Raw genomic sequence first — 52,836 nt, forward strand, 5'->3', positions numbered from 1 at the left:
TTCAGCAGTGGAAGGATTTGACGAAGTGGTGTCGGACACATGGGCAGTGCTTGAAAAAGGGGAAGGTGAGGTGGTGCCGGTTTGTGAGACAGCCTGAAGGGGTGTTTAAGCAACGGCCCATGGTTGTTGGGTTTACAGGCTTCAGGCAGCCTTTTTCTCGGGCAGTCCAGCAAAGTAAACCTGGTCCGGGGTCCGCTTCTTGAGGGATTGGTGAGGGCGGACACCGTTATACCACGAGAACCAGGATGAAAGCTCCCGGGAAAGTTCAATCCCGGAGTCAAAGCTTTTGAGATAAAGCCTCTCGTACTTGAGAGTGCGCCACAGTCGCTCGACGAAGACGTTGTCGAGGCAGCGTCCTTTGCCGTCCATGCTGATCCGGATGCCGTTGGCGGTGAGCACGGAGGTAAAGGCTTCACTGGTGAACTGGCACCCCTGATCGGTGTTGAAGATCTCCGGGGTGCCGAAGTTGCTGAGAGCTTCATTCAGAGCCTCGACGCAGAACCTGCTGTCGAGGGTGTTAGACAGCCGCCAGGAAAGGACTTTCCGGGTTGTCCAGTCCATGATGGCCACCAGATACATGAACCCCTTGGCCATGGGGATATAGGTGATGTCGGCGGCCCAGACCTGGTTGGGCCGGTCGATGACGAGGCCCCGCAACAGATACGGATAGACCGGGTGCTGGGGGTGGCGCTTGCTGGTTCCCGGTTTCGGCGCGACCGATTCGATCCCCATCAGCCGCATCAGGCGACTGATCCGCTTTCGGCCGACAACCTCATCCGGAGTGGAAAGCAAGGTAGCCATCGTTCTGCTGCCCGCCCAGGGGTGTTCCAAATAGAGCTCGTCGATGCGACGCATCAGCACAAGGTCGCCCTCGCGCAGGCATGTTGCCGGTGGTCGGTAATAGGTGGGCCGGGGCAGCCCCAATAGCTCACAGCGCCGCTCGATGGATACCTCGGGGTGGCCGGCGGCAATCACTTGCCGCTTCTGCGCCCGGGTAAGTTCAGTCCGGGCAGCCTGGACAAAAAATCGTTTTCCACCTTCAGTTGCCCGATCTGGCGGTAGAGCTCGGCAACCGTAGCGTCGTGGCTGGCCTCTTTCTTCTTGGCCCTGCCGAAGAGCTCGGCCGCATTCTCAACCAGATCCTGCTTCCAGCGGGTAATCTGAGAGGGATGAACCTTGTACTCGCTGGCAAGCTCTGCCAGGGTCTTCTCCCCGGACAGAGCTGCCAGGGCAACCTGAGCCTTGAACTCGGCTGAGTGGTGTTTCCGTTTTCCGTGCATCGAACCGTCTCCTTTCATGTGCCGGTCCGTTGCTTATACACCTGTCTCATTTTCCGGGGCCACTTCAAGGAGAGGGAGAAGAAGTGACTAAGTTTGTGGCGTTTGCTTTCACTCCCGAAGAGATTGAAATGAAAACGGCCTTGTTCGTTGAAGGGATCAAAAGATTCAAAGCCGTTTTAATGGATTTTCTTGTGAAGCGGGAAAGTAATCAGGTATGGGCGACGCCGGCGACTGAGATTCAGGTTTGATGCTTGGGTCGAAAAATAAGTTACTCCTCTCTTTTGTGGAAAACATTTCCAGGTAAAGATTTGAGGCCAGGGTTCGTAATAAGGTCGGCATTGCTTTTTAGCTCACTTGACTCTGCCTCACGGAACCAACGGGGAGGTCGTGAAATACCCACTTGGGAAGTTGCAGACCTGCCTAACTTATAAAGACGCAAAATGAAGAGTAACAGAGCGACTGGGATGGCCGCAAAAACTACATAAGGAAGCAAGTTGTAAAGATAGTTGGAAGTTACCATAGTTCTTACCTCAGTCCTATTGGGACCCAAAATACATTTTCAGGAATTTTTTGAGAAATGCAAGACCGAAAAAGACAAACTGCAGTGTTTGCCCTGATGATGGGCCTTATCTTGGCCTTCTCTCTCCCCTCATTTGCTACTCAGCCTGTCCCCTTCGGACGGTTAACATCGATGCCTGGGTGGAGAAAGGACCCCTTCGGCTCCGGTCGTCTGATGTACCACCGCGGATACGACATCGCTGTTCCGATCGGGACACCGGTCAACCCCACCCAGGACGGAATTGTCAGCTATGCCGGCCCTTACAAGGGGTATGGCAACCTCGTTGCGGTGGATCACGGGAACGGATACGTCACCTTGTACGGTCACCTCTCGCGGATCCTCGTGTCAGTCGGAACTCCGGTGACGACAAACACTTTGATCGCCCTCTCTGGAAACACCGGAAGAAGCACCGGAGCTCATTTGCACTACGAGATCCGCGCATACCCGGGCGCCCAGATGCCGAAGGACGTGGAACGTGGTGAAGAGAGCCGGGATCATGAGGAAGATTGGGTTGAGGCCCAGTTGGCGACCGGTCATAGTAAGCAGCTGGCAGAGTCGGATGGTTGGTACCACGGGATTGAGTAGGAGGGCGTGATGCAGGTCAGAGCTATTTCGAGACATGAGTTGGCGATGATTCTTTCTAAAGGTGGAGCCGCTCACCTTGAGAATGGGACACTTTCTGTGATAACGATCAAGGGTTCTGACGAACAGTGGGAAGCTGAACCTCATCCCAATGTCCTGGCGCTGACCTTTGACGACGTGGAGCCGAGAAATGGGATTAATCCGCGGATGATTGAGCTGACCAAGAAAGAGGCCTTTTCAGAAGAGCACGCGAACAAGGTGCGTGAATTTCTCTTGCGGTTAAAGGATCGTGGACAGTGCAGATGCTTGGCGGTCAGTTGTGAAAAAGGAATCAGCCGGAGCGGGGCGATAGCGTTGTTTGCCGTCATATTCCTCAAAGTGCCGATCAAGGAGTTCTGCATAGATAACCCTCACATCAGTCCGAACCTTTGGGTACTGAACGTTCTGGCTGTGAAACCTATGCTCTATTATTCCGCCATGGCAAAGAGCAGTTTAGCCGCTAGCGGTGGAGGTTTCACTTCAAATTGCATTGGTCTGATCTAGAATGCGCTGGCGTAACCATCAGATAATCACCGGCCTCGCAATTTACTCGATTACCGGGGGCTTCATCTCTGCCGGCTTAGCCGCAGTTGGCGCCGTGCTGCCGGATGTCCTGGAGGTCGGTGGAGTGATCAAGCACCGGACGGTCACCCATTGGCCGTATCCATACTTACTGCTGGCCTCAGCCCTTTACCTATGGCAGTGGCATAATCCCTCAGTACTGCCGTACCTCCTGTTCTTTTTTGTTCTGGGGGTGGTCATGCACTTGCTGTTGGACTCCTTGAGTAACCATGGGATCCCCGTCGGTCAGTCACCGTCCGCCGGCAAACGGTTGTCTCTCAATCTCTACAAGACCTTCACGCCGAGCGAGGAGGTAACGTCTGCCGGACTCGTAGTTGTATTTCTCGCAACAGCCTATTTCAGGGGGCTCTTGAGCGGTGAGCATATACGCCTTGAAGTCAACCTGGTGGTGCAGTTGATGGGGATGCTAATAGGGAGATAGCCATGGCCGTGGAGCCCGCACTCTTTCAGGATTATGACATCAGGGAGCTTGTCTGCATCATTCATGAGTTGAACCGGAAGCGGTTCTATCGCATCGAGGTAGCCCCAGGCCTCTTCGGGCCGATGATCATCCGGGCGTGGGGCAGGATCGGTTGCAGGGTCAGGGTGAAGACAGAGAACTTCGCTTGCTTAGCAGACGCCCTCACCGCTGCGAATCGGCTGTACCGGACCAAGAGGAAGAAAGGATATTGCGAGGTGAAGTCGATCGTCGACGAGAAGATTGCGGTTCACCCTGAAAAAGTGGCGCAGGTGAGGACAAGAAGGGTAGGGGAGGGTGAACCAACCCTGCCAGGGTTTCTATGAACAGGGATAAAGGATGTCGAGGCCAGGAATGGAAGAGCTCCAACAAGGGGAGAAATTCTGCCAACAGCGGTGGGTTTCCCTCGATTTTCTCACATGGCTGTGCATAGTGGTGGCTTTTTTCGGCTCAATCCTCTCGGCCTTCAATATTTGCACGGGCGGTTGTACCGCGGCCCACGAGTACCGACTGTTCGGGCTTTCGTTCGCCACGGTGGGTATCCTGTTCTCTGCGGTACTTGCCGTTCTCAACCATCTTCGGAGTAATTCGCAAATCATCCATGGCGTCTTTGCCATGCTCGTTTCTTCCGCATCCGGAGCAGAGCTTTTTTTCCTCCATGTGCAGAAGGTGGAGATCGGGCAGTGGTGTGCGGTGTGCATCACCATCGCCACCGCGGTGTTCGTACTCACGGCAAGCATTTTTTCAATCACCCTGAAGGAGATTTGCATGAAGTGGCGTTTCAGGAAATTGGTCCCATTGGTGATAATGACAGCATCGTTCGTGGTCGGACTTTTCGTCGCTCTGGCGGGAGTCCAGCAACCAGCATTTGCCGAAGAGGCAGGAAATATCTGGTTCGGGAAGAAGAACTCGAAGGTCGAGGTGTATTTCATATCCGACTGGTTCTGTTCGTACTGCCGGAAAACAGAACCGACCATCGAAAGGATAGCTCCAAGTGTTGGCAAGGTGGCGAAATACACTTTTCTGGACATGCCGATTCACCGGGAAACCTATGAGTTCATACCCTTTCATCTCAGTCTTCTTGTGGGAGAGAAGCGCAAGTACCTCCAGGGACGCAGAGCTCTGATGGAGGTTGCTTCAAAAACGAGAAAGCCTGATGAGACCGTGATCAAGAATGCAATGGCGAAACACGGCGTCGAATTCCGAATGGCAGACTTCTCTACGATCATGAAGCTGTCGAACGAAGTTACGTCAATCCTGCTGAGTAACGGGGTAAAAGTGACGCCTACGGTTTTGATTGTAAATCCCGAGACCAAGGAGAAAAGGATTTTGTCTGGAACCAACCAGATCCAGGAGCCATATATCCTTGCCGCAATCCGTAATCTTGAGAACTAGACTGAATTTTGAACTGATGCTCATCGAGCAACGGGGGTTTTATGAAGAAAATGGTAACGTTGCTGGCTCTTGTGACCTTTGCCTCCACAGCCTGGGGAGAACCAGGGCAAACGTCGGGCAACATGCTCAAACTCAGGAAACGGCCAACCACCGACTCGGTTGCGATCGAGGCTTATCCGAAAGGAGAGAAGGTCGACGTCATCGGACGGAGCGAAGAGGGGAAGTGGGTTAAGGTCAAGGTTGCCTCCGATGGCAAGGTTGGCTACATGGCTGCGGCGTTTGTTTCGCTGGGAGAACAAAGCGCATTGCCTGCCCCAGGAGAACAGGGGAATAGCCCCATGAAGGGGTTCCACCTGAAGACTGCCGATACCCCTGTTGAGGCAAAGCCGTCGGCGGAGCCGAGTGTCGGCAATAGAGATCGGCAAGAGAAAATCGTCTCTTTGGTCGCCCGGGGGGGGGGAGGGGGAGACGGGAGTGGAGACTAAATATGAGGCAACACTCCGCGAACTCTCTGCGGCCCAAAAAGAGATCAGCTCTTTGAAGCAGGAGGTCAAGAGACTGAAGACCGAGCTCGCAACGACGGAAAAAACAATTGACGAGTACCGGAGGCGGCTCGCAACGATGGAACAGGTTGCCGACTTTCGATTGATGTCGTTGGTTGAGATGAAGGGTGAAGAGGTCCTCTTCAACGGTCTTGGTACGGCCCTGATGGCAGAAAACGATGGACGGGTCATTTTCAAGGTGCCGGCGGAGTTGGCAGATAAGGCCCGGCGTTTGTTCAGCAAGGTCAATAGAAACTTCCTGGATGGGGCCCAGGTCGTCTACATAACGATCGACAGGAGCCAGCTCTCACTGGAAACGAGGAAAGGGTGAAGGGTTATGTGCGAAGAAAATAAGGTCGTATCTTTCCGCGAATCATTCCGCGGAGTTGATTATTGTGTCCGAGCCACCAGCGTCGAGGAAGGCGTCGAGATAACGCTGCCGCGCAACGGGACGTTTGAAGATCTGGTACAAGAGGTCGGCCTGGGAATGACCCGGGAAGAGATTGGAAAGGCAGCGGTCGATGAATACAAGAAATGCCTGCTTAAGGCCGTTCGGCGATTGAGGGGGAGATGCGAATGATCAAGCTTGCGACCCAAATTGTGGCCGTGCTTGTCAGTGCAAGCATAGCATTTGCCGCTCAAACTGCCTGTCCAGAGCATTTCCTTGATGGCCAAGCACCCGATATCCTCAATCAGAAGATGCAGGCGAGAACCTGGGAGCTCTGCTACGAAGGGTACGGCGCCATGCACTCCGGCATCACCAAAGGGCCTCTCTATTCGGCAGAACACCTGACCCGTGACCGCCTCAAGAAGGCAAAAGGTCTGGTGCGGAAAAACGAATTTCATGCTGAGCCGAGCCTCCCTGCTAAGGAGCGGAGTGAGCTGCGGTACTATGCCCGCTCCGGCTATGACCGCGGTCACATCGCCCCATCTGCCGATATGCCTACAGAGCAGGCACAATATGAGTCTTTTTCGCTTGCGAACATTGTTCCCCAGGAGCCGGAGAATAACCGTGGCGCCTGGAGTGACGTTGAAGGGGCAGTGCGACATCTCGTGAATCAAAAGGGTGATCTCTACGTCGTAACCGGGCCTTTGTTCACAGGGGGCACTCTACAGCAGATCAAGGGTGGAGTTCTGGTCCCGACGCATTTGTACAAGGTGGTGTGGGATGCACGGAGAGGGGAGGGCGGGGCATACTTGGTCGAGAATACCGTTGATGCCCGGGCGCAGATGGTACCTATCGCCCAAGTCGAGCAGCTGGCCGGGTTCAATATCTTCCCGGCGATCAGAGGCGAGAAGAAGGAAAGGCTGATGGCGCTTCCTGAGCCGAAACCGTACAAGGAAAGGAGGCGCAGGCAGTGAGTATGACGAATGAAGATATGAAGGAGATCGCAGAGTTTCTGTTAGATGTCGCCCGACACTTTGAGCGATGTGAGCTTGGTGGTGAACACGCGGTTAAAGCCAGGATACTTGCCGAAAGGCTCAGTGTTTTTCCGACAGAGAAGGAAATGGAACTCATTCAGCTATTGAGAAAACGGGGATTAGACCCGATTGAAGAGGTGAAGAGGTATGCCGCTGAACACAATATCTCCTTTTCGTAATGAATCCGAAGTCATCCAGATAAACGGGCTGACCGTCGAGAATCGCCTCGATCGGGTTTCGATTTACGGCAGTATCGACCTTACCCTGGACAAAATAGGGCTCAAAAAAGCTCGCAAACTGCTTGAGGTTGTGATGGCTACAGTCGATGTGCTCGAGGCCGAGGACCTGCCCGAGAAAGTAATCACCGATATGCCGGAAACGGTAAAAAATCCATTCGATTGACATCATAGGGGGGATCTTCCACATGAGGGTATTTTTTGCTGCTATTGTCATGTTCATTGTCGCACAGTCGCAATGTTTTGCCGGTGAACTGTCAAAACATGAATGGTGGGTGTACGTACCAGTCGAGGACTTTACCTGGAAGGAGCACGGGGAGACCGGCGAGAAGTTGCTCGAGGAGAGCGGGATTCGCTTCGGCTTGGGTCTCGATTACCGCTACCGTGCCTTGAAGGGCAAATTGCCCTTGCGCTTCCGTGGTGATTTCACGTACGGCGAAGTTGACTACGACGGGCATTCTCAGAGCGGCATTCCCGCAAAGACAACCAGTACCTATCTTTCGTGGAAGGTGGAGGGGGACGCGGCGTGGCGGTTCTGGTTCGACAGGGTAGTTGTGGATCCGATGCTTGGTTTCGGGTACAAGGCATGGTCTCGTGATATCAAAGATGCTGGCGCAATTAATCCGGCAACGGGAAATGGAGTAGCTATCACAGGATACACCGAGGATTGGGAGGTGATCTACGGTTACGCTGGTCTGCGGCTCGAGACGAATCGGTGGAGAAACGACAAGTGGGGTATCTTCGGGGAAGCGTCTGCCAAGTTTCCTATATCAGCAAAGAACAAGGTCGAAGAGTTTGGCATCACAGTAAAGCCCGGGAAGGAAGTGACTCCGTATGTCGAGCTCGGTGGCTGGTATGACATGGTGCGGATAGCTGGCTACTATGAGCGGATGACCTTTGGCCAATCTCCATTATCTCCGGAGGGGGCTTTCCAGCCCGAATCTACCGCAGACATCTTCGGGGTGAAGGTAGGCTTGAGATTTTGAGGCAGGGAAGCGGTCTTGAGCTGATTATTTACTGCATTATTGACTACAAGATACTGGAAGGAGGTAGAAATGATCTTTGTTCGCACCGCAGATAACAAGAATCTTGTCAATCTTGCCGACGTCGTTGAATTTTCAACCTTCGCTGCGCCGGCGCCCCGGGGGAGTAAACCCGGGACGAAAAGCCAAATATCGCTTTCTCCTGAGTTTGCAAGAAGAGCAGAACTTATGGGATTCTGGGGGATCAAGTTCTACTTGCGAAATCAGCAAAAAGATGAGGCCTACACCTTGTTGGATGCCATGACTTTGGCCATGATGATGACTGAGCAGGAGGCCGCAACAATCGGTCATGATCAAATGAGTCGCAATGGATTTCGGCAAGCCTTGATGGAGGGTCTTGATGAAATTTTGCGTGTCTCTCGTGCTTCGGGTGAATCGGTCACTGGGGCGATGGTTGCCGAACGGGCCATTTCGATTTGGCGGCAGAATCAAATGGCTGCTGTTCAGGGTGCGAAGGCGAAGTAAAGGCGATTTAGGGGTGAGGGGGGGTGTTAGTGTGTGCTGTCAATGACTCTGGTGGCTAACAGCAACTACCTCACCACCTATGGTTACGACTCAACAGGGACTAAAGAGCTGAGGAAGCACGCATGGTCAATTTCCGCGATATTATTCTTGCCATTGTTCCGCAGAGAATAGCCGCCGAAATGGAGGCGGAGTCCCGTTTGTGGATGAGAATCTGCGCCGTATGTGGGACTTGCGTTTCAATCTGGGATTCCGGTGGAATCCGCTGGCTAGCCAAGGGAAAGCCGGTTCGTTTATATTACTGCGGTTTGTGCGGAAGGAAGACGAAGCATGAGGTGTCCAAGGTAACTCTCCCTATTTTGTCCACATGGACGGATTAGGGGGGATTCTGAAAGATGAAACTGGCAAGCGCGTTATCGGGATTTCCGTTGACATACTATCTCCTTGGAATTATGCTATAAGCATAACGCTAGGAGGATATTTTGCATGGAAAATCCTTTTGTTTACGGCCGGGTAGTTACCGGCGAAGAGTTTTTCGGCCGGTCGAAGCTGATCGAGCGCATCCAAGGTTACATTCGCACCGGTCAAAACATCGTGGTTTTCGGCGAAAGGCGGGTCGGGAAGACTTCGTTGATTGTCGAGGCAATTCGCCGACTGGGTTTGCCATGCCTCAAGGTGGACTTTTACGAGGTCCGAACGCAGAGAGAAATGATAACCAGAGCGATCCGGGGCATTGAGAGGCTCGAGAAGGAAGCGCCCTTTTTCAGTCGCTGGCTGGCACGCGGCAAGCGTGTCAGGGGAAAGATCACGCAGGAGTATGAACAGCCGGGCATGGTCCCGAAAGTTTCCTTGGAGGGCTATTTCAAGGAGCCGGTCAGCTCCATCACCGATCTTCTCGACTATATTCACGATTTCCAGTCGGAGAAGGCACTGGTGGCTTTTTTTGACGAGTTCCAGGGGCTTCTTGGATTGGAGAACGCCATGGACATATTGGCCACCATGCGTTCCGAGATCCAGACGCATGGACAGATCCCCTACATATTCGCGGGGAGCATCCGGCGAAAAATGCATGAGATCTTCATGGAACCGAAGCATCCCTTCTATAAATCTGCCCTCCCCATAGAAATAGGTCCCATCGAGTTTGAGGAGATTGGACCGATCGTTCTTCGTCTTTTCGAGTCCGGCGGCCGAAAGGTTACGTTGGAATATCTTCAAAGCCTGTATCACATGCTTTACGGTAACACGGGGGACTTCCAGCAACTTTGCAGCACCCTTTGGGAGGTTTCCAAACCGGGGCAAACGCTGAGCAGGGATACGCTGCGTGAAGCGCTCGATACGGTATGGGAGACAGAGATGCCAGTCTATGCCGCCATTAGGAAGGCGCTTACGAGCCAGCAAAACCGAGTGCTTCAGACCTTGGCCTTGACCGACGGGAAGGAGCCTTTCGGGGGGCATTTCCGCAAGGTCGCCGGAGACATTAGCCCTGGCACCGTTCAGAAGGCATTGGCAAGGTTGGAAGAGATGGACTTGGTTTTCCAACCTTATGACTCGAAGGATTACCGATTCTACGCTCCTTTCTTTAAGCTGTGGCTTATCGGCCAAGTCACATACCCTTTAGAACTACCCGGTCAATAATGGGTGTGCAGGAGAGTAATGTTTGCGACGAGCAGGACAACGTTGCGGCGATCAGTGCCATAGCCGTGATGGTTCAGGACAAGGCTCCCTATTTTGTCCACATGGACGGATTAGGGAGCGTCGTTAGATGGATGCCATTGTCCGGTAACATATACACGGAATCATTACGATACTATCGTTATTATACTATGTAAATAAGTGTTGCCAGGGTGTGAAATTGATGGTAGGCTGAGCACTGAAAATCAGATCCTTGCCGGATGCTGAGTGCTGCCGGTGCAGTGGAGTAGCTATGCACAATCCGTTCTACCTCAAGGCGCTTGATCTCAAGGCTCCATTCTGTAATCGAGTTGGGGAACTTGAAAAGCTCACACGTATGGCTGAGTCCAGAAACGACGTTGTGATCTATGCTCCCAGGCGGTTTGGGAAAACATCGCTTGTCCGGAGAGTGCAAAAAGGATTGGCGGACAATGGCGCAGTCACCATTTTTGTTGATTTCAATGTGGTGGCAGCCGTGAACGATGTGGCCGTCCAACTGGCGGAGGCCGTATACAAGGTTACGCATGGCAATGAGCCTCTTTGGAAAAAAGCGATACGGGCACTCGTTTCATTCCGACCGGTTATGCGCCCGTCAATCGATGGTACTGGTGTCGAGATAACAGCGGAAGTTGGCGCCGGCAAGACCGGGATGGAGTTGCTTGAATCCATAATGAAGGAACTCCATCAATTTGTCTCCGAGTCTGACAAACTGGTCCATATTGTTTTCGATGAGTTCCAGGAGATCGTTACGCTTCCGGAAGCTGCCAAGATCGAGGCAGTCATGAGGACCTGGATTCAGAAGTACCGAGCCTCTCATTTTTTCGTGGGTTCACGTCGCAGGATTCTGCAAGGGATGTTTAACGACGAACAGCGCCCATTCTTCCGCAGTGCTTTCAACTTTCACCTTTCGCCTCTTCCTCAGGCCGAATTGGCTGACTTCATTGTTGATCTGTTTGCCAAAGGGGGCAAGAAATGCCCTTTGGATTGTTCCCAATATCTGGTGCGGCTGGTCGATGGACACCCTCACTATGCAATGAAGTGGGGATTCCATATATTCGAGCTGTCGAATGGCGTCATTTCAATGGATGATACCTACGATGGTCTGGGAGCCATGTTGTCGGACGATCAGGTGTATTTCAGCTCTCTGATTCAGTCGATCCCACCTCAGCAACGTCTCTTGCTTCGCGCTTTGGCAAAAGAGCCAATGGATAAGGTGATGTCCAAGGATTATGTCCGGAAGCACAACCTTGGGTCCTCCTCCGCGATTACCCATTCCTTGAAGCAGTTGGAGATCCTGGACTACATAGAACAGGGTGATGACAAGTATTGGCGAGTAGTGGACCCGATGTTCAAGTTTTGGATGGCTATCGGGGAAAAAAGCAGCTTCACTGTTGTTTCGGAGACCTTTGAGGGCCAGTCGCACAACGTAAGCCATGCTGTCTACGACGGGAAACAGGCCGCAAAGGGACCAAACGGGCCAAAGGCAACTTAAGCCCGTCACGAATCCGTCAAACCCGTCATGGAGCACCAAGAAATGCCCGAACTCCTCAACTCTAACGAACTTGCCGTGGCCGTTGCCAGTGCACCGGTAACCGACGGCCATACTGCTTTGCTGGATGCCCTAAACGCCCGGTACCCAAGCGCTGGTTTTCGACTTGTTGGAGAGAGAGAAGGCCGCACTTGGCAGCCCGGCATCATCGACCGGGAAGGCGCTCGAGTAGCTGATTCGCTGGTCGTGTGGATAGATCAGGAACTTGCGGCGGCCGGAGGCGATGCCCGGGAGGTATGGCGCCGGCACAAGGATTCAGGTCTGGTAAGGACTGAATGGTCGGGTTCGGTGATCTATCTGGCGTCCCCTTATGGTTCAGATCCAGATGCATTTTTCCAGCTAGAGGTCATGGTCGGAAAAGAAGTGACTACCCGACAGATGTTTGACCCTAACCCGTGGGAACTGCCAGTAGACAGGTTTGATCTAATATCCGGAGGAGTCCGGTTTGGCGATGAAGACCAGCGCATTCTCTCACCGCCACGGTACCAGCTGGACGCACTGACCAATGTCAGACGCTTTCTGCGTGAGTTGGTCGAAGTCGAGAAGGCAGATAGGCTATCCAAACTGCCGAAAATGGAACAGAAAGTGATCCATGTGTCACGAACAACGATTGGCCCTCAAAGTGGTCCTGGGACATGGGAGTTCAGTCAGGAGAGTGAAGACGTCCGGTTTCTGGATATGTTCCCCGATTGGCTTGAGCGACGGCCGGCTGGCCTCCGATTCTTCCAGGACTGGCAGGAGTCCAGCCCCGGGAAATCTGGATTACGTCTCTGCGACCACTGGTTTATCACTACAAACGATTGGCATGACAAAGATGGGAAGCGTCAACTATCGCTGACCCCTCAATGGGCCGATGCAGACGGTGGACTCGATTTGCCGGAAATTCATTCTGACTGGGATGCATCGCCGTATGGTGTCATGGAATCCTTGTCTGAATTCGACAAATCAGCAGGATATCCTTTCGCCTGGTACTTCTATATGCTCCACGGTAACCGGATAGGGCATTCTTCCGGCAGCGTGGTAGCCAGGGCAATTATGGCCGGCAAGATGAAGCCGTTGCCGGCTTGGGATGAGACGGTGCTTTTACGCTGGGAGGCCGATCGATATGGGTTTTAAGGAAATAGTAAAGGAAGGTACAACTTCAACCTCCGGTTTGATCTTGGCAATGCTCATCTGTTTGGGAGGAGCCTCGTGGCTCTTGGTCGATGGCGTCCATCCGGTTCTTGCGGGTGTTGGAGTGGGGATGTGTATTTCGCAGGTAACAAGCCTTGTCGTGAGATTCATGTGTCGCCGCGAAGCCGATAAAGACATGGCTTCAACCGGAAAAAGGAATTTGGATATATTGGCAAAGCACGGTTTGCGAGCACATTTCTACTTGCCAGCAGCAGGGATTGAAGATGCCGAACTTGCTGAAGCATTGCGTAGGGTGAGTGCTGCTGGGTACATAATAACTGACCAGACGGGCAATCAGCTAATGGGCAAGGTAGCCTCCATACCCATGACAACAAACGAAATAGCTGATATGAGGAGAGCTGAGTTCAAGGTTGTAAGATAGGGTACAGATTAATAGATCCGATGTTGGGATAATTATCGCATAAAGGGAGAATCTACATGCCAAGCCTTGTTGAACTCACCGCGGAAATCGTATCAGCGCACGTAGGCAATAGTCAGATGACCAGTGAAGAGATGCTGCAGGAGATTCAGAAGGTCCATGCCGCCCTCAAGACCCTGGAGACCGGTGCTGCCATTGCCGAGGCTGCGCCTGCAGCCGAGCAGCCCAAGCAGCTTACCCTCAAGCAGGCCTTCAAGAAAGACGCTGTTGTCTGCATGATCTGCGGCAAGAGCTTCACCACCCTCAAACGTCATCTATCGATGGCCCACGACCTGAAGCCCGGCCAGTATCGCAAGCAGTTCAACATCCCGGCTTCCATGCCGTTGGCTGCCAAAAGTTACTCCGAGTCACGCCGCCAGGCTGCACAGGAAAGGGGCCTGGGGGATATCCTGGCCAAGGCCAGGGAAAAAAGGTCAGCCGCGAAAAAGGAAGCCACTTCAAAAGCCACCGGAGCCCGAAAGCCCAAGGGAAAGGTCCCTGCGAAGAAGGATTAGTATATGAGCCGAGAAAAAATCGATCAATGGTCAGAAACTGATCAGGATGAATATGTACGCCTATTGGACCTTTCTGAGGTGAGGGAGCTATCGGAACCCGAAAAAGCTAAATACAAAGAGCTCTTTGTGCGAAAGTTTCGCCATTCTCTGACAGACCCTTTAAGGAAGCGCATGGCGGAACAGATTGGAAAAAGCATTGCGCTGGTAGATGACGTGGAGGCAGACGGGGCATTTTGCGCTCTCTGAAAAGGTGGAAATGGCCATACTTCTTTACAATAGGAAGATCGGATGAAGTAGGTATGCATTGCTCAAAAGAGCAGGGCGACTGGAAAATAGTTATATATTGGTGGTGACAGAATGAAATTTAAAGTCTTATCTACGGCGAAGCATTGCACTAAAAGTAATATATCAAACCAATGGTTGTCTGAATATTTGATGTCGTGTGAGATGCAAGAAGTCGAAATTAAAGATGCCGATTTGGTATTTGTCGTGACATGTGGGGTTGTAAAAGAACAAATAGAAAAATCAAAAAAAATAGTCGGTGAAATTCTTCAAATCATCAAAGATGACGCCAAGGTAATTTTTACAGGTTGCGTCACTCCGTCAGGTCTTGGAATAACTGACGACACGTTTGTATACCTAAGTCCGAATAATATAACCAACATAAAAGAACTATTGGGTTTGGAAAAGGAATTTTTGCTTGAAAACTATTCGGGTCGACTTTCGATCAATAACCAAAATAAGCCTATCAGATCAGGTGGAGAGAATCCTGTGGTAGCAGAGGCTTTGGCTGCAAAATCAGGTTTTGCGATATGCGTCGCGCGAGGTTGCTTAGGCCAATGTACATACTGCAATGTAAAAAAGTCTATCGGAAGCCTGAAAAGCTACTCACTGGAGACAATCGTTAGCTTATTTAAGAAGTCTTACGGACACGACATAGCGTTGATAACTGCTGATGATCTTGGCTGCTGGGGGCAGGACTTAGGTTGCAACATAATCGATTTGCTTACGGCTTTAGTTGACGTTGATACCAATGCTAGGATGTATCTGCAAGAATTTAATCCGCAATGGTTGCTGAAGTATGAAAACGGGATTCTTGAATTATTACGTAAATACCCAAATAAATTTTCTATGTTATCAGTACCAATTCAATCTGGTTGCGAACACACTCTAAAGGCGATGGGTAGAAAGTACGCGTTAGATAAAGTTGAAGGGTTGATAAGAAAGATAAAGGTGGTTGCGCCTAACGTTAAAATACTCTCAACACTGTTTGTTGGTTTTCCGGGTGAATCGGAATCCGACTATCTTGAAAGTTTAGATTACTTTCGACACGTGAATGCGGATGCTGTTTGGGTCTCTCCATATTCCGATATGGAAAGTTTGCCTTGTTTTAATTATGAAGACAAAGTTACGGAGCCTGAAATATGCCAACGAGTTGAACTTGCGATGTCTTATCTCAAAGGCGCGTACAGGTAATGGAAAAGCATTTATTACAATTATATAGGCTTCTGGGCGCGATACAAAAAGAACCCAACCATTGGATACTAGAAACACAATTAAACGATGAAGACTTGGAGGTGCTATGGTTTGCAATAGCATCAGACTTACTAAAAGCAGGTTCTATAAAGAGTGTTATAGAACTACCGGTCTGTTCTACCAGTTTCGGACTAGGAATATTTGCGCCAATTAGGCTTGATCTGCTTCGATACGGCGGAATGTGGGCTAATGAGACAAATAGAACAATGCCACCTAGGCTGTATCTAATAATTGCAGGTATGGCTGGAGTTGGTAAAACAACCACAGCACTTATTCTTTCGAAGATATTAGGGCATGAACCAACCCCGACAATAACAACACGTGAGCAACGTGCGAACAAAAACGACTTTACTACTTATGTTACCGATAGTTTTACATTCAATAGATACAAGCGAGAACCGGCATATTTTTATCCTATAAAGTTCCGGGACAGACTTTATCAGACACGCACGGCATCATTGATCGATATTTTTCTCTCCGCAAATCCGATAATTTTGACTATTGATAGCCATCCATCTAGAATTATGTGGAAGAAGACACTTCTCCCCGAATTGAAAATAGTGTGGCTTGATGCTTCCGAAGATCACAGAATCAATAGAATTAAAGATAGGTTGGCAGAAAACGATAGGATAAGTGACAGTTATTTGTCAAGTGTAGATAATATAAGGAACCTTGCGGACTTAAGCATAGTTACAGATACGTTAGCGCCTGAACAGGTAGCAAATGAAATCATCATATATTTGCAAAAGGAGAAATTGTTGTGATTAATGTAGTTGTGATTGTCGCAATAGGCAATTACATTTTATTGCTACCTAATCTTATAAGGTCGATACTTGGGCTAAACAAGTACGTCAACATTCTAATCATAACCAATTCTACAAAAGAGGCTGAAGAATACCTTAATGTATCTAATATTAAAGGAAATATTTCTATATCCCAAGCAAACTATATAAATGAACTACCACACGATATTGCAACACAAGGATGTGCAACCAAATTGGCAGTATGGAGATATTTAGATACCTCTGTAAATAACGCTTTAATTGTGGATGCGGATGTTGTTTTTCTGCGGCAAACAGAAGATTCTATTCTTAACATCAATTTGGGGCAAAACATGCAGTTCGCCGCAGCAATAGATAGGTACGTAGGGTACAAAGAGAAGATCGGCGAAGAGTTTTCGTGGATTAAGCAGAATTGGGTGCCAAGGTATGTCAACGGCGAAAGGCTGTACGTTAATACAGGAATAATATTTGCTAGTAGAAAAGTGCGCCGGTTTTTCGAAAATGTCCTATCACTGTGGAAACATTATATTCGTATGATAGGTAATAACCCATCAATATGGGATCAAAATATTTTTAATTATTGTCTCGACATTGGTACCTACGGTTGCAGTTGGGAGAACGTAAACGTATTGCCAGTTGAGTACAATTATCTAAAAGAATATGACGCATGTGTTGAGCTTGATGAACATGGACTCCTAAAGGGAGATAATTATATTAAAGCGCTACATTTTAATGGTGGGACATTATTGCAAAAGTATACAAGAGCTTCAAAACTCCACCAGTTAGAAATATGATATGACGAAAATAGGTCTATGGGCAATTAATGGAATAGGAATCGGGCACACAAAGAGAATTAAAATCATTTATGATAAACTTCTGAGTGACAACCAAATTAGGACTAAAATCCTCATAGAAAGCGAGGTGCAACAAACTCTACTAAAGGTTAATAATAATGAAGAGTTACTTGTATGCAAACGACCTTGGAAGGATGGATACAAGGAAAGTGCAATATATGCTATTCGAGAACACATGAAGGAAATTGATGGGCTTATTGCCGATTTGGGATCTGTTCCAGAGCGAAGGGATTTTGAGCAGGTAATGTCTCCATACATAAAAAAAATATTCTTAATAAGGTGGATGACGCCTGAGAGGTGGCTGCCTGTCTCCCAAAGACTGCATGACTATGACAGCAATACTTTGGTGCTCTTTGTAATGCCAAAGGACTTTTTCACAGAAGCTACAGGTATACGTAACATAGAAAGCTTAGCGCCAGTAGAATACCAATTCCTTGATGGTTATCTCTTCCAAGATAATAGTGACAATAACGATGAAGCTGACGATAGAATAGCGTTTGTCTGTGGACTTGGAGGGGTACACTCGGAAACCGGATATCGCCAACTTATTGAGGCAATTAAAGCTCTATCAAGTGTGAAAGAGTTGATGCCGAATGTAAAGACGGATGCCTGGATAGGAAATAATATCGAATTGTATAAATTTGCCAAAGCATGTACTGGAATAGATCAAGTTTATGGAATAAGTGACTGTGCAAGGCCAAACTGGAATAAATACAAAGTCGTATTAGGAAGATCGAGTTACAATACTCTGTTGGAAATTATGACTACATCTGCAATATTTGTTACTGCAAAATTTGAGTCCGATGGTGAATGGGGTTATCACTTTTACAAGTATCTTGAGAAATATGGTGTGATAACTGCCCCTTATCCTGATGAGCAGCATATGAGATCGGCTGTATTACATGCCCTTTTGACTCACAAAATGGATGATGCTTGTATCAGAAACAGACAGCTCGAGTTCAGAAATGCTGCTAGCGAGATGATTTCTATTTCCAAGCAATTCATCAGGGCATGAACCTTTTCGTCGCGAATAAAATACATCACATTGATGCATGTTGCAGTTGATTCCCATGAAGCATTTCCCAGACCTCTTTTGTCAGCCATAGGTGGTAGCAGGGTAGTCGCAAATAATTACTACACCCAAGAATGTGCAGCTCTCATCAGTCATTGCATCTCCCTGGGGATACTCCAGCCAGATAAGGCTGAAGAACCAGAAATTGATGAATGGGATTCTTGACGAATATATTTAGGATCAAAAGGGGAACAACATGATCACTGCCGTAAAACGGTCCGCACTGGCTGTACTCTCGATGATTATCCTAATGGGGTCGCACGCTGCTTTTGCAGGGGAGCTCAACGGCCAGCCGCCAGTAGGGCCAGTGTCTGACGAAGCGGCGGCAATTAAAATCGCTATCACATCCTGGGAGCGTATTTACGGGAAAGAGAAGATTGAACAACAAAAACCCTACAGTGCTGTGCTCAAAGGCAATGTATGGCATGTTTCAGGTTCTCTTCCTCGTGAATCGAAAGGCGGAGTTGCCGAAGCTGAGATCAGAAAAACTGATGGCCATCTCATCAATGTTTGGCATGGCAAATAATAATATAAGAAGGACAGCACAATTTATGACGAAAGCAGACATAGTAGAACGAATTCATCAGAGGATTGGCTTTTCAAAAAGGAAGCGGCTGAGCACCTTGAAGGGATGCTGAACATACTGAAAAAGGCACTGGAGTGCGGCGAGACAGTCAAAATTTCTGGTTTTGGCAGCTTCATAGTCAAGCAGAAGGCAAACAGGCGTGGCCGGAATCCACAGACCGGCGAGGCTCTTACTATTGAGGCCAGAAGGATCCTGCAGTTTAAACCGAGCCCTGTTTTGAAGAATTCGATAAACGAAGGATAGGCAGAGTCAATTATTGGCGATCTTCTATTTATACGCATGAATGCTTTAAGTGGGTGATATCGGCTTGTAGTTGTGTTTATCCCTCCTCCCCTCCCCTTTCCCCGTAAATAGCAAATAAACAACAAATGACTTGTTTTTTGCATTGCAACGGATAAAATGGCCCAAAAGTGCAATTATGAGCAAATAGCACTAAAGGGGGCCATAATGGCAAGAAAGAAAGAAAATAAGGTTTTTTTTGAGAATCCGCTGACTCAGGAAAAAATGACTTACATCATGTCGCAACACCCTGACAAAACAGTTCAGCAGGTTTTGGACATGGCCGTTGACTGCCTCTTTAAGGTTGAGGCTGAGAACATCCAACGCAATATTGCCCGTTTGATGGGCGATAAAGGCGTTTGTGCCGAAAGTAACCAGTAAGGGACAAAAAGCGCAGTTAACGGTCAATATTGTTCTTTCAAGTGCAATATGGCGGTTATTGCCTCAAAAACGGTTAAAAACACCTCGCTTTCCGTACACAACCGGACGGTCGTGTACGCAAATAGGGTCAATTATGGGTAATCGATCTTGGAATATTCAGAAAAATATTACCTGCAGAGTGTGCGGTGCTGATTCTGAAGACAAGGTGTGTGCGAAATGTGCCGGCAAGTATTCAGAGCTTTTTGATCTGCATACGCCAGACGGGAGGTATGCTGCGAGAGTTGCTGAGCAAGGCACATCGGAGGATCGGTGGCAACGGGAGCAAAAACGGCTGGAACAACTTGATGAGCGGCGAAAGCCACTAATCAAACGTATTCAAGAGAAACTGACTGATGCCGATATCGCTCTGCGGGAGAATAGGTTTGCTGATCTTGCCGCGACATTGAAAGGTATCGAGCTTTTGTCGAAGAAGCTGAAGGCAATAATTTAGAGGGTCTCTTGGAGGAGAAATTAATGGAATGGAAGCGGGTAGCTGACGAGTGGCCACCGATAGGAAAGCGGATTTTGACCTTTAAGCATCTTGCCTCAGGAGAGCCCAACATACAGACAGACGAGCTGAGGCCCGGACATGGGCTACAACAGGACCCTGCACTGTATTATTGGAACAGCGGTGATGATTTCAATGAGGTGACGCATTGGGCTGAATTCCCGAATGTGCCTGATCAGGAATAGAGATTTCCCAGTAGGAAATGCAATGTCAAAGAAAAGAATAGTTGAGTGGGCCGAGCAGGACGCCAAAGAATTTGAACGACTCAGGTTAAAGCACAAGAATGGTGGATCATTCTCTGAAGATGAGCTCCGGATTTTTAATGGTCTATGGCAGCGTTATGGTGAGTATCTCTATGAAGCGGATGCTCCCTTCAAAGAGGCAGTCGACATAACCTCAGACGGGCTCACTGCTGTCAGGCAGCTCGAGAGTGATGGGATCCAAATCACGAAAGACCAACGATCTGCAATGATACGGCCTTTCTTCCAAGAGGCTGTGGAGAGGCTCCTGAAAAAGGGCAAGTAATGCCATGAATAGAAAACAGGCAATCGGCTACATAAGGGTCTCAACAGAGAAGCAGGCCGAGGAAGGTGTTTCCCTTGAGGCCCAGAAGGAGAAGATCAGGGCTTGGTGCGAAATGCACGAGTACGAGCTCCTTTGCATCGAAGAAGATGCCGGCGTTTCTGGTAAATCCATGAAGAAGCGCGAAGGCCTCCGGCGTGCCCTGGACAAAATAGGGAAAGGCACAGTCCTGGTCGCATACTCCTTTAGCCGACTTGCTCGTTCCACCCGGGATCTCCTGGACATTGCCGAATATCTGCAGAAGAAGGATGCGGATCTGGCCAGCATCTCCGAGCGCATTGATACTTCCGGGGCCACCGGCCGTCTTGTATTCACCATCCTGGCTGCACTAGCACAGTTTGAGCGGGAGCTCACCGGCGAGCGTACTAAGTCCTCTTTGGCCCATAAAAAGCGGGTAGGGGAGGCGTATTCGCCAACGCCGTTCGGGTACGACCGGGTTGAGGACGGGACCGATGCCGAAAATAAACGCCTTGTGGCCAATGCCGATGAGTTGTCTGTTCTTGAGTCGATGCGGCAAATGAGATCCCAGGGGGTTTCGCTCCGAGGGATTGCGGCTGAACTCAATAAGCAGAGTGTCAAACCGAAACGGGGCCAAAGGTGGTATGCCTCATCAGTGAAAAGCGTCCTGGAGACGGATCGGGGAATGGTTAAGGCCGATTGAGAGAGACTGCTAAAAAATAGGCTGCGAAATTTGGCCTGTAATCGGTTTTCTCTGATGGGTGAAGGGGTAGGGCAGGGTTGATTTAGAGAGGATTCAATTCAGAAGGAGACCTGATGGCTATTTTCAACCGAAAAGGTTTTTTTCACATGCACACTGGGGCGATCATGTTTGTTTTCGCTCTTATTGGTTGCTGGTACATGTATCGGAGTTTTCAGGCAGGAAATCTGAAAAAAGATTTCGGCTCAATGGTGGCAGATTGCGAGAAGATGAGCGACGGACTGAGCCTCCCGATCCCGGAAGACCGGCGAAAGATGGAGCAGGCCTTCGCTACCATTCGCGAAATTGCTGCGAGGAACAACATCAAGGTCAATTTGCCTGGCCCTGCAAGATAAGACCATCGAGGATTGCCCCAGATGATATTCATCGTTACTCCACTTAGAGACAGAGGCGTAAAGATCCCGAATGACAAGAAGTTGAGGAGTTACACCGGCGATCTGACGATGATAACGACCCTCAATCCGATCCTGCGGCGAAACGTCTGTGAGGCGATGCTGCATGCTGCTGACGGCAGCGTTCCTCTGGATTCCATAATCGATGCCCAAATTACCAGCATGGGTTCAGACGTAATGATTCTCCGCGGTACGGAATACCATCAGACACGACGCGGAATGGTCGAATACATCCAGGAATGGGCGGTGAGAGCCGCCGAGGGAAAACAAATGCCAGTTCCAGAGGGGCAATAGAAGGAGGGAGGGGTTATGCAGGTCCGGTTCAGTGATCCATTGCTGCGTTACAGCAAACGTGTGGTGCGTCGGGAGAAATTCCTTCTTCTCAATGCTCCGGCAGAGGTCATCGCGAAGGAAGAGGCGCTGATTGAAGAGGCTCGAAAAGAATTGAATGCGGTTGATCTTGCCCAGTGCAAGTTGGCCATCGAGGAAGAGGTCATATCGTCGATAGCGATCGACATAGATAGCCCAAGTTGCGGGAATTGCCTCGGTGGCCATGGTCTGGGCGAATGCGTAATTGCGAAGGAGTTGAAAGCCTTCGGGCGTGCACTCGAGGCGCAATCTGACGGAATCCAGAAAGACAAGGCTTCGGAAAGGTTGATAGACATCCTCGACTCCAGTCAGATTTTGGAGGATGCCCATCTGAAGTGCAAAGACTATCAGGTAAACGATGAACTCTTCAACGCCGTCATGGAATCATCAAAACCGTTGATCTCCAGAATAGTCGAGAAGTTTGGGGTCAGCCGAGAGCAGATTGAGTTGAAACTCCGGGATAAAATGAACAAATTTGCTCAAAATGCTCTCCCTACGCCCCCGGGAAGAACCCATTGATGCGCGGGATGCTGGAAGGAGGAGTGATGAAGTTCGCCCCAGGGATGAACACAAAAGTTAAACCAAAATTTCTGACAGGCGAGATAACCGACAGGAGGTTACCATGAAGGTCATTATTGCAGTGGTGGTTATAATTTGTGCGGCGTCCAGTGTGTACGCAGATGAAGGGGCAAATGCCTTTCTGCAGGCGTACTCATCAATGGATAAGACGGGGGCGCAAGTATTATCTGATTATAAACGGCACGTCGAAGCTAACTGCCAAAGGGATGTGTCGATGGATGAGCTGCAGACGTTTCAAGGGGAGAAAGAGTTTGTCTATTTGACAGGCTTGCTGACACTTTCCGATACATCAAATCCTGACTACCAAAAAGTAATTTCATCTATTCCCTGTGAATAACGATCTTGGAGTGAAATGAAATGGAGTTGCTCGAGAAACCGGATCCTATTATAGAGCCAAACTGGGTGCCCCTGGAAGAAATGATCGGGGCCAGGTGCGCTGAGTATATGTACATTGCTGGGTATCAGTTGGAGGATGGCACTGTGGTCCATGCTTACAAGCAAATCGATACCCGGAAGTACGTGAATCTGAGCGATGACGGGAGATCATGGCAATTTACCGGTGACGGGTATCAAGAGGTCAGAGAGATCCCGGTCGAAAGAGCATGATGGTAAAATCCAACGTCATTCCCTTTGAAAGACGAAGAACGGAGCATCTGCGGCCTCTCGGCATCCCGGTACCGCCGACCTTGGAAGAAGCCATCTGCTACCCGGGCAATGAGCGATACGTTGCCCTGTGGTGGAGCCGCAGTGGAGAGGATATCGCCTTCGACGACGGCTATCGCTCCGGAACCGGCTACTCATACGGATGGCTTGCCTTCGCTCGACATGAGGCGATTGCCCCTATTTTGTCCAGGTTGGACTACGTGGATTACGACGATGATGACCGTACTGCTAGGGAAAGGCTCTTGCTCGACCGCTATCAGCGACGGTTCTTCTGTGGCCGCGCAGAATTTGTCATGGCCTTCGTGAGGGAAGAGAACATGGTGGTCGAACATGATGGCCCGCCGATCGTGTTGACACAAGGGCAATTGGATGAAATTGCCGCAACCATGAGGGAACATCTTGCTGTCCCGCGCGAAGAGCTTGAAAGGAGGATGGAAGAGCATCGCCGCCAGCTCAAGCAGATGCTAGACTGGCTGGATTTGCAGGCGTCACGTTCAAGGTAAACCTCCATGGCGCCTTTGTTATGGGGAGGGGAAAATTATTCCCCTTAGGAGGGAAAACTGTGAAATGGCATGTGAAGAATGCTTTGGTTGTGGCAGCTCTCCTTGCACCGCTGCCGGCGATGGCAGCGGAAAACACCCTTAAAAAAGCGCTTTGGGTTGAGGGAGGGTCAACGACGAAAGGAAGTTATTCGGTGGCAGTCGGAACACGACTGGGTCCGGTAGGCATGAAATTCGGGTACGGTGGGGATTCTGACTTCGAGAGCAAGGAAGTATTCGACGCCCATCCCTTTTCGCCGGCTGAACTTGGTGTGACGGCCAGTCCCATAGGACGGAAGAGAATCGACCCCGCCTTCGGCTTCGACGTGGTTGGATTCTATGACCTGACGCAGAATCTGAGCGGGTACGCTGAACTCGGGCCGTACTTCCAGGAGGTCCGGAACGTAATGGTGGTGACCGGGACACAGCGGTCGGTGCTTGGCCGGAAGGGACTCTCTTCAACAGCGAGAAGAAGCGATACTCCCTGACCCTCGAAGGTGGCGGCGGTATCCAGTACAGAATCCCCTATGACAACTGGCATGCGGTCCTCGTAACCGCGGGTTATCACACCATGCGCGGGATAAGCGCCGGGATCGGGTTGGCTTTCTGACCAATGGGTGAGGCAATGAATGCAATAGAGATAGAACTCGTCTTGTCTTTCCTTGAAGAATGCCGGGACCATGGGGCGTCCTACGCTGAGGAGCGTCTATGGCAACGATGGAAATTCTATCGATACCGGGTAAAGGATGTAAGTAGGGCGGCCGAGGAGGTCGGCCAGCAAATAGAGCGCAAGTACAGGTCAGAGCGACGTTGGTATCTGATCGTGATCAGTCTTGGTATCGTTGCCGCCTTGGTGAACCTGGGGGTTGTCCTGAATGTGCGGCTCCCTGATGCCGTTCGTCTTGCCTTCTGCTTCATAATGCCGGCGGCCATTGTTCTGGTCATTGCATACTGGCGGTATTTCCGAGATGCCGGTAAGCGTCGAACTCTGACGAGGAAGGATCTGGACGCGCTATATTCGGCTTTCGGAGGGTTACTGGAGGCATGAAGCTGACCGATGAACAAAGGGCCATTGTTGACCACCAGGGTAACGCCCGGGTCAATGCCTGCGCCGGCAGCGGGAAGACCTCGACATGTCTCGAGTACATCAAGGCACGGCCGCGGGCGAATTGCCTCTACCTGGCGTTCAATTCCACCGTCAAGACGGAGGCGATCAAGAAGTTCAAGAGGGCCGGACTGGGGAATGTGACGGTACATACGGCGCATTCCCTGGCCTACCAGTCGGTAGTATCGGGCCGGGATTACGAGCTGCACAAAAGCGGGAACCTTCGTCCCTATGATGTCACTGCTTGGTACAAGCCGTCCGTGAAATTCAAGGATGAGCTCGAACCGTTGGTCTTCGCCAAGCACGTTTGCGACCTCACGAAGGCTTACTGCAATTCCGACAAAGAGAAGATCCATCACCTCGATTATTATGGAATGGTGAAGGATTGCCCCCAGGCCCGGGAATTCGTCGGGCGCTATCTCGATGAGATCGAGGATGCGGCCGAGGATATTCTCAGGAGAATGTGGGCCGGCCAGCTACCGATCACCCACGACTCTTACATAAAGAAGTACCACCTCACCTCCCCTGACCTCTCCTGCTACACCCACATCCTTTTCGACGAAGGGCAGGACTCCAACCCGTGCCAGTTGGCTATTTTCCTGAACCAGCACCGGTCGACGAAAGTCATCGTCGGCGACACTCATCAGTCGATTTACGGATTCAACGGTGCGATTGACAGCCTTGCCAAGGTCAACTTTCCCCTATTTCGCCTATCGGCCAGTTTCAGGTTCGGAGAGCGCATCGCCGAGACGGCAATGGAAGCCCTCTCCCTCAAAAAGCTCCTGGGAGTCTCCCTCGATGGGTTCACCGTGCGGGGGCTTGGCAGGAAAGAAGACCATGGCCTGCCCGTTCAAGCCTTTATCGCCCGTAGCAACCTGGGGCTTTTGACTGAAGCGATTGAAATCGTCGTTGAAAGGAACCAGAAGGCAGCTTTCGAGGGAGACTTGAGCTCCTACACATTCCTTGCCGGCGGAGCCTCGATCTTCGATGTGCTGAATCTCTATCTGGGCCGGAACGAGAAGATCCGCGACAGTTTTCTGCGAAAGTTTGAGAGCTACGACGAGTTGAAAGAATATCAGGCCGGGACCAAGGACCAGGACCTGGGGTTGGTCATGAACCTTGTGGAACGTTACAGGGGTAGCCTTTTCCCGCTCATCAAGGAGCTCAAGGAGCGAGCTGTCCGAAAGGAAGAGGCAGAGTATCTCTTCAGTACCGTCCACCGGGCCAAGGGGCTCGAGTATTCGACCGTGCGCCTGTGCAAGGATCTGATCACGGGAGAGAAGATCATGCAGAAGCTTGCCACGGCCAAGAACGACCCGAGCAAGCCGGTTGATAGGGCGGCGTTGGTAGAAGACATCAACGCTCTGTATGTTGCGGTGACACGGGCCACGCGGTTGCTGCTCTACGATTTCGCAATCGTGCATAACCCGGGAGGGTACAATCCTCCCAAGCCGCAGGGGAGATTTTTGCAGGCTTCTTTGGGATGGGGCCGGCGGTGATCTCTCTTGCTGTGACTACAGCGACATAGGGGGCTCTGGTGGCTTAGCGGCGGTGCCGCGATACCGCAAACACCAGAAAATACTCACAGGATGTTTCTCCTCTTTTACCTCGGAGAATTTGCCCTGGTGGAGGGAGTAGTCGCTGGTCTGTCAACTGTAAAGAGTCCGAATGAAATCCGCATCAATACGTCGGATGGACGGACCCCTTCATGTCTTCAAACGACCCAGTTCGAGGAGCTGCTGGCGACAGCTTACAGACTTGAGAAGACCCACACGAACTTGTGGGTGGCGGATTCTGATCACACCGACATCGCGCTTTTCGGGGAGTTGGCGAATTCAGCCTTCAAATGAAACTTTGCGGTCAGAAATTAATCTCCCAGTAGAGTAGCCGTTGTCTTCAGGATACTTCAAAATTACTCACGGCTGGCATGATGAGCACTGATGGTTATGTGAAAAGATTTCGCCAACCACTACCATCTGCTGTCATGCTGGAAATATTCTAATTTTTCTGCTATTATGCGCAACCATTTCTGCCGGACCCCACAGGAGACGCTATGGTTGTCTTTCCGATTACCGTTCCGCGTAGCACTTACCGTGGAAGCAACCCTGGCAAGCTAAAGAAAGCGGACGAATAGGACCGCACGGCCCAAAGGCTGGAGGAGTACGTAAACTGTCGCATAGAACTGCAGACGGAGGACATTCAGCGGTACACTTGCAGCAATATTTCATCCGAAACTGGCATCCCGGTGGATATAATCCGAAAAATCATGTTCGGTGTCGACTGCGGACATGGAGGTTTCACGCTGGCGAAGTCGGAAGAGGCGCTTGAAAGGTTATATAATCCAGAGACGCGAGGCAGTAATGAATGAGGAGCTGATACAGCGCGGGTACATCGTCAACGGCAAGCTGAAGGGAGAGACGTTCGGACGTTTTGAGAAATTCGAGCTTGGCGGAACATCAGCATCAGAACTGGTTAAGCAAGGTCTGATAAAGCCGCCTGCTGGCAATGGCGTGCCGTTCCCATTCGCATTCTATAAGCCGCCCAAAAGTTGGAAGAACGTAAGGCCGGATGGCCTGATTTGTTCACGTGAGTCCGGGGAACTTGTCGTAATAGCCAGCAAGGAGAACAAGAAGCCTTCAGAACTGGACACAAAGCAGAAGCTGTCTAGCGCCCTTGAACAGGGATTGTTTTCCGGGGCCATAATTGATGCCCGGATAGCGATTGTCACCGATGAGACCCGTTTCTTCTATATCGACATTAAAGCGTCCCTGGCTTCTGGAAACATCATCCTTCACCCGGACAAACTCACGCTTAATCCTGGTCTGCTGGAAGACATGCTGAGGGACAACCGGTCGGTTGCTGTTGACCCAAGCGAACTGGCCGAAAAGTGCTGGCAAGCGATATGGCACGCAACCAAGGAAGACCCTAAACCGTGCCTACTCACATTCGTTGAAATCTTCGTACTGAAGTTCCTTTCCGACAACCTTCCAAGCTCTGTGTTGCCTAAAATCTACACCTTCTACGAGCTGTCAGACAGCGACGAACAGCGATTCCGAGACAAGCACGGTAAGAGTCAAATCGAATATTACGTACAGAATATCCGGCCGGAAATCAAGCGCATTTTCCCGGACAAGACCCCGGTTGCAAACTCAGAGATTACCGGGCTCTTCGGCCTCGGAACAATCATATCTCCCACGTCCATTATCAACGGTTTTGCGTTTCTGCGTTCCGGAGCCACGAGTATTGAGACGTTCAATCGCACCTTTCTTGAGATTCTAGGCTACTTCAAGGATTTTGGAGCGTTGACCGCCATTGCCCCTGAATTCAAACTCCGTCTGTACGAAACGTTTCTCAAGAAGACAACGCGAAAGCAGCAGCTCGGTCAGTTCTTTACCCCGCGCAACGTTGTTAGAGCGATTGTCCGCATGGCCCAGCTTCACAAGCTCCATGATGGCGATTTGGTTCTGGACCCGGCTGCCGGCGTCGGCGGATTTATACTGGAGCCCATGATTGACGAACATGGCGTGCAGGGTAACGTCACATTTTCAGGTGGCTCTTCCAGCCAGAAGATACGCTTTCTCGGCCTTGACGTTGACATGGTTACTCATATCCTAGCTAAAGCCAACACGCTTCTTCACTTCGCGGAAGCCGTGCGAGACCCGGCAGTAACCACCACTGCGCTAAACAACCTCATGTCTGAATTGTTTGTTGTTCTCAATAGCAACGAGCACCTTGGGACGCTCGAATACCCCATCAGACAGCGGGCATCCGTCATCATGACGAATCCGCCTTACGTAACGAGGGGCTCACGGGTCTACAAAGAAGAAATCAGCCGCATCACTGGCGAGCGCAACGGCTTGGATATCCGCGACTACTACAACCGGTGTGGGCTTGGTCTTGAATCGCTCTTCCTGCGGTACATATCCGGCGCGTTGTTGCCGGGAGGCCGGGCGTTCGTGATAGTACCACAAGGCATGCTTACGCGAAGCGAAACCGCTTTGAAAGAGAAGGTCTTGCAGGAATGCAACCTGATCGCCGCTATCTCCTTACCACGCAACACGTTCTTTGGAACACAGCAGAAAACATACATTATAGGACTCGAACGGCGCTTTACAGAAGAAGACCCGAGACCGGAGGTTTTCTGCGCGATAGCGTCCAGCGTTGGTGAATCGTTAGACGCCAGAAGGGTTCCGCTACCCAATGAAAACACACTACAGGAAATCGCGGAGGCGTTCGTGTCGCGGAGCGAGGGCAAGGGGATACCGGAAGCAATCTCGCAACGTATCAAGCTCGTGGATCCGTCTGAATTCTCGGCGCAAGACCGGTGGGATGTGCTGCGGTTCTGGGACGAAACAGAACGAGTGGTCATCGAAGAGATAGAAGAGGCCGTGGAGGTTTCGGATTTCATCGACGAGATTTCATCAGAACTCGGCGGACTCCTGAAGGACTTGCACGAGGTACAAAAGGAAATCAACACGCTGTCGCTCGGCGCAAAGAAGATGGTTCCCTTGGAAGATGAGGCTATTTTCCGCATCAGGAGAGGTCAGCGCGTCACCCGAAAGAACTGCGACCAAAACCCCGGACCTATTCCGGTCTACAGTGGGTCGAAAATCAAAGATAGACCTCTTGGTAAAGTATCTGAGGCGTTTGCAAGAGTGAATGGAATACCGATAGAGAACGAGGAGGGAAAACGGCCCGTGGTGACTGTGAACGCCAACGGTGCCGTTGGAGAAGTCTTCGTCCGGCGTGACCGTTGCATCATTCATGACGACGTGATGGCGGTTGAAGTCCTGACAGATGATGTAAACCTTGACTATCTAGTGTTTGCCTTGAAAGAAGCCATTGCCAGCGGAGACTTCGAGTACGAGGCGAAGTTGTACGGAAGGCTGGCGAAACTCAGCGTTGAAATCCCGATTGACGATGCCGGGAACTTCGATATGAAGGCTCAGCTTGCTTACTCCAAGGCATACCAGCGGCTTGAAAAGGTTAGAGCGGGGATAGACCAAGCAGGGAGAAGGGCGGTATCGGTACGGCTCAAGAGCTAATCCAGTAGCCATTGTCTTGTCTCCTTGTCCAGTCCTTGGTTGCAGGCGAATATATCCTATGTCTGCTGCTGTACCCGCCTCGTGTCACGTGAACGTCTCCTGGCGCCTTTCCCGCCCAGATAAGCCCACTCTATGCTCCGACTTTTTCTTCAGTATATACGCGGCCGGTGCTTGAATGCAAATCTGCCGGGAAGTAATCGTTTCTGACAGGTTGATGGCCGGCTTTGCCACCCGTGCCACGCCGAGGGCGTGTGACTAGAGGAGGGAGCGGCCCAGTGGCCCGGTTGAAGGACGCCCCGGCCAAAAGCAGTGCCAGGACCGCCTGTTGGACCCGCCACAGATACCAGCGCCGAGGTGGGATCTCTTCTGCCAGGACCGAACAGGGATGTATAGAGAATTCGGAAAAAATCGTACGCTAGTGCGAAAAGTTTAGAAATACTAAACCTGTCACGGCCGAGCGGCAAAGGTCGAGATTTCGCGGAATTTCCTATAGTTATCCCTTACCGCGGTGAACCAGGTCGTCGGCGATCCTGCCGGCACCTGGCCGAGGCCTCAGCTCCATTCTGTTTAGTATTTCTAAACCATATAGAGCCCTTCAAGAATTGCCGTCCTGAGCTCCGCAACGATACCGTTCAATTCATCGAGGACCGGCCCCGGCTCACACGGGGCCGCTACCCTTTCCCGCAATACCTCCCACGCCTGATGAGCCTCCCACCCTTCCCGGATGTTTCCGCTATCGTCTTTTCCCTCATACCCGAGCTTGTGCCGGGTACAGAACCAGTCGGCAAGGCTCACCAGGGCGACGCCGGCGGCGTGCTCCGGAGGAGCCGTGTCGAGGTTGTGGTGATAGAGTATCGCGTCGGTGATGCTCTCGTGGAGATGCCACCGGCAGCCGAGGATATAGCCGATTTCGCAGTGTGAAGCGCCCAAAAGCCTTAGTTCCGACTCGTGGAGAGGTATGTTTTCTGTTTCCGCAAGGTAGATGGAGCTCAAGAAATCCTTTCCCCGGAAGAAGTTGAGAAAGACTGCACCCACGTCGTGCAGAAGGCCCGCGAGGTAGGCGTTGAAGGGGTCGGGATAGCCGAGCCTTTCGGCGATGATCTTTGCTACCCGGGCCACGCCGAGGGCGTGCGCCCAGATGACGGAGCGGCTGAAACCTTCCTTCCGGGTCTTGAAGAGATCGACGACGGCGCAGGTAAAGACCACCTCCTTGAGATGATCGAGACCGAGGTAGATGATTGCCTCCCGCAGTCCATCCAGGTGCTTCAAGGGGCAGTAGAATGACGAATTGACGAGGCGCAGCACCCGGGTTGTCAAAACCTGGTCCTGGAGAAGAAGATCGGAGATGTCGTCGATCGACACCTCCGGATCGTCAAGTCTGCCGGCGAGCCTCAGAACCACGGGGGGAACCGTCGGCAGCTCGTCAACCTCGGCCATGAGCGTGCGGGCGGCGTTGAGCCGGTCGAATATATTTTCTTTTGTGCCTTCCACGGCAGCCTCCAAGGTTTTCAATTATTTAAGCAAATGTAATGCCCAAAAGGCTCACCTTCTCCTTGCCCAAAAGGACAGGTAAAAGGAAATGGGTTGTAGAGACCCCCTACGCGGGTCTCGATAACCCCAGATCAGGACTTTTGCATCAAGGCTCACCCCAAATAAGAAAAAGGCGGCCACACGGGCCGCCCTATCCTGGCCGAGCGGGTCACTCAGCCAGAAGATCTCAGGAGTTCACAGCCTCTTTCTCGAAGATTTCCACAATTTCCACGCATGTTGTCGCCTTGTAGAAACTGCGTTCGAACTCTTCCCAGGTCAGGGTGAACTCCCTACTGTTGATCCTTACTTTGACGGCCATGAATCTCTCTCCTTCCTTTGTGGTGTAGGAAAACCCAAGAGGGCTCCCTGCAACCGCTGTCCGGAGGACAGCAGCTTCAGGGAACCCTCTTGGGGGAGAGTATGGCCGGGAGGGGGAAGACGTGCTTCGCCCCTCCCTATGTCAAATCGCTACCCTTCGAAGAGGGGCAGCGTTTCATCCGCAATCGCCACCGGGCGGTCAGCTTGAGCATGATGCAGCTTACTCAGCTGTGCATCCCGTGCGACGATGCCGGCGATCCTCTCTGCGGTCTCCTTCTCAGAGAAGGACAAGAGGTCTGATCCCCGGCCGACGGCACGAATCAGATCCTTGCGGAACCTGATCCTCCACCTGCCATCGTCGGATTGAAAAACGGTAAAGATGGGGGCGCTCATCTGTGCACCCCCTCGTAAAATCCTCCACTCCTCGCAATGGCGACAGGGGTGGCTTCCATGAAGTCAATTTCCCCGAAACGCCATCCAAGTCCCGCCTGATAAGCCTCGAAGGCAATGCACCCCTCACGAAAAGCACAGGGACCCTTCTTGCCACATGTCTTGCACGGATGCTTACCGCTGCCGGTCATGGCAACCCAGGCATTGGCCAGGGCGACAACCGGCAGGGCAAGGACCCGTTGCCAGTCAGTGAGAACTGGTTTCGAGACTTGAAGAGCAGGCTTGAGAGGAGGAGACGAAAAATCTAGCGAAAGCTGGACCATGGCTTCCTCCGCAGACACTCCCTCGCACGGGAGTGTCTGTCTTAATACTCCCGGTACGGCAGGGGCCCTCGGAGGGCGGTTATTGCTTTGTCTCTGCTTCTTTCGTTGTGGCGGTGTTTGAAGTCGGTCTCGTTGCCAACTCACCTACAGTGGCAACCATGTGGACAGCAAAGCCCACTGGATTCACCCACCCTGCGAGGTAGGTGCTATCCTTTACCGACGTCCACTGAGCGTGGCCGCAGCCAGTAAGTAAGAAACAGAAGATAGCGACGATGAAGAATGCGAGTTCTTTCATGACGGTTCTCCTGTCAGGGCGCACTCCTCCCCGTAGGGAGTGCGGTTCAGCCTTCCCCCTACGGTAGGGATTGCTCTCGTTGGAGCCGTATTGGTCATAAATTCCCGGTTTCGACGAAGCTCGTGTAGCATCCGTCTCCGATGACGATATGGTCCAGGATCCTGATGCCGAGGAGCTCGCCACCTTCCTTTAACCTCGTTGTGATGGCGTAGTCTTCGTTGCTCGGAGTTGGATCTCCGGACGGATGGTTATGCAGCAGGACGACCGCAGCCGCATTGGACAACAGTGCCGTCTTGAAAACCTCCCTTGGGTGAACGAGGCTCTGGTTCAAGGTGCCTATGCTTACCCTGTCGAGGCAGACAATCCGGTTTTTGCCGTCCATGTGCAGTGCGATGAAATGCTCCTTGGTCTCGTGCTTGAGAGAGAGGAACATCTCAAAGACCTGGCGAGGGTGCGTGTACCGTGTTGACACCCATGCGGGCGCATCTTCGCGGACAACCTCAGTGCGGTAGCGGGCTTCTATGGATCGAATGGATATCTTTTTCGTGGTCGGGGCGACCGGATCTCCGAAGAGGTTGAGATTCATGTCTGTCTCCTGTAAAGGGGGCAGACACCTCCCCCCGGGGGCTGGTGTTGCCCCCTTGGGGTTGTCAGTAGACCGGGTACCCGGTTTGCTTCTCGATGGTTCTGGCGTACTCGGTTGCTCCGCATTTGCACTGCCAGTCCGCAATGCACTCGACTCCGCCAGCGCGGAGGTGGAGGTACACAGACCAGGACGATGCCCTTTCGGGGTCATCCGTAATTTCACACGTGCCTGAACCAAGGTCATGCTCCACCGGATGGACCTCGATCGCGTCATACTTTGACAGGTCCAGTTTCGGTTTCACGAGCCATGTTCCTCGACGAGAACCTACGCCATTGATTTCGTAGAAAAGCTGATAGATCTGAGCCGTGGTGAGATTGGGGGTTTCAGGCGTAGCCCAGAACTCCTTTTCATTCCAAATGACGTGATCATACTCAGCCAGGTGTTCTTGTTCGTCTGCGAGATTGTTGCCTAACCCGATCCCCAAGTTTTCACCACGCTTCCTTCGGGTTTCTTCACTGGCTTCCACCCAGACAGATACGGCGCCGAGGGCTTTGGCCAATGACAGTTCGCGGGTGAACCTCATGTCATCGCAAATGACGACCCGCTTGCGGGCGATGGCGTCTTCCACTGCATCCTGAAATGCAGTTTCCAACACTTCCGCACCGAAACATGAGCGCACAAGGATATTGAGTCCATGAAGGAATTCCTTGCTATTCTTCTCGCTGAAGATCTCCTGAGCCTTGTAAAGTGGGTCGGAAAACCTCACCAGTTCCACTTTTGCTCTGGATGCCTGAAACAAACCCTTCAAGATAGTTGCAACAGTTGTTTTGCCGGCGCAATTGTTGCCGCCGATTACGATTATGGGCGATTTCATCATGCTGCCTCCTTTCTGACCGGAACCGCAACCTTGACCTTTTTCGGGACCATGACAGTTTCATCCATGGCTTCATTTTCAGCGCAGAAGCCGATGAAAGCTCGTATGGCCTCGTCAACGGTCTTGTCGAAATCCCACACGATATCCACCAGGGCCTTGAGTGAGTCGGTAGACCAATCTTCGTAATCTTCCAGACACGACTCGCCGACCATGGAGCCAGTGATGTAGGAGGCATAGACGGGATGGGTATAGTTGACTCGGGAGCTCCCGCAAACACCGCATTTGTCGCTCGCCGAACAGCCCGCCAGATCGATGATGAAACTCTTCACCAAGGAGAGCAGTTCATCATCAGAAAGGTGAGCAGTTGGCGCCTCCCCCTTCCCTTCCAGATAGCGGATCTCGCGCAAATACGAATGTGCGTTTGACCAGTTATGGGAGAGAACCTTTTTCGCCACAAATCCCTCGATCGTGTTCTGGTCGAGGGACGGAGGCACCTTCGTAAAGTTCCGTTGGCCGCAGGAGGGGCAGTACGACTTGTAGCCCGTGTCCTTCTTGCCTCCGGAGCACAGAACCAGGTAGCCTCCAGAACGTCCGTTCCTGGTGATCTGCCATGAATAGTCGTGGCGCCGGGCAAATTCGCCGATGATCTGGTCGAATTCGTCAAAGGCATCCGCGACGTCAAGCAGGTCGTAGGCCCGGGTACGTGTGGCGCAGTCAGGGAAGTTAATGCGGTGGATCTTGATGTTCCGGGCAAACGACGAGCTCCTATTCCACGAGTTCTTCGTGTCATAGCGGAAGTGGTTCCCCAGGAACGCGATCATCTCTTTGCGGGTGCGTGGTTTGCGTGATTTGGTGCTCATGTCTGTCTCCTTTGGTGCGAAAGGGGAGACAGACCCCTTTCGGGGAGTTCGTGTCTCCCCGCATGGGTGGATTTAATTTTTCTCGTTATGGCGTGAACTTCACATCTTCGCCGTTGGCGGCCCGCAGCAATTCGAGCGCTACGCGGCCGGTGATCCAGTTGAAGGTGCTAAGGCGAAACGTCTTTTTAACGAGATCTATGGCCTCTGGAATGTCCGGCTCGGGGTCGGAAGGCTTTGTGAGCACCCCGTATTTGATCCCTTTCGCCAGTTTCAGAGCATCAGCGAGGGTGTAATCATAGTATGGGTGTTTAATAGTTTTCATGATCTCTACCTCGCCATCCTGCAATCAAAATGTTCCCTGACCCGGGGAATGAACCCCGTGAGGAAGTTTACAGCCTCACAGCCGTTGATTCCCTCGTCGAAAATATCGCTCTCAGGGTCTGCTTGGGGAAAGGCTTCAATCAGCTCCTGTAGGAGCTCATATGAGCCCCTTCCCTTCCCTGCATCGATCTTGACGGTTTCAAGCGAGTCGTAGCCGTCCAGTTCGGACAGCGGGATACTGTCCGTCGTCCACCGGTAATCATTCCGATAAGACCCCTCCCAGTAGAAAACATGAGCCGTTACCACCAGCCTCATGTCGTTCATCTTCCCGGGATACGGTTTCAGCGGCTGAGAACCATCGAGATTCGGTTTGGCATCCCAGTTTTCAACCATGAACCGCGGGGTGTCATCGAGTTCGGCCGAATTGAAGATGCAGAGGGCCCGCACCATTCCCGCCATCTGCAATATTCTGAACCGCAGCTGGTCAAAGATGGTGACGATGGCCTTATCTGCTCCGGGAACCTGGCACTCGCTGTTGTCGTGGATGTTGAGGATGAATTCTTTTCGCATGACTGCCTCCTTGTTAGTTGAGGGGGCAGTCCCCCGAGGGGGTTATCTGCCCCCCTGAGGGTTAAGGTTTGCGTGTCAGCAGGTCGTTCATGACACCGAACATTGCCGGCGGCAATTCCTCTATGCTGTTCACGACCCTGTTGTTGGTCCAGTAGGTGGCCACATCCGGCAGTTCGATCCCAATGGCTGCGATCTCAATGCCGTCCTTTTCAAGGCGTCTCGTGGCTGCCTTGGTATCTGCCTCAATGCCATCCCAGCCGTAAGGCTCGCCATCGGTGACAAGAAGACAGATTTTGCGTTGTTCCGGACGCTGCAACAGCTGCGCTCGGGCGTACCATAATGCCCATGGTGTGGGAGTGTAGTCGCCGGGCCAGATACTGAAGTTCTCCGGTGCCGGTTTCTCACCCCAAGTACAAAGAAGCTGGATTGGCGGTGAATCGTGATCCATGTTCATGTCGAATGCTGCGGACAATGCAGACACTCCACCTATGCCCCTGAGGGTATGGTGAAGCGCAAAGGCCGCATCCCTCGCCACCACCATGCGATTGTTGGATGCCATCGAGCCTGAGGCGTCGAGCATTATCACAACCGCAGTGTTAATGGACACCGTTTCAACCCGTTTCTTGAAGATCCGGGGGTCACCGGTGGCCATGTTGACAAGTCGATTGACAGCCAGCTTGCGTCCGGTAGTGCCATAGCGCTCCGGTTGCCTCTTGACCGACTGCAGCATCCCCATGAGTTTTGCACGCATTCTTGAAGTTGCGGTAATTGCATCTGACTCATTGACCAGGCTTACGTCGCCATAGAACCTCTCCGACCGTGGAAGTTGCGGAATGCCGGCCCTAACTACATCGGGCACGTCCTTAGACATCCGATCGAGCTCTTTCAAGGCCATCTTCTTCATATCCCCAAAATCGCTCTCTTCCTGCAAAATCTCCCGAATTACGTCCGGAGAGAGTTTGGAAGAGGTTTGCCCCTCTTCCCGATCGGTTGCGGTATCATCGGCCTGACCGCCGGATGAAGCACCGGTCTGGTCAGCATCGCTGTCGGCGTCAGAGGGGCTAGAATTATTCCCACCGTTGCCGGGGGAATCATCCTCGCCATCTTTGCCTCCATCATCCTGGGATGGGGAGTCCTCATCCTGCTGGCCCCCTCCCCCATTCTGATCGTCTTCATCCGTGTCGGACTCAGACGGCGAATTGGAGTCGTCTTGGTCATCCTGGTCATCTTGGCTGTTTTGGTCATCATCTCGCCTTCGCTCGGTTCGGCCTTCTGCTCTTCTTCCTCCGAAGATTCCCCTTGAGAGGGTTGATCTTGGTGGTCATCCTGCTTTTGCTGCTGGCCCTGTTGTTTCTGCCCCTGCTCTTCCTGTTCCTTTTTCTTGGCCTCTTCTTCAAGGAGATTGCAAAGAGCCTTTGCCATCTCGATGGATTCAGCCGTACCTTCTTTGCCAAAGGACATTTTGGGGTACTTTTTCAGGATCATTTCAGCCAGCGAGAGAAAACCATCCCCCATTTCTGAGGAAATGATCTCCCTTGCCAAGGCAAGCTCAGGGACCAACGACGGGAATCCCAGGAGGTCGACATAGCCGACCCCAAGGGCAAGAGCACGAATTGCCGTGTTCAGGTCAGACGGGGTGTAACTCCCCGCTTCCTGGTACCAATTGACAGCTTTTTCAATGTCGTATGCAACGCCAGGGCGGTCCTTTATGAAGTCCCGTGTTTCCCTGACATCCTCGATGATGTTGGTGAGGTCGTGTTGCAGCCCATGTCCCCAATCGCTGGAAATGTCGGAATAGAGCTTGTGCCCCACTTCGTGGAACCCAAGCCCTACAGCTACAAGGCGACCTTCTGGTGTCATTGGCATGGCGGCGATATTCAGCCGGCAGCCATCGTCTGTGATGTAGGATTTCTTGCCCCCTACAGTGACCTCCATGCCGGAATCGCGGGCGATTACCTGGCAGAGGCCTACAAGTTCGTTGTCGCGAATCATGAAAAGCCTCCTTTTAGAAGTCGAATACCAATGGGGCACGTTTCTTTTGCTTGAGCAGCGCCGGTGGCGAATTGAAAACGATCCTTTCCTCGAGAATCTCAACCTCCTCTTCTGCAGGTGCTTCTTCCTCAACTGCTTCCGGTTCGGGTTCAGGCTCGGGCGGCAAAGGACGTCCAATATTCGCCAACCTGCGGCCGACAAGACCAGCAATCATATCCAGGTCCGTACCGATGATCGGGCCGGTTTTGGGAACCTTGTCGATCACCTGGTCGATTGCCTGGATTGCTTCCGCGATTTCCGGGTCAAGGAAAGACAGCCCCAAAAGCTTTTCTCTCATGGACAAAATAGGGCGGAGAGCCTTGCGGGTTATCTCCTTTCGTCCAACGAAGGAAGCTTCAAAGGCGGTTTTCGCCTGCATCCGGACTTCATGGTACAGCTGGCCCAGCAGACCATCGGTTTCTTCGTCCAAACCTTCATTCGTATCCTCCATCCCTTCCGGCGAACCTACAACCACGGGGGCGAAGTTGAAATGCATGGCCTGGTCGATGGTGCTGGCCGGCTCAATAGCGGCACGAATTACGGCAGCCCATTCGGGTGGGTTTTCCGCAATCCATTTGTCAATTTCCTTGTCGTAGTCAGACAGGAGGCTTTCTTTCGTCTCCTGGAAACGCTGCTTGATTTCCTTGAGTTCTTCAACCAGCTTGTCGACGTTCTCTTTCGGGATGGCAAAGCCGCCCAGAAAGCGAACCCCTTTGGCGAGGCAGATCCGCTCAGCTTCCTTTTTGAGGGCTGAGAACGGATTCAAGGCTTCGGGAGCAATGATGCGTTTCGTGCCGAGTGATGCCAGGGTGCCGGGGGGGAGTTTGTCCACCTCGATTCCGTTGGCCGCCAGGTCTTCAGGACGCAATTTCTTCCGTCCCGACCAAAGCGAGATATTCAGCATTATGACTACAATCTGATTGAGAATGTTCATGGGGTAAGTCTCCTTTTGTGTGGTTGCCCGCACGAAGGAGACTACCCCTGACGGGGAAAGAGTCTCCCCGTGAGGGTGGGTTGTAATGGTGGTTAGAAATCCCAGACCAATGAACGCCGTGTGATGACATTCACCGTTGGGTCAGGTGCCGGAGGTTTCGGTGGCGCCATCTTTGCCGCTGTATTGGCCGCGCTTTTCTGTGGGCGATTGCGGCCAACGACAAAATAGCCTTCGGACAGCTTTTCGTTCTCCCTGCCAGCGGCGTACTTCATAGCCGCTGCCGGGGTGCCGAACGTTTTTTCCCTGCTCTGCCCTTTGGTATTGATAGCTCCCCAATGAAGGATAACTTTCGGACCGTATGTTTCAACGATCCAGAACTTGCCTCCTTTGGGGCCAGTGGTCTTTTTCTCTAACTCGACGTAGTAATCTGGCCGTAAAATCGCGTTGGACACAGACATTCAGCACCTCCTAGATAGACGGTGCCGGCACGTTGAAATGCGTCTGCACGAACTTGTGCAGAGCCGCCCGGACGTGCCTGTTGACGCCGTTGCCGAAAGCCTTGTCAAAGGCATGGTAGATCGGCTTGACGTCGGTTCTGTGTCCGCAGATAGCCAGTTTTCTGCCCCACCTGATCAGATCCCTTACCGAGATCGGACCGGGACAATGCCCCTGGTCGTAAGCGGTGCGGATATCCGCGGCCACCTTGACCATTGCGGTAATTGCCCGTGCATCCAGGTCCTCCAGGTGGCTTTTGATAATCGACTCCTCCACATCAGCCGGAGGGTAGTTCATCTCCCACTTTTCGAACCTGTTCAGGGTGGCAAGGTTGAAGATATTGGTGGACGCATAGATGTCACCCCCTTCTCCATCGCCTCTCGTGTTTGCCGTAGCAATCATGAGAGTGCGTGGGTGGGGCTGCGCCACGTATCCGTCGTCAAGGGTGACGGGTTTCTTTTCGAGGAGCCGGTGCAGACAGACACCGACTTCAGGAGAAAAACCGTCGATTTCGTCATAGATGATCATCCAGCCCTTTTCATAAGCCTCGATGAGCAGTCCAGGCTTGAACACGGTCGAGCCGTTTTCGAGCCAGATCTTGCCGAGGACTTCCCCGGGTTCGGCATCCTTGCGCCCAGTGACTATGACAGTCGGAGCGTTGAGGCCTGCGCCGAGCTGGATAGCCATCTCGGTTTTGCCGCATCCGGTAGGGCCGGTGATCCAGAGTGGGTCAGGAGAATCTTCTTCCATCCACTCCAGGAGGTCCATGACGGTTTTCTTGTCCCACACGTATCCGATTTTCGCGGGTACTAGCGGGTGCCCCGGTGCAAAGCCGACAACCGGCATGTTTGAAGCGAGGCCGAAAACGTCCTTGACAGTAAGTTCAACAAGTTTAGCAGCTGCAGCAGCCGCTTTGATGGTGGTCTGTGCCATTTCTCTGTCTCCTTTGATGATTTGAGGGGTGACAGATCCCCCGTGGGGAGTTCGTGTCTCCCCTGAGGGTAAATGGTTGATGTTAAGTTAGTTGGGCTTCTTCCAACCCGCTTCCTCGAGCGCTTCCCTTACGTCTTTGAGCATGGCGTTCCTGATGTCAGGTTCCGCCGCGCTGCCGATCACAAGGGAGGCCTCAATGCGGGCCAAAGTTTCCATCATTCTTTGTGCCACAGGCGTATGCCTGGGCGTTGCCGAGTTGTAGATGACTTCCTGAATGGCTGGTAGCAACTCAGGACTGAACAGTTCTTCAAGATTCCCCCTCTTGGCAAGCATTTTACGAACATCCGGTATCTGCTCTGCCATGTAAAAGAGGCCCCGCTCCAACCGTTCGAGACGGTGAAGCTTCTGGTGAGTGAGAGACATCTCCATTCCTGATTCCTTCATGGCTTTACTCAGGTAATCAAGGCCAGTCATCGACTTGATTCCATTGAAGGTGCCTCCGGTCCTGAAATAACTGTCCGGATCCTGGTCATCAGGGAGCAGACAGGCCGTAACGGCAAGCTCCTCCTTGAGCGCCAGCAATATTGCCTTCTGAAGAGCTTTTCTGCCGGCGGCGTCTCCATCGAAGATGAAGTTGAGCCGCTTGCAGTAACGCTTCAATAAGGCTGCGTGGTCCTTGGTGAACGCCGTGCCACAAGTGGCCACGGTATTCAGGATCCCCGCCGATTGCATGGCGATTGCATCCAGATACCCCTCGACGATGTAGGCCTCTCCGGTTTCCCGTACGGCCTCCATCGCCTTGTCAATTCCGAAAAGTGTGGCCGTCTTCTTATAAAGAGGCGTCTCGGGGGAATTGATGTACTTCAGGGTGGTTTTTTTGGGGTCGGTTATCCGGCCGGCGAAGGCGACTACCCTTCCCCGTTCGTCGCGGATCGGGAACATCACGCGACCCCAGAAGTAATCCTTGTAGGGTTCGTTTTCTTCCCTCCGGATCAGTCCGGCCTTTTCGGCAGCCCACAGAGGCACACCTTCCTTGTCGAGGTATTCGACCAGGGCCCTGCCACTTTTCGGTGCATAGCCGATCCCGTACTTCTCCACCTCTGAGGGGGTGAGCCGGGAATCGATGTATGCCCGGGCGCCGTTACGGTTTTCGTGGAGATTGTTCTGGAAAAAGGTCTGTGCTTTGGCCAGTGCCTGAAGCATGGCCTTGCGTTCCTTTTTCTCCTTGGTTTCTCCGTTTGGGATGACAACCCCTACCCGGCCGGCCAGGAACTCAAGGGCCTCGGGAAACTTGATCCCCTTCTGCCTCATGAAGAACTTGGCAACATTACCCCCCTCACTGCACTGACCGAAACAGCGCCAGGTACCGCGAGCTGGGTTCACCGAGAAAGACGGCGTCTTCTCGGTATGGAAGGGGCAGCAGGCCTTGTATGTGGAGCCCGCTTTCGTCAGACTGACGCTCTCCCCGATGAGTTGCACGATGTTCTGTCCGGCTTTCTCGAGGATTTCGTCTCTGAGTTGGTCAGGTATTCTCACGGGCACACCTCCATCATCTCTTCCGGTATCCCTTGCAACACGAGTTTGAAGGCCTTGGCAACCGCTTCCATGCAGGAATTGGAACCTGCGTGGCAACCAATGCCGTCAAGCCCCTTGATAACCCGCTCAGGGTCCATCCCGCTCCTCAAACCGTAGGAAATCATTCGGCTCATGCCGTCCATGACGGCTGAACCACATCCCCCGGCCTTCCCGAAACGGACAAAGACCTCGGCGGGTTGCCCGTTGGTCGGGTCCCGGTTGATGGTGATGAAGAGTTTACCGCAGTTCGACATTTCGATTATGGTGTGGCCTGCCATGACGACAGACCGCGGCAATGTTGGGCTCATGATATCCTCCATGTTGTAATGTGTTTCACGCCGCAGGCGCAAAACAGCACCCCGACGAGGGACGGATATCGCCCCCGAGGGACGACAGTGCCGCCCCAGGTGGGGGTTTGAGCTGTAGTGTCAGTGCCGCCATGCCGAGATCAACCGGGGACGGCCGTCTTCAGCCATCCGGGCAATCAGGGTAACTTGGGCATTCCTGAACGAAACCCGCAAGGGTTTCTCGTTCAGCAGACCTGTCACCAGTGGCAGCAGTTGGAGTGCCTCTAGCGGGACATCCCGTTGAAGCATCCGGTTAGCGGCGTGAAGGGTTAGCGAGAGTGCCCCGGATTTCATATCCGCACCTCCCCGGCAGCCGTCTGATTAGAGGGGACGTCGGGCTGTTCGATGGAGGCGGCGGCGATAATAACCACGGCAAAAATGAGAATCATAAAAATGCTGGCCAGGATAGTCCTTGCCAGTTCCTTCCGGTTCTCTTTTCTCGCTTCAGTTAGGTCGATGAAGTCATTGAGGTCACGAGTGAGGGCCTTGTTCAGCTCTCTTTCGCGCGTAAGAAAATTGCGATTTTTCATAAGCCAGTCTCCTGTACGCACTCCGTCCTCTGTGGACAGAGAACCCCATCAGGGAGTGCGTTGCATCTTCCCCTGGTGGGTGGAGGGATGGTAAGGATCAGGCTGCTTTCTTCTCAGCCTCTACCGGTTTCTTGGCGGACTTCTTGATCTCCAGTTTCGTGTATCCGGCCTTGGGTTTCGTGCACTCCTTGTAAGCCTCAGGGTATTTCGCCTTCAGTTTTTTGGAGTCCACGGTAACCGATGGCTCGAATATCACGGCAACAATGTCAATTCCGTCTGATGTCCCCCTGAACGACTCCCCGGTGTAGCCGAGGATGTCGAGTTTGAGATTTTCCAGTTTCCCTTCGATCTCTTTCTTTTCCGCAAGAAGCTCCTGATACCGCTTCGCCGCGGCAAGGACATCGGCCGGCAACGCTACTGTCGGCAGCTGGTGTACTGCACAACTGCTCCTGAAGGCACAGTAACCGCACAAAAAGCTCGGTTCGGACTCCGGCTCCTCATTGGCCACAAGAGACTGCCAAATCTTTTCCGCCCGACGCTCGCTCTCCTTGTAGAGAGCCTGCATTTCGGGGGAAGCGATGTTGTAGCCGTTGTAGACCTTCCATTCCCCGGCGTTGATGTCCACGTAGAGGATGCAGCCCTCAACGGAAACATCAGGGGGGGTGACGAGGCGCAAGAGGCCCATTTGCAGAGAGATTTGGTCAAGGTGAGAGGATCGTGGCTCCTCCGGGATACCGCCGACAGACTTCATCTCGACGACATAGAGGCGCTTGTTCCCTTTGAAGAGGAAGTCGATATGCACCTTTATGTACGGCTTGTCAGGGTGGGTGATTTCCACCTCTTCATCGAAAGTAGCCTTGCCCGCTACGAAAATCTTCGCGAAGAGGTCCTGGACGGCATGACCGCGCAGGAACCGCAGCAAGGTCTTCTTGTCGTGGGAGGGCTCAGTCATCTTCCCCAGTACCGCCTTGCGGAGGCACTGGCCGACATCTGAACCGCCGACGTACTGCGAGCGGTCTCCGAGGTGTTTTGAAGATTCCCTATTCAGTTCCTCGAGAGCTGATCCTATGAATGTGTTAAATTTTGAACTCATGATGGTTGTCTCCTCTGTCTGGGTTGGGCTCGGACAAGAAGACAAACCATCCCCTTGCAGGGTTGGCTAAGTCTCCCTGCCGGGGTCGAGTGGATTTTGGACGCAAAAAAACCCGCAGAGGGAATTCCTCTGAGGGCCTGATTGCCGGATATGTCGAAGAGAGCTATGAGATCAGCTTGACAATCGTTGCTACCACTCCAATAGAGACAACCATCATGGAGCCAAGCTTGATCGTCATCCGCTGCTCAAGCTGCTTAATTTCGCCTTTTAACGACAATTCCAAGAAAGCGAGATCCTGTTTCGTTGCCAATTCGAGATCACCTTGGGCCTCTTTAAAGGCTTCGGAGATTGCCTCGGCCTCAGCACCAGGAATCCCAGCTTCTTTGAGCCGTTTGGCGAATTTTAGCGTGTCAAATGTAGTTGTTGCCATCATTTTCTCCTATTCCTTTCTTAGCGAATACATAGGGTATTGTCAACTCACGTTTATGCAGCCTTCTTCCGCTTGGCTTGTTCCCGATGGTAGATGCCGAAAAGTGTGATCTCGAGCAGACCTTTATCCTGCATCTCCTCGAATATCTTCTTCGGCACGTCCCGCTCGACTTCCCTCCCCTCTTCCGTGAAGATGACCCGAAAGAATTGTTCAAGCACCGGAGGCGCAGGTGTGGGGGGTGAAGACGGCACGTCGTCCATCGGTTCTCCTGCCGGGGAGAATACAGCTGCAATGGTTCTCGATTGTTCGAAGTTCTCTGCCCTGACCTTGGCATTTTCGGCTTTGGTCATCTTCTTCAGCAGGGCGCTTGGGTCCTGGTAGTCGAAGTTCCCCTCCTTGAGTGCCTTGGTGATAAGGGCAGAGAAGCTCTGATTCCCACTTGAACACTCCGCGGGGTCGATGTCCGGAGTTTCCCCTTCCGCCAGTTTGGCAACCATCCTCTTCTCCAGTGTGTAGGCAAGCTGGGCTTCCTGGATTGGCGATGAGGTGAGGTACCAGTAACGGCAGGGGCGGACTTCCCCGAAGAGTGCCCGGTGGATGTCGGCAGTGTTCACGCGACGGATACGACCATCACCCTGTTCAGCCAACCTGGTGTTGTCGGTATAGTCGTACCACACCAAGTTGTTGAACTGACTGAGATTTAGTCCCGTTGCGACACGGTGGAATGACACAATGACGACTTGAGCGGTGGTTTTTGTGAACCATTGCACCAGCTTGTTGGGGGCAACCGAATCGGGAAGAGTATCGATCGACAGGCCCGGGTACTTGGCGGACAGAATCCGCTTCAGTGGACCACGCATATCGACCTTCTGCGTATTGCCGGTATAGACCAGCAACCGCTCCCCACGATCAATCACCCCCTGGACAATCTCGACCAACCGCTGTTCCTTCTCCAGGAGCTCGTTCACATCTCTCCTGTACAAAGTCCCAAGCAGGTAGCCCCGCAAGCAAATTTCATCGTCAGCATGCCTGAAGGTGTCGGACACCCGCAGGAACGCGGCCGTGCGAACGCTTGCGGCGGGGAGTTTGTCTTCCGGTGGCAAATCCGCATCGTCTATGATTTTGTCTATGACCCGCATGCAGTCTTCAACTTCTGCATGAGGAACGCATTTGATGACTTCCCGCTCGACTGGCGGCAGATCGTCAAAATCTTCCGAGTCCACGTTGACGAAGTTGGGCAGCGTGTAGATCAGGGCTGCCGGTGAGATGCCCGCTGTGTCGTACGTCGTGACCCGCTCCGATTCACGGTGGCGGTTTCTCTCATCGGTTTTCCTGACCTCTTTGAACGCCCCGAATTTCGTCTGGAATTCGGTGGATGACTTCATATCCCACCCTGCTGCCCTCATCTGAACCGGATTGATGCCCCAGATCAGATTGTAGAGGGACTTGGCCATGCCGTTCGTCACGGTGGCCGTCAGACAGAGCACCCGCTTAGCTGATGCAGCTAGGCGAATGAACGCGGCCCCCTGATTGCTCATGAGGTTGGCCGCATTGTGGGCTTCATCGAAAATAGCCAGGTCGAAGGGGATTCTCTTCAAGTATCGAATGTAAGGCAGCTGCTTGTTGTGAGTTCTGGCGTCAACTGATTTGCCGCGGGCCTCCATGTCCTTTATCCACCCTTTGTAACGAAGGAATGGACGCTTGTTCTCGGGAATGTAGGTGTAGAGCGCCGAGCCGCACATACTGCAGTGCTCCTTGTCGCTCTTACGCAGCTTCTCTGCCGGCCAGCCACATTCTACGCAGGCCTGGGTGTATTTGATGCCTTCGCTGGTACGCACCTTTGCTGTTTTCGTGACTGTCACGAAATCGGGGTGCATGCGAAGGCGGGTGTAGGAAATGATGTAGAGTCCTTTGGGCCGGGCAACTGCAAGTTCCCGCATCCGTTGCCATGAGTCGATTACGTGGACGTCGAAGCCCTCGTTTTTGTACTCCTCGACCATTTGCTCAACCAGGTGCGGTTCGGTGACCATGATCGACCGTCTGGCGCCGGCGATATACTTTACCGCCTTCGCCATCCAGGTTTTACCGGTACCGGTGTTGGCCCGAATGCCGATCCCCCTCCTGCCCGATGCAAATGCCTTCATCACTGCCTTGACCGCTTCCCGTTGAGGAGCTTTAAGGCCGAGATCCTTCAGTTCATCGGCAAGGTATTCTTCGTCCTCGCCGATCTCGTGAAGCGGCTTGTACATCTTGGTCAGTTTTCTGAGAAGGATTGTGGATAGCTGTGAGTTGAGATCGACATAATCGAATCCCATCTCCCGGGCTTGTTTCACTTCGCCCGTCGCATCCATCAGGAAGGTCTCTACGGTGGGTTTGTAGACGATGGTCTGGGTTTTTGTGCCTGAATCATCGTCATAGGAGTCATAGGTTTCCGGTTTCTGGACGATCATGTACTTGGCCAGGTAGTGCGTACCGTTGAGGGTTACGGACTCGATTTGACTGTTCATGGCCGCCAGCTGGACGGCGTGGGCCGTTCTGAGTGTGGATGCCGGCAGGATTGAGGTGTCATAGCTGGAAGGGTACTGCTTTTCCAGCATCAGTCGGGTTGCCTTCTCCAACCTCTCTTCACAGTCCACGTAGAACTCTGTGAGATCCTTACTCTGCAAAAGAGGGCGAGCCCCATTGCTGTGCCGCACTTCGACGGTCAGCGAAAGCGGGTTGCCCATGAAGCAGAGGATCGGATCTTCCTGAGTGTTGTCCAGGTTATCGTAGTGATGAACATACCGTGATCGGTACGCCAGCGATTCATTGCTGCCGTTTTTCCGGAGAAAAATGACCACCTGCTTGAAGGCATCGTATTCCTCCGAACGGTAAGCATACCGCCAGGAGAAATTGCCTCGCAGGATGGTGAGCAGCTTTCCCTTCAACTCATACTCGGGGATGATCAGAACCATAACCCCGCGGTGCGAAACCATGGGGGCGGCCTTGTCTATCCAGGATACAAGCTCTCCCGTGTTCTTGTTGTACGGGGGATTCAGAAGGAGAATGTCAAATGAACCGCTGTTGGTTGTCTCGAAGAAAGATGAGTTGAGCTTCTGGTCGATACCGCGAATCTTGTCGAAACGATCGGCATCAAGCTCTACGGCGTAGGAAGCGACCTGTGTATTTTTCGCTTGGGAAAGGTTTGCAGCCTTCTTGGCATGGCGAACCATGCTTTGAAGGAATATGCCTTCCCCTGCGCACGGGTCGAAGATACATACCTGTTTCTCCTCGACGCTTCGCTGGTCCCATCCGAAGTCAATCTTGATCACGGATTTGACCATCTCCACGTCTTTGGGGAATGTAGGGTAGTATCCCTTTGCCAGTTCATTCCCTCTCACGCGAGAATGTGAGTTTACTCCTGATGTTATATCCATGTCTGTGAGCTCTCCTTTTCAGGGGGGGCAAGCAGACACGGTAATCCCCTGGCCGGGGTTGTGTCGTGCTTGCCCCGGGGGGAATTGTTAACAGTGTTGGTTACTTGGTGACGATGGCGTTGAGCATATAAGTCATGTGGCACTCCATTTCTCGCTCCAGGTAAGAGCGAAACCTTGACTCATGAATGGTACACCGTTCATGTGCTTGTTGAGTGCTACGAAAGCCTTGGATGGCTGGTTATGGTCAGGGCGATTGCTCAAGACTACCGCAATGGCCTCCGTCATGCTCTCGGCAACAACCTTCACCCATTGATCGGGAGGCAGACTTCCGTCTGACTGCTGGTTAATATGGACAAAATAGGTGACGCTCCGCACGGATTAAAACCCGGCGGCTTCTTGGGCAAACCCCTCCGACATCAAGGAGCTTGGCGCCCAAAGGGACTGTCCGTCCCCTCTGGTGAGGGCTGCAATCCCTCGGTTCAGGATATTGATGGCAGCGTTGTGGTCCCGATTTAGGGACAATCCACATTCCGGGCAAGTTATCCAGCGGTGGGAGAGTTTCTGCCCTTCGAAGATGTGGCCACAACACGAGCAACACTTAGATGTATAGGACGGATTTACCTGGATAACCACACGGCCAGCTTCTGCCGCTTTGCTCGTGAGGCGTTGCACCAGGTAATGCCATCCGGCATCGTGGATGCTCTTCGAAAGGTGCGGGTTTCGCACCATGTTTCTGATCTGCAGATCTTCCAGCACGATCAAATCGTTCTGGGAGATCAACCTGGTGGCCAGTTTGTTCAGAAAATCCTGCCGTTGCCGCTGGATCTTGAGGTGATGCCGTTGCAGTAAGGCTACCGCCTTCTTGCGGTTGCTGCCGCCCTTTTTCTTCCGGGAGACGGCGCGTTGCAGGACCCGGAGCTTCTTCTGTCCGGTGCGGTACCATTTCGGGTTTTCTATCTCGGCGCCGTCGCTGTCGGTGAGGAGATTCTTTATCCCTACATCGAGGCCAATGACTTTGCCGGTTACGGGGAGATTTTCTGCTGCAATTTTACAGGCAAAGCAGGCGTACCAACCATCGGCCTTTCGGATGATCCGCAGTGTCGAGGGTTCTGCCGGCAATTCCCGGTGCCACCGTACTGCGATTCGGCCGATGCCGGAGATCTTCAGCCTGCGGCCGTCGATCTTGAAGCCGTTGCCATACTCCTTGAGGCCGAAACTATCGAAGCGGTGCCGGCCTTTGAATCTGGGGTAACCTGGTTTCTTCCCGGTTTTGATCCTGCGGAAGAAGCTCTTGAAGGCTTTGTCCAGATCAGCCACCGTAACCTGGAGGATGTGGCTATGGATGCCCTTGGCGTACGGGTTGGTTGCCTTGAGTTACTTTACATGCCGGAGCTGTTCGACCTTGGTGACGGACTTGCCAGTGGCTTCGTACGACTCTTTGCGCTCCGCGAGGCAGTCGTTATAGAGTCTGCGGCAAGTCTCCACGGTCTGCTCCAAGAGCCGTTTCTGCGGTTTGGTCGGATACAACCGGTATGCAAAGGTCTTGATGGGCATAAAAGCGCCTTTCTGGGCTTCGATGTATCTACACGGGTTAAAATCCGGTAGCTTGCACCGGTTGGTTTCCGTCATGGTGCACCTCCGCCTTTTTTCTCGGCTGTTTCAACTTCAAGATTGGCAGTCGAAGCGGGGAAGCTGAAGCCTCCGTACCTGATACGTTGCTGAACTTCATGCGCGACGTTATCGATGGTCAGGTAGCACTTCTTGACGCCGATTTCCGGTGTCACTTCCTTCGCCAGCTTGAAAATGTCGCTGTACCAGTCGCAATGAACAAATTGCTGTTGGTCCAGAATGCGGGAATAGATGTCGAAACATGCATCCTCGCTGTTGCCGACGACGAGCTGGCTGGACAAGGGCGGCACGAGGTAAAGACCGGTGTAGCCGTTATCCAGCTTGGGGATCATGATCGGATTGGAGAGGAACGAGGTGTTGATAACCCTCGTGTTCTCCGTTTCCAGCTCCGCTTCGCCGCTCGTAAGCAGTTGCGCGAAGGCACGGACTTCCTGGCTAGGGCCGTATGCGGTAAGGTACGCCACATTTCTGCCCTTCATGATCAGATTGGAACAAAAGACGGTTGCGGTGGCACGTTTGCCTTTTAATGATATGGTTGCTGGCATCCTCCCCTCCCCTAACCGATGTAGCAAGAAGCCGTGAGGCCGACAGCAAGGAGGAACGAGCCTGCCATGACGCCGGCGAGGATCCTCTTGATATCGATTGAGAGGGTATTTGCGCAGTGATTGTAATTGCGGACTGCGGGGACTTTGCAACCTTTGACTTGAGTGAATCTGTGCATGTCTGTCTCCTTTCGCATAAAAGCGGCGGGGAGACAGAGCAACCCCTTCCGGGAGTTGATGCCTCCCCGGTGGGGTTAGTGAAGTGAAATAATGGTCTTGTTACCGTTCAGCCTTGTCCACACAAGCCAAACCGCCTTGCCATGGAGCTCATTGGCTCGTTCCGCGAGGGCCGGCAGGACTTCGAAGGTTTCCCCCCTGATATAGGCTTTGCCGTTTATCAGGGACAAGAAGGCTAACGGTACGCAACAGCCGGAAGTAATCAACAGTGCCTCCCTTAATAACAGGGGGGAGCACCTCTTCCTCAGGGGAAATGGTGTTCCCCCTGCAGGTAGTGATTAAAGTGCCCAGCGCTTATTTTTTGCGTCCCATTTAAAGCCTTGATCCTTCAACCAGGTCCGGGCCGCCGAATCGGAGAATTCGGGGTACGCATAGATCGTCCCGTCATCGCCGACTTCGTGCTTGACGTTCTTGACGGTCAGGTAACCGACAATTTCGTCATTCGAGATCGGTTCAGCCGAACTCCCTCCCTGGTCGCTCGAAGAGCTGGAGGATTGGGAGGCCTGCTGTCCTGACTCGCCCCTTGATGAAGATGCCCCTCCTGATGCAGATGAGCTGTTGTACGTCTCGCCCGTAGCTGCTCCCTGGAGATCATCTTCCTCGAGGTCCTGGGTGAAAATATCCGAAGCGGCCGTGGAGGTAAGAGCAGCATCCACAAGGCCACGCTTCTTGGCCATTTTAAGGCAGGTGTTGTAGTTGTCGGCCGGGTTGTCGTGTTCAACCCTCTCGCCTTGCTTGACGATATAATACTTCGTACCGACCTTTTTGGCTGAAAACCCTTTTCCTCCCAAAAGCTCCTGGGCCTTCGCGGGATTGCTCTCGCGATGGGTCCAATACTCCTGAGGTACAATTTTACCGGTGTTTTCGATTGGACCGGTGCGGAAGCGATACTTCGATTCCATTGTGCTGCAGGAGCCTACACCTGTACCGAGACGTTGGCCGGATGGTGCGTAAATCGTCACCTTTACCCGATACTCCCGATGGAAGTTGGGCAGTTCAAGAACTTGAACATCCAGGTCGTTAGCGAGCCGGAAAGTCAACATCAACTTCTCGGCGCCAGATTTCAGGAGAACTTTTTTATCCCCGCAACCGGGAATAGTTCCGTAATGTTCTCCTTCAATCATGACCTCACGCATAACCTGCTGAATGAGGGTGACCTGGTTCTTGATCTCAGAGAGACTGGCTGCGTTAGAGGTAAGGGTGACGGGATTCTGGGTCGGGTAAGGGATTACATTGCTGGGTTGTGCGTTGTTCATGATCTATCTCCTTTTCTGTGGGTTGTACCCGGCAGAGAGGAGACAGATCACCCCCAGGGGAGTTAATTGTCTCCTCCCGACTGGGTGGTTGATGAGATGTGGTTGACGAGTAGATATCGGCAGACGAAATATGTTTACGTCTGACCTGCCATGCTGTTCACCTCCTCTCGTGTTAGGTTGTCCCGTCGCAAGAGAAGTGCATGGCCCCCGGAGGGAGACATGAACCATCTCCCGATCGGGATTTTACAATAAAAAAGGCGGTCACTTTTCAGTGCCCCCCTTTTTCTGGGGGGATATTGGGGCGTTTCGACTAGCGGTGATGTTTTTTCTGACGCAGGATAGCGTACGTTAAGCAGCTACCAAGTACCAGCATCACACCCATAGCGAGCAGGACAGCGTCAAATGGTGTCATAATGGCCTCCTAAACTGAATTTTACTTTTTCCTTTCAGAAAAGCAACTCCAATTTCTTCATGGGGGCTCCTTATCCGGGTTTTCGTCGTCAGAAATGCTGTCGATTAGAAAACCGAGTAAAGCGAACCATGAAGACGCAACGAAAGCCAAAAGGACTTTCCAGACCTGGATCGCCGGCATCATTATACCGGTAATTACACCCCCGGCAAATGCGGCTTTACCAATATCCCAAAAGAACTTGCTGGTGTTGTCAATCTGCTTGTTGGTGAACAACTTTTTCATACGTGCCTCCTTGACCTACAGGAGACACATATCCCCCGGCCGGGAGTTGTGTTCTCCCAGGTCGGGTTGTTATTCTGCCGCTTGTAAGGCTTGTCGCAGATTCTGGATATAAAAAAAGGCACAGCCGAATTCCGGACGCACCTTTATTGAAACTTTTGAGTCGCTCTGCCCGAGACGACTATGTGTGCCCGAAGGATAGATCCGGGCGGTGTGCTCTGACGGGGTGGCGAACTGCTGCCAGATTTCCTGTCAGACGATACATCCTCTGCCGAGGGTGCTTCTGTTCGGGGCTTTCCTGAACAGTTTGTCCATGACGCCAAAGGCGGCAGGGAGTTCCCTTAGAGAAAGGGAGTTATAGATTGCGTTAAGATTAGTCTCCCTAGTATCCGGTGTCAAGAAGATTTTGGTGAGAGGCCTGATGGCTTGTTAAAAGATTTTGAACAGGGTTTAAGGAGTATTTAACAGTGGTTAAAAGGGGAACCTCTTACAAGTATGTATAATATTTGGTTTTATAGAATAAATATAGGTTGACATAGAAAAAATGTCTCTATATGTTGTGGCTTGTGATCGCGACGTGCCCCAACATGTGGGGGATAAATTAGCCTTTTTTACGCTGGAATGGCGTAAAACGCCTTGAAAATGATTCTCCGCAGGTTATATTGCCATTACGCTG

The 52,836-nt window shown here is 52.2% G+C and carries 65 protein-coding genes and 2 pseudogenes; 38 read left to right on the plus strand and 29 right to left on the minus strand.

Going from position 1 to position 52,836, the window contains the following annotated elements; genetic code table 11:
• Nucleotides 1-141 precede the first annotated feature (141 nt).
• Nucleotides 142-975 (minus strand): integrase, encoded by an 834-nt coding sequence (locus tag A2G06_16705; GenBank protein ID ANA41778.1) that lies wholly within the window; start codon nucleotides 973-975, stop codon nucleotides 142-144.
• On the minus strand, nucleotides 972-1,280 hold the full coding sequence (locus tag A2G06_16710; GenBank protein ANA41779.1) for a transposase: 309 nt from the start codon (nucleotides 1,278-1,280) through the stop codon (nucleotides 972-974). The genes A2G06_16705 and A2G06_16710 overlap by 4 nt, the downstream gene beginning before the upstream one ends.
• A 577-nt stretch (nucleotides 1,281-1,857) precedes the next feature.
• On the opposite strand from A2G06_16710, the gene A2G06_16715 reads away from it, so the two are divergent.
• The 38 genes and pseudogenes from A2G06_16715 (at nucleotide 1,858) to A2G06_16900 (ending at nucleotide 29,954) form a co-directional block, all read left to right on the plus strand.
• Nucleotides 1,858-2,424: a hypothetical protein gene (locus tag A2G06_16715; GenBank protein ANA41780.1), complete on the plus strand. Its 567-nt coding sequence runs from the start codon at nucleotides 1,858-1,860 to the stop codon at nucleotides 2,422-2,424.
• 9 nt (nucleotides 2,425-2,433) lie between these two features.
• Complete coding sequence (locus A2G06_16720; protein ID ANA41781.1) at nucleotides 2,434-2,964, plus strand: hypothetical protein; 531 nt, start codon at nucleotides 2,434-2,436, stop codon at nucleotides 2,962-2,964.
• 1 nt (nucleotide 2,965) lies between these two features.
• Entirely contained in the window at nucleotides 2,966-3,463 is a 498-nt protein-coding gene (locus A2G06_16725) for a hypothetical protein (protein ID ANA41782.1), read from the plus strand.
• A gap of 2 nt (nucleotides 3,464-3,465) precedes the next feature.
• Nucleotides 3,466-3,717 (plus strand): annotated as a pseudogene (locus A2G06_16730) (hypothetical protein).
• A 136-nt stretch (nucleotides 3,718-3,853) separates the two neighbouring features.
• On the plus strand, nucleotides 3,854-4,894 hold the full coding sequence (locus tag A2G06_16735; protein ID ANA41783.1) for a hypothetical protein: 1,041 nt from the start codon (nucleotides 3,854-3,856) through the stop codon (nucleotides 4,892-4,894).
• A 41-nt stretch (nucleotides 4,895-4,935) separates the two neighbouring features.
• Nucleotides 4,936-5,379 carry a hypothetical protein gene (locus tag A2G06_16740; protein ANA41784.1) on the plus strand — a complete coding sequence of 148 codons (444 nt, stop codon included), beginning with the start codon at nucleotides 4,936-4,938 and terminating at the stop codon, nucleotides 5,377-5,379.
• Nucleotides 5,369-5,767: a hypothetical protein gene (locus tag A2G06_16745; GenBank protein ANA41785.1), complete on the plus strand. Its 399-nt coding sequence runs from the start codon at nucleotides 5,369-5,371 to the stop codon at nucleotides 5,765-5,767. The genes A2G06_16740 and A2G06_16745 overlap by 11 nt, the downstream gene beginning before the upstream one ends.
• Nucleotides 5,768-5,773: 6 nt before the next feature.
• Nucleotides 5,774-6,016, plus strand: coding sequence for a hypothetical protein (locus A2G06_16750; protein ANA41786.1), 243 nt, complete (start codon nucleotides 5,774-5,776; stop codon nucleotides 6,014-6,016).
• A complete protein-coding gene (locus A2G06_16755; GenBank protein ID ANA41787.1) occupies nucleotides 6,007-6,798 on the plus strand; it encodes an endonuclease in 792 nt (263 codons plus the stop codon). The genes A2G06_16750 and A2G06_16755 overlap by 10 nt, the downstream gene beginning before the upstream one ends.
• Nucleotides 6,799-6,800: 2 nt before the next feature.
• A complete protein-coding gene (locus A2G06_16760; GenBank protein ID ANA41788.1) occupies nucleotides 6,801-7,037 on the plus strand; it encodes a hypothetical protein in 237 nt (78 codons plus the stop codon).
• Nucleotides 7,006-7,260: a hypothetical protein gene (locus tag A2G06_16765; GenBank protein ANA41789.1), complete on the plus strand. Its 255-nt coding sequence runs from the start codon at nucleotides 7,006-7,008 to the stop codon at nucleotides 7,258-7,260. The genes A2G06_16760 and A2G06_16765 overlap by 32 nt, the downstream gene beginning before the upstream one ends.
• Nucleotides 7,261-7,282: 22 nt before the next feature.
• Nucleotides 7,283-8,080: a hypothetical protein gene (locus tag A2G06_16770; GenBank protein ANA41790.1), complete on the plus strand. Its 798-nt coding sequence runs from the start codon at nucleotides 7,283-7,285 to the stop codon at nucleotides 8,078-8,080.
• Nucleotides 8,081-8,149: 69 nt separating this feature from the next.
• Entirely contained in the window at nucleotides 8,150-8,602 is a 453-nt protein-coding gene (locus A2G06_16775) for a hypothetical protein (GenBank protein ID ANA41791.1), read from the plus strand.
• A gap of 122 nt (nucleotides 8,603-8,724) precedes the next feature.
• Entirely contained in the window at nucleotides 8,725-8,979 is a 255-nt protein-coding gene (locus A2G06_16780; protein ANA41792.1) for a hypothetical protein, read from the plus strand.
• A gap of 106 nt (nucleotides 8,980-9,085) precedes the next feature.
• Nucleotides 9,086-10,234: a hypothetical protein gene (locus A2G06_16785; GenBank protein ID ANA41793.1), complete on the plus strand. Its 1,149-nt coding sequence runs from the start codon at nucleotides 9,086-9,088 to the stop codon at nucleotides 10,232-10,234.
• A gap of 289 nt (nucleotides 10,235-10,523) precedes the next feature.
• Entirely contained in the window at nucleotides 10,524-11,762 is a 1,239-nt protein-coding gene (locus A2G06_16790) for a hypothetical protein (protein ID ANA41794.1), read from the plus strand.
• Nucleotides 11,763-11,804: 42 nt separating this feature from the next.
• The gene (locus tag A2G06_16795) at nucleotides 11,805-12,935 is read left to right on the plus strand and encodes a hypothetical protein (protein ID ANA41795.1); all 1,131 of its coding nucleotides are present in this window, start codon (nucleotides 11,805-11,807) and stop codon (nucleotides 12,933-12,935) included.
• A gap of 49 nt (nucleotides 12,936-12,984) precedes the next feature.
• Nucleotides 12,985-13,374 (plus strand): hypothetical protein, encoded by a 390-nt coding sequence (locus A2G06_16800; protein ANA41796.1) that lies wholly within the window; start codon nucleotides 12,985-12,987, stop codon nucleotides 13,372-13,374.
• Between the two features lie 56 nt (nucleotides 13,375-13,430).
• On the plus strand, nucleotides 13,431-13,925 hold the full coding sequence (locus A2G06_16805; GenBank protein ID ANA41797.1) for a MucR family transcriptional regulator: 495 nt from the start codon (nucleotides 13,431-13,433) through the stop codon (nucleotides 13,923-13,925).
• A 3-nt stretch (nucleotides 13,926-13,928) separates the two neighbouring features.
• Nucleotides 13,929-14,171, plus strand: a complete 243-nt coding sequence (locus A2G06_16810) for a hypothetical protein (protein ANA41798.1) — start codon at nucleotides 13,929-13,931, stop codon at nucleotides 14,169-14,171.
• A 3,101-nt stretch (nucleotides 14,172-17,272) separates the two neighbouring features.
• Nucleotides 17,273-18,112, plus strand: coding sequence for a hypothetical protein (locus tag A2G06_16815; GenBank protein ANA41799.1), 840 nt, complete (start codon nucleotides 17,273-17,275; stop codon nucleotides 18,110-18,112).
• A 608-nt stretch (nucleotides 18,113-18,720) separates the two neighbouring features.
• A pseudogene (gene ihfA, locus A2G06_16820) lies at nucleotides 18,721-18,998 on the plus strand (integration host factor subunit alpha).
• A 156-nt stretch (nucleotides 18,999-19,154) separates the two neighbouring features.
• Nucleotides 19,155-19,415: a hypothetical protein gene (locus A2G06_16825; GenBank protein ANA41800.1), complete on the plus strand. Its 261-nt coding sequence runs from the start codon at nucleotides 19,155-19,157 to the stop codon at nucleotides 19,413-19,415.
• A 133-nt stretch (nucleotides 19,416-19,548) separates the two neighbouring features.
• The gene (locus A2G06_16830; protein ID ANA41801.1) at nucleotides 19,549-19,905 is read left to right on the plus strand and encodes a hypothetical protein; all 357 of its coding nucleotides are present in this window, start codon (nucleotides 19,549-19,551) and stop codon (nucleotides 19,903-19,905) included.
• Nucleotides 19,906-19,928: 23 nt separating this feature from the next.
• The gene (locus A2G06_16835) at nucleotides 19,929-20,147 is read left to right on the plus strand and encodes a hypothetical protein (protein ANA41802.1); all 219 of its coding nucleotides are present in this window, start codon (nucleotides 19,929-19,931) and stop codon (nucleotides 20,145-20,147) included.
• Between the two features lie 22 nt (nucleotides 20,148-20,169).
• Entirely contained in the window at nucleotides 20,170-20,487 is a 318-nt protein-coding gene (locus tag A2G06_16840) for a hypothetical protein (GenBank protein ANA41803.1), read from the plus strand.
• A 4-nt stretch (nucleotides 20,488-20,491) separates the two neighbouring features.
• A complete protein-coding gene (locus A2G06_16845) occupies nucleotides 20,492-21,205 on the plus strand; it encodes a hypothetical protein (protein ID ANA41804.1) in 714 nt (237 codons plus the stop codon).
• 113 nt (nucleotides 21,206-21,318) lie between these two features.
• A complete protein-coding gene (locus A2G06_16850; protein ANA41805.1) occupies nucleotides 21,319-21,597 on the plus strand; it encodes a hypothetical protein in 279 nt (92 codons plus the stop codon).
• A gap of 21 nt (nucleotides 21,598-21,618) precedes the next feature.
• Nucleotides 21,619-21,948, plus strand: a complete 330-nt coding sequence (locus A2G06_16855; protein ID ANA41806.1) for a hypothetical protein — start codon at nucleotides 21,619-21,621, stop codon at nucleotides 21,946-21,948.
• Nucleotides 21,949-21,963: 15 nt separating this feature from the next.
• Nucleotides 21,964-22,542 (plus strand): hypothetical protein, encoded by a 579-nt coding sequence (locus tag A2G06_16860; GenBank protein ANA41807.1) that lies wholly within the window; start codon nucleotides 21,964-21,966, stop codon nucleotides 22,540-22,542.
• Nucleotides 22,543-22,645: 103 nt separating this feature from the next.
• Entirely contained in the window at nucleotides 22,646-22,939 is a 294-nt protein-coding gene (locus A2G06_16865; protein ID ANA41808.1) for a hypothetical protein, read from the plus strand.
• A gap of 20 nt (nucleotides 22,940-22,959) precedes the next feature.
• Nucleotides 22,960-23,208: a hypothetical protein gene (locus tag A2G06_16870; GenBank protein ANA41809.1), complete on the plus strand. Its 249-nt coding sequence runs from the start codon at nucleotides 22,960-22,962 to the stop codon at nucleotides 23,206-23,208.
• The gene (locus tag A2G06_16875; protein ID ANA41810.1) at nucleotides 23,208-23,768 is read left to right on the plus strand and encodes a hypothetical protein; all 561 of its coding nucleotides are present in this window, start codon (nucleotides 23,208-23,210) and stop codon (nucleotides 23,766-23,768) included. The genes A2G06_16870 and A2G06_16875 overlap by 1 nt, the downstream gene beginning before the upstream one ends.
• A gap of 191 nt (nucleotides 23,769-23,959) precedes the next feature.
• Nucleotides 23,960-24,292, plus strand: a complete 333-nt coding sequence (locus A2G06_16880; GenBank protein ID ANA41811.1) for a hypothetical protein — start codon at nucleotides 23,960-23,962, stop codon at nucleotides 24,290-24,292.
• 125 nt (nucleotides 24,293-24,417) lie between these two features.
• Nucleotides 24,418-24,852 carry a hypothetical protein gene (locus tag A2G06_16885; protein ID ANA41812.1) on the plus strand — a complete coding sequence of 145 codons (435 nt, stop codon included), beginning with the start codon at nucleotides 24,418-24,420 and terminating at the stop codon, nucleotides 24,850-24,852.
• Nucleotides 24,849-26,408, plus strand: coding sequence for a hypothetical protein (locus A2G06_16890; GenBank protein ID ANA41813.1), 1,560 nt, complete (start codon nucleotides 24,849-24,851; stop codon nucleotides 26,406-26,408). The genes A2G06_16885 and A2G06_16890 overlap by 4 nt, the downstream gene beginning before the upstream one ends.
• A gap of 90 nt (nucleotides 26,409-26,498) precedes the next feature.
• A complete protein-coding gene (locus A2G06_16895) occupies nucleotides 26,499-26,759 on the plus strand; it encodes a hypothetical protein (GenBank protein ID ANA41814.1) in 261 nt (86 codons plus the stop codon).
• A 510-nt stretch (nucleotides 26,760-27,269) separates the two neighbouring features.
• A complete protein-coding gene (locus A2G06_16900; GenBank protein ID ANA41815.1) occupies nucleotides 27,270-29,954 on the plus strand; it encodes a hypothetical protein in 2,685 nt (894 codons plus the stop codon).
• Nucleotides 29,955-30,530: 576 nt separating this feature from the next.
• Here A2G06_16900 and A2G06_16905 read toward each other — a convergent pair.
• From A2G06_16905 to A2G06_17035, 27 genes are all read right to left on the minus strand, one after another.
• Entirely contained in the window at nucleotides 30,531-31,466 is a 936-nt protein-coding gene (locus tag A2G06_16905) for a hypothetical protein (protein ANA41816.1), read from the minus strand.
• Nucleotides 31,467-31,952: 486 nt separating this feature from the next.
• Nucleotides 31,953-32,195 (minus strand): hypothetical protein, encoded by a 243-nt coding sequence (locus tag A2G06_16910; protein ID ANA41817.1) that lies wholly within the window; start codon nucleotides 32,193-32,195, stop codon nucleotides 31,953-31,955.
• The gene (locus A2G06_16915) at nucleotides 32,192-32,515 is read right to left on the minus strand and encodes a hypothetical protein (protein ANA41818.1); all 324 of its coding nucleotides are present in this window, start codon (nucleotides 32,513-32,515) and stop codon (nucleotides 32,192-32,194) included. The genes A2G06_16910 and A2G06_16915 overlap by 4 nt, the downstream gene beginning before the upstream one ends.
• A 79-nt stretch (nucleotides 32,516-32,594) precedes the next feature.
• Nucleotides 32,595-32,810: a hypothetical protein gene (locus A2G06_16920; protein ANA41819.1), complete on the minus strand. Its 216-nt coding sequence runs from the start codon at nucleotides 32,808-32,810 to the stop codon at nucleotides 32,595-32,597.
• 94 nt (nucleotides 32,811-32,904) lie between these two features.
• A complete protein-coding gene (locus A2G06_16925; protein ANA41820.1) occupies nucleotides 32,905-33,396 on the minus strand; it encodes a DNA repair protein RadC in 492 nt (163 codons plus the stop codon).
• Between the two features lie 64 nt (nucleotides 33,397-33,460).
• Nucleotides 33,461-34,273, minus strand: coding sequence for a hypothetical protein (locus A2G06_16930; protein ANA41821.1), 813 nt, complete (start codon nucleotides 34,271-34,273; stop codon nucleotides 33,461-33,463).
• Nucleotides 34,270-35,130: a hypothetical protein gene (locus A2G06_16935; protein ANA41822.1), complete on the minus strand. Its 861-nt coding sequence runs from the start codon at nucleotides 35,128-35,130 to the stop codon at nucleotides 34,270-34,272. The genes A2G06_16930 and A2G06_16935 overlap by 4 nt, the downstream gene beginning before the upstream one ends.
• An 85-nt stretch (nucleotides 35,131-35,215) precedes the next feature.
• Nucleotides 35,216-35,476: a hypothetical protein gene (locus A2G06_16940; protein ID ANA41823.1), complete on the minus strand. Its 261-nt coding sequence runs from the start codon at nucleotides 35,474-35,476 to the stop codon at nucleotides 35,216-35,218.
• Nucleotides 35,458-36,021, minus strand: a complete 564-nt coding sequence (locus A2G06_16945; protein ID ANA41824.1) for a hypothetical protein — start codon at nucleotides 36,019-36,021, stop codon at nucleotides 35,458-35,460. The genes A2G06_16940 and A2G06_16945 overlap by 19 nt, the downstream gene beginning before the upstream one ends.
• Before the next feature lie 61 nt (nucleotides 36,022-36,082).
• A complete protein-coding gene (locus A2G06_16950; GenBank protein ID ANA41825.1) occupies nucleotides 36,083-36,952 on the minus strand; it encodes a hypothetical protein in 870 nt (289 codons plus the stop codon).
• 11 nt (nucleotides 36,953-36,963) lie between these two features.
• Nucleotides 36,964-38,013: a hypothetical protein gene (locus A2G06_16955; GenBank protein ID ANA41826.1), complete on the minus strand. Its 1,050-nt coding sequence runs from the start codon at nucleotides 38,011-38,013 to the stop codon at nucleotides 36,964-36,966.
• A 13-nt stretch (nucleotides 38,014-38,026) separates the two neighbouring features.
• Nucleotides 38,027-38,986, minus strand: coding sequence for a hypothetical protein (locus tag A2G06_16960; GenBank protein ANA41827.1), 960 nt, complete (start codon nucleotides 38,984-38,986; stop codon nucleotides 38,027-38,029).
• Between the two features lie 92 nt (nucleotides 38,987-39,078).
• Nucleotides 39,079-39,444: a hypothetical protein gene (locus tag A2G06_16965; protein ANA41828.1), complete on the minus strand. Its 366-nt coding sequence runs from the start codon at nucleotides 39,442-39,444 to the stop codon at nucleotides 39,079-39,081.
• A gap of 10 nt (nucleotides 39,445-39,454) precedes the next feature.
• Nucleotides 39,455-40,414, minus strand: coding sequence for a hypothetical protein (locus A2G06_16970; protein ANA41829.1), 960 nt, complete (start codon nucleotides 40,412-40,414; stop codon nucleotides 39,455-39,457).
• Nucleotides 40,415-40,501: 87 nt separating this feature from the next.
• Nucleotides 40,502-41,950, minus strand: a complete 1,449-nt coding sequence (locus A2G06_16975; GenBank protein ID ANA41830.1) for a hypothetical protein — start codon at nucleotides 41,948-41,950, stop codon at nucleotides 40,502-40,504.
• Complete coding sequence (locus A2G06_16980; protein ID ANA41831.1) at nucleotides 41,947-42,297, minus strand: TSCPD domain-containing protein; 351 nt, start codon at nucleotides 42,295-42,297, stop codon at nucleotides 41,947-41,949. The genes A2G06_16975 and A2G06_16980 overlap by 4 nt, the downstream gene beginning before the upstream one ends.
• A gap of 120 nt (nucleotides 42,298-42,417) precedes the next feature.
• Entirely contained in the window at nucleotides 42,418-42,630 is a 213-nt protein-coding gene (locus A2G06_16985) for a hypothetical protein (GenBank protein ANA41832.1), read from the minus strand.
• Complete coding sequence (locus A2G06_16990; GenBank protein ANA41833.1) at nucleotides 42,627-42,866, minus strand: hypothetical protein; 240 nt, start codon at nucleotides 42,864-42,866, stop codon at nucleotides 42,627-42,629. Before A2G06_16990 ends, A2G06_16985 begins: the two co-directional genes overlap by 4 nt.
• Nucleotides 42,867-42,963: 97 nt before the next feature.
• The gene (locus A2G06_16995; protein ANA41834.1) at nucleotides 42,964-43,959 is read right to left on the minus strand and encodes a hypothetical protein; all 996 of its coding nucleotides are present in this window, start codon (nucleotides 43,957-43,959) and stop codon (nucleotides 42,964-42,966) included.
• A 163-nt stretch (nucleotides 43,960-44,122) separates the two neighbouring features.
• Nucleotides 44,123-44,389, minus strand: a complete 267-nt coding sequence (locus A2G06_17000) for a hypothetical protein (GenBank protein ID ANA41848.1) — start codon at nucleotides 44,387-44,389, stop codon at nucleotides 44,123-44,125.
• A gap of 53 nt (nucleotides 44,390-44,442) precedes the next feature.
• Nucleotides 44,443-47,805, minus strand: coding sequence for a type III restriction endonuclease subunit R (locus tag A2G06_17005; GenBank protein ANA41835.1), 3,363 nt, complete (start codon nucleotides 47,803-47,805; stop codon nucleotides 44,443-44,445).
• 378 nt (nucleotides 47,806-48,183) lie between these two features.
• Nucleotides 48,184-49,122 (minus strand): hypothetical protein, encoded by a 939-nt coding sequence (locus tag A2G06_17010; GenBank protein ID ANA41836.1) that lies wholly within the window; start codon nucleotides 49,120-49,122, stop codon nucleotides 48,184-48,186.
• 57 nt (nucleotides 49,123-49,179) lie between these two features.
• Nucleotides 49,180-49,434 (minus strand): hypothetical protein, encoded by a 255-nt coding sequence (locus tag A2G06_17015; protein ID ANA41837.1) that lies wholly within the window; start codon nucleotides 49,432-49,434, stop codon nucleotides 49,180-49,182.
• Nucleotides 49,431-49,979 carry a hypothetical protein gene (locus A2G06_17020; protein ID ANA41838.1) on the minus strand — a complete coding sequence of 183 codons (549 nt, stop codon included), beginning with the start codon at nucleotides 49,977-49,979 and terminating at the stop codon, nucleotides 49,431-49,433. The genes A2G06_17015 and A2G06_17020 overlap by 4 nt, the downstream gene beginning before the upstream one ends.
• 251 nt (nucleotides 49,980-50,230) lie before the next feature.
• Nucleotides 50,231-50,419: a hypothetical protein gene (locus A2G06_17025; GenBank protein ANA41839.1), complete on the minus strand. Its 189-nt coding sequence runs from the start codon at nucleotides 50,417-50,419 to the stop codon at nucleotides 50,231-50,233.
• 72 nt (nucleotides 50,420-50,491) lie between these two features.
• The gene (locus A2G06_17030) at nucleotides 50,492-51,469 is read right to left on the minus strand and encodes a hypothetical protein (protein ID ANA41840.1); all 978 of its coding nucleotides are present in this window, start codon (nucleotides 51,467-51,469) and stop codon (nucleotides 50,492-50,494) included.
• Between the two features lie 469 nt (nucleotides 51,470-51,938).
• Complete coding sequence (locus A2G06_17035) at nucleotides 51,939-52,163, minus strand: hypothetical protein (GenBank protein ID ANA41841.1); 225 nt, start codon at nucleotides 52,161-52,163, stop codon at nucleotides 51,939-51,941.
• Between the last annotated feature and the right edge of the window lie 673 nt (nucleotides 52,164-52,836).

This window comes from Geobacter anodireducens (assembly GCA_001628815.1).
GTDB classification, from domain to species: Bacteria; Desulfobacterota; Desulfuromonadia; order Geobacterales; family Geobacteraceae; genus Geobacter; species Geobacter anodireducens.

What these genes read in the sequence shown, in the direction of transcription:
- A2G06_16710 (ANA41779.1), bottom strand. Translation starts at nt 1,280, where the DNA reads ATGCACGGAAAACGGAAACACCACTCAGCCGAGTTCAAGGCTCAGGTT.
- A2G06_16715 (ANA41780.1), top strand. Translation starts at nt 1,858, where the DNA reads ATGCAAGACCGAAAAAGACAAACTGCAGTGTTTGCCCTGATGATGGGC.
- A2G06_16720 (ANA41781.1), top strand. Translation starts at nt 2,434, where the DNA reads ATGCAGGTCAGAGCTATTTCGAGACATGAGTTGGCGATGATTCTTTCT.
- A2G06_16725 (ANA41782.1), top strand. Translation starts at nt 2,966, where the DNA reads ATGCGCTGGCGTAACCATCAGATAATCACCGGCCTCGCAATTTACTCG.
- A2G06_16735 (ANA41783.1), top strand. Translation starts at nt 3,854, where the DNA reads ATGGAAGAGCTCCAACAAGGGGAGAAATTCTGCCAACAGCGGTGGGTT.
- A2G06_16740 (ANA41784.1), top strand. Translation starts at nt 4,936, where the DNA reads ATGAAGAAAATGGTAACGTTGCTGGCTCTTGTGACCTTTGCCTCCACA.
- A2G06_16750 (ANA41786.1), top strand. Translation starts at nt 5,774, where the DNA reads ATGTGCGAAGAAAATAAGGTCGTATCTTTCCGCGAATCATTCCGCGGA.
- A2G06_16755 (ANA41787.1), top strand. Translation starts at nt 6,007, where the DNA reads ATGCGAATGATCAAGCTTGCGACCCAAATTGTGGCCGTGCTTGTCAGT.
- A2G06_16760 (ANA41788.1), top strand. Translation starts at nt 6,801, where the DNA reads ATGACGAATGAAGATATGAAGGAGATCGCAGAGTTTCTGTTAGATGTC.
- A2G06_16765 (ANA41789.1), top strand. Translation starts at nt 7,006, where the DNA reads ATGCCGCTGAACACAATATCTCCTTTTCGTAATGAATCCGAAGTCATC.
- A2G06_16770 (ANA41790.1), top strand. Translation starts at nt 7,283, where the DNA reads ATGAGGGTATTTTTTGCTGCTATTGTCATGTTCATTGTCGCACAGTCG.
- A2G06_16775 (ANA41791.1), top strand. Translation starts at nt 8,150, where the DNA reads ATGATCTTTGTTCGCACCGCAGATAACAAGAATCTTGTCAATCTTGCC.
- A2G06_16780 (ANA41792.1), top strand. Translation starts at nt 8,725, where the DNA reads ATGGTCAATTTCCGCGATATTATTCTTGCCATTGTTCCGCAGAGAATA.
- A2G06_16785 (ANA41793.1), top strand. Translation starts at nt 9,086, where the DNA reads ATGGAAAATCCTTTTGTTTACGGCCGGGTAGTTACCGGCGAAGAGTTT.
- A2G06_16790 (ANA41794.1), top strand. Translation starts at nt 10,524, where the DNA reads ATGCACAATCCGTTCTACCTCAAGGCGCTTGATCTCAAGGCTCCATTC.
- A2G06_16795 (ANA41795.1), top strand. Translation starts at nt 11,805, where the DNA reads ATGCCCGAACTCCTCAACTCTAACGAACTTGCCGTGGCCGTTGCCAGT.
- A2G06_16800 (ANA41796.1), top strand. Translation starts at nt 12,985, where the DNA reads ATGCTCATCTGTTTGGGAGGAGCCTCGTGGCTCTTGGTCGATGGCGTC.
- A2G06_16805 (ANA41797.1), top strand. Translation starts at nt 13,431, where the DNA reads ATGCCAAGCCTTGTTGAACTCACCGCGGAAATCGTATCAGCGCACGTA.
- A2G06_16810 (ANA41798.1), top strand. Translation starts at nt 13,929, where the DNA reads ATGAGCCGAGAAAAAATCGATCAATGGTCAGAAACTGATCAGGATGAA.
- A2G06_16815 (ANA41799.1), top strand. Translation starts at nt 17,273, where the DNA reads ATGAAGGAAATTGATGGGCTTATTGCCGATTTGGGATCTGTTCCAGAG.
- A2G06_16825 (ANA41800.1), top strand. Translation starts at nt 19,155, where the DNA reads ATGGCCCAAAAGTGCAATTATGAGCAAATAGCACTAAAGGGGGCCATA.
- A2G06_16830 (ANA41801.1), top strand. Translation starts at nt 19,549, where the DNA reads ATGGGTAATCGATCTTGGAATATTCAGAAAAATATTACCTGCAGAGTG.
- A2G06_16835 (ANA41802.1), top strand. Translation starts at nt 19,929, where the DNA reads ATGGAATGGAAGCGGGTAGCTGACGAGTGGCCACCGATAGGAAAGCGG.
- A2G06_16840 (ANA41803.1), top strand. Translation starts at nt 20,170, where the DNA reads ATGTCAAAGAAAAGAATAGTTGAGTGGGCCGAGCAGGACGCCAAAGAA.
- A2G06_16845 (ANA41804.1), top strand. Translation starts at nt 20,492, where the DNA reads ATGAATAGAAAACAGGCAATCGGCTACATAAGGGTCTCAACAGAGAAG.
- A2G06_16850 (ANA41805.1), top strand. Translation starts at nt 21,319, where the DNA reads ATGGCTATTTTCAACCGAAAAGGTTTTTTTCACATGCACACTGGGGCG.
- A2G06_16855 (ANA41806.1), top strand. Translation starts at nt 21,619, where the DNA reads ATGATATTCATCGTTACTCCACTTAGAGACAGAGGCGTAAAGATCCCG.
- A2G06_16860 (ANA41807.1), top strand. Translation starts at nt 21,964, where the DNA reads ATGCAGGTCCGGTTCAGTGATCCATTGCTGCGTTACAGCAAACGTGTG.
- A2G06_16865 (ANA41808.1), top strand. Translation starts at nt 22,646, where the DNA reads ATGAAGGTCATTATTGCAGTGGTGGTTATAATTTGTGCGGCGTCCAGT.
- A2G06_16870 (ANA41809.1), top strand. Translation starts at nt 22,960, where the DNA reads ATGGAGTTGCTCGAGAAACCGGATCCTATTATAGAGCCAAACTGGGTG.
- A2G06_16875 (ANA41810.1), top strand. Translation starts at nt 23,208, where the DNA reads ATGGTAAAATCCAACGTCATTCCCTTTGAAAGACGAAGAACGGAGCAT.
- A2G06_16885 (ANA41812.1), top strand. Translation starts at nt 24,418, where the DNA reads ATGGGTGAGGCAATGAATGCAATAGAGATAGAACTCGTCTTGTCTTTC.
- A2G06_16890 (ANA41813.1), top strand. Translation starts at nt 24,849, where the DNA reads ATGAAGCTGACCGATGAACAAAGGGCCATTGTTGACCACCAGGGTAAC.
- A2G06_16895 (ANA41814.1), top strand. Translation starts at nt 26,499, where the DNA reads ATGTTTCTCCTCTTTTACCTCGGAGAATTTGCCCTGGTGGAGGGAGTA.
- A2G06_16900 (ANA41815.1), top strand. Translation starts at nt 27,270, where the DNA reads ATGAATGAGGAGCTGATACAGCGCGGGTACATCGTCAACGGCAAGCTG.
- A2G06_16910 (ANA41817.1), bottom strand. Translation starts at nt 32,195, where the DNA reads ATGAGCGCCCCCATCTTTACCGTTTTTCAATCCGACGATGGCAGGTGG.
- A2G06_16915 (ANA41818.1), bottom strand. Translation starts at nt 32,515, where the DNA reads ATGGTCCAGCTTTCGCTAGATTTTTCGTCTCCTCCTCTCAAGCCTGCT.
- A2G06_16920 (ANA41819.1), bottom strand. Translation starts at nt 32,810, where the DNA reads ATGAAAGAACTCGCATTCTTCATCGTCGCTATCTTCTGTTTCTTACTT.
- A2G06_16925 (ANA41820.1), bottom strand. Translation starts at nt 33,396, where the DNA reads ATGAATCTCAACCTCTTCGGAGATCCGGTCGCCCCGACCACGAAAAAG.
- A2G06_16930 (ANA41821.1), bottom strand. Translation starts at nt 34,273, where the DNA reads ATGATGAAATCGCCCATAATCGTAATCGGCGGCAACAATTGCGCCGGC.
- A2G06_16935 (ANA41822.1), bottom strand. Translation starts at nt 35,130, where the DNA reads ATGAGCACCAAATCACGCAAACCACGCACCCGCAAAGAGATGATCGCG.
- A2G06_16945 (ANA41824.1), bottom strand. Translation starts at nt 36,021, where the DNA reads ATGCGAAAAGAATTCATCCTCAACATCCACGACAACAGCGAGTGCCAG.
- A2G06_16955 (ANA41826.1), bottom strand. Translation starts at nt 38,013, where the DNA reads ATGATTCGCGACAACGAACTTGTAGGCCTCTGCCAGGTAATCGCCCGC.
- A2G06_16960 (ANA41827.1), bottom strand. Translation starts at nt 38,986, where the DNA reads ATGAACATTCTCAATCAGATTGTAGTCATAATGCTGAATATCTCGCTT.
- A2G06_16965 (ANA41828.1), bottom strand. Translation starts at nt 39,444, where the DNA reads ATGTCTGTGTCCAACGCGATTTTACGGCCAGATTACTACGTCGAGTTA.
- A2G06_16970 (ANA41829.1), bottom strand. Translation starts at nt 40,414, where the DNA reads ATGGCACAGACCACCATCAAAGCGGCTGCTGCAGCTGCTAAACTTGTT.
- A2G06_16980 (ANA41831.1), bottom strand. Translation starts at nt 42,297, where the DNA reads ATGAGCCCAACATTGCCGCGGTCTGTCGTCATGGCAGGCCACACCATA.
- A2G06_16985 (ANA41832.1), bottom strand. Translation starts at nt 42,630, where the DNA reads ATGAAATCCGGGGCACTCTCGCTAACCCTTCACGCCGCTAACCGGATG.
- A2G06_16990 (ANA41833.1), bottom strand. Translation starts at nt 42,866, where the DNA reads ATGAAAAATCGCAATTTTCTTACGCGCGAAAGAGAGCTGAACAAGGCC.
- A2G06_16995 (ANA41834.1), bottom strand. Translation starts at nt 43,959, where the DNA reads ATGAGTTCAAAATTTAACACATTCATAGGATCAGCTCTCGAGGAACTG.
- A2G06_17000 (ANA41848.1), bottom strand. Translation starts at nt 44,389, where the DNA reads ATGGCAACAACTACATTTGACACGCTAAAATTCGCCAAACGGCTCAAA.
- A2G06_17005 (ANA41835.1), bottom strand. Translation starts at nt 47,805, where the DNA reads ATGGATATAACATCAGGAGTAAACTCACATTCTCGCGTGAGAGGGAAT.
- A2G06_17015 (ANA41837.1), bottom strand. Translation starts at nt 49,434, where the DNA reads ATGACGGAAACCAACCGGTGCAAGCTACCGGATTTTAACCCGTGTAGA.
- A2G06_17020 (ANA41838.1), bottom strand. Translation starts at nt 49,979, where the DNA reads ATGCCAGCAACCATATCATTAAAAGGCAAACGTGCCACCGCAACCGTC.
- A2G06_17030 (ANA41840.1), bottom strand. Translation starts at nt 51,469, where the DNA reads ATGAACAACGCACAACCCAGCAATGTAATCCCTTACCCGACCCAGAAT.
- A2G06_17035 (ANA41841.1), bottom strand. Translation starts at nt 52,163, where the DNA reads ATGAAAAAGTTGTTCACCAACAAGCAGATTGACAACACCAGCAAGTTC.